The organism is Wolbachia endosymbiont of Encarsia formosa, assembly GCF_039540065.1.
Lineage (GTDB): Bacteria > Pseudomonadota > Alphaproteobacteria > Rickettsiales > Anaplasmataceae > Wolbachia.
On sequence record NZ_CP154278.1, the window covers coordinates 806,885 to 862,056 of the forward strand.

At 33.3% G+C, this 55,172-nt stretch carries 73 protein-coding genes, 1 tRNA gene, 2 pseudogenes and 1 riboswitch (2 of these 77 running past the window's edge); of the genes and pseudogenes, 61 read left to right on the forward strand and 15 right to left on the reverse strand.

The window, feature by feature from the left end; all coding sequences use genetic code 11:
- The 33 genes from tuf to AAE962_RS04465 form a co-directional block, all read left to right on the forward strand.
- Positions 1–477: the final stretch of an elongation factor Tu gene (tuf, locus tag AAE962_RS04305; protein WP_264336932.1), read on the forward strand. The gene continues 696 nt to the left of window position 1, outside the view; 477 of the gene's 1,173 nt are visible here — the last part of the coding sequence; its start codon lies off the left edge, out of view; its stop codon occupies positions 475–477.
- A gap of 14 nt (positions 478–491) precedes the next feature.
- A complete protein-coding gene (gene rpsJ, locus AAE962_RS04310) occupies positions 492–812 on the forward strand; it encodes a 30S ribosomal protein S10 (protein ID WP_343289580.1) in 321 nt (106 codons plus the stop codon).
- A gap of 9 nt (positions 813–821) precedes the next feature.
- Positions 822–1,544: a 50S ribosomal protein L3 gene (gene rplC / locus AAE962_RS04315; protein WP_264336933.1), complete on the forward strand. Its 723-nt coding sequence runs from the start codon at positions 822–824 to the stop codon at positions 1,542–1,544.
- A 2-nt stretch (positions 1,545–1,546) separates the two neighbouring features.
- On the forward strand, positions 1,547–2,161 hold the full coding sequence (rplD, locus tag AAE962_RS04320) for a 50S ribosomal protein L4 (RefSeq protein WP_343288713.1): 615 nt from the start codon (positions 1,547–1,549) through the stop codon (positions 2,159–2,161).
- A complete protein-coding gene (locus tag AAE962_RS04325; RefSeq protein ID WP_211907847.1) occupies positions 2,158–2,445 on the forward strand; it encodes a 50S ribosomal protein L23 in 288 nt (95 codons plus the stop codon). Before rplD ends, AAE962_RS04325 begins: the two co-directional genes overlap by 4 nt.
- 1 nt (position 2,446) lies before the next feature.
- On the forward strand, positions 2,447–3,262 hold the full coding sequence (gene rplB, locus AAE962_RS04330) for a 50S ribosomal protein L2 (RefSeq protein WP_343288714.1): 816 nt from the start codon (positions 2,447–2,449) through the stop codon (positions 3,260–3,262).
- A gap of 11 nt (positions 3,263–3,273) precedes the next feature.
- Positions 3,274–3,558: a 30S ribosomal protein S19 gene (rpsS, locus tag AAE962_RS04335; RefSeq protein ID WP_010404687.1), complete on the forward strand. Its 285-nt coding sequence runs from the start codon at positions 3,274–3,276 to the stop codon at positions 3,556–3,558.
- 9 nt (positions 3,559–3,567) lie between these two features.
- Positions 3,568–3,918 carry a 50S ribosomal protein L22 gene (gene rplV / locus AAE962_RS04340; protein WP_343288715.1) on the forward strand — a complete coding sequence of 117 codons (351 nt, stop codon included), beginning with the start codon at positions 3,568–3,570 and terminating at the stop codon, positions 3,916–3,918.
- A gap of 39 nt (positions 3,919–3,957) precedes the next feature.
- Positions 3,958–4,578, forward strand: coding sequence for a 30S ribosomal protein S3 (gene rpsC, locus AAE962_RS04345; RefSeq protein WP_143689135.1), 621 nt, complete (start codon positions 3,958–3,960; stop codon positions 4,576–4,578).
- Positions 4,579–4,589: 11 nt separating this feature from the next.
- The gene (rplP, locus tag AAE962_RS04350; RefSeq protein WP_343288716.1) at positions 4,590–5,003 is read left to right on the forward strand and encodes a 50S ribosomal protein L16; all 414 of its coding nucleotides are present in this window, start codon (positions 4,590–4,592) and stop codon (positions 5,001–5,003) included.
- 11 nt (positions 5,004–5,014) lie between these two features.
- Positions 5,015–5,218: a 50S ribosomal protein L29 gene (gene rpmC / locus AAE962_RS04355; protein WP_343288717.1), complete on the forward strand. Its 204-nt coding sequence runs from the start codon at positions 5,015–5,017 to the stop codon at positions 5,216–5,218.
- Complete coding sequence (gene rpsQ / locus AAE962_RS04360) at positions 5,211–5,441, forward strand: 30S ribosomal protein S17 (RefSeq protein ID WP_343288718.1); 231 nt, start codon at positions 5,211–5,213, stop codon at positions 5,439–5,441. The genes rpmC and rpsQ overlap by 8 nt, the downstream gene beginning before the upstream one ends.
- An 18-nt stretch (positions 5,442–5,459) precedes the next feature.
- The gene (gene rplN / locus AAE962_RS04365; RefSeq protein WP_007302542.1) at positions 5,460–5,819 is read left to right on the forward strand and encodes a 50S ribosomal protein L14; all 360 of its coding nucleotides are present in this window, start codon (positions 5,460–5,462) and stop codon (positions 5,817–5,819) included.
- Positions 5,819–6,136, forward strand: a complete 318-nt coding sequence (rplX, locus tag AAE962_RS04370) for a 50S ribosomal protein L24 (RefSeq protein WP_010404700.1) — start codon at positions 5,819–5,821, stop codon at positions 6,134–6,136. Before rplN ends, rplX begins: the two co-directional genes overlap by 1 nt.
- A gap of 6 nt (positions 6,137–6,142) precedes the next feature.
- Positions 6,143–6,679: a 50S ribosomal protein L5 gene (rplE, locus tag AAE962_RS04375; protein WP_343288719.1), complete on the forward strand. Its 537-nt coding sequence runs from the start codon at positions 6,143–6,145 to the stop codon at positions 6,677–6,679.
- Positions 6,680–6,691: 12 nt separating this feature from the next.
- On the forward strand, positions 6,692–7,000 hold the full coding sequence (gene rpsN / locus AAE962_RS04380; protein WP_343288720.1) for a 30S ribosomal protein S14: 309 nt from the start codon (positions 6,692–6,694) through the stop codon (positions 6,998–7,000).
- 22 nt (positions 7,001–7,022) lie between these two features.
- Positions 7,023–7,418 (forward strand): 30S ribosomal protein S8, encoded by a 396-nt coding sequence (gene rpsH, locus AAE962_RS04385; protein ID WP_343289581.1) that lies wholly within the window; start codon positions 7,023–7,025, stop codon positions 7,416–7,418.
- Positions 7,419–7,434: 16 nt separating this feature from the next.
- Positions 7,435–7,980 carry a 50S ribosomal protein L6 gene (rplF, locus tag AAE962_RS04390; protein ID WP_343288721.1) on the forward strand — a complete coding sequence of 182 codons (546 nt, stop codon included), beginning with the start codon at positions 7,435–7,437 and terminating at the stop codon, positions 7,978–7,980.
- A 5-nt stretch (positions 7,981–7,985) separates the two neighbouring features.
- Positions 7,986–8,357 carry a 50S ribosomal protein L18 gene (gene rplR, locus AAE962_RS04395; protein WP_343288722.1) on the forward strand — a complete coding sequence of 124 codons (372 nt, stop codon included), beginning with the start codon at positions 7,986–7,988 and terminating at the stop codon, positions 8,355–8,357.
- A 12-nt stretch (positions 8,358–8,369) separates the two neighbouring features.
- Positions 8,370–8,882: a 30S ribosomal protein S5 gene (gene rpsE / locus AAE962_RS04400; protein ID WP_343288723.1), complete on the forward strand. Its 513-nt coding sequence runs from the start codon at positions 8,370–8,372 to the stop codon at positions 8,880–8,882.
- A 3-nt stretch (positions 8,883–8,885) separates the two neighbouring features.
- Entirely contained in the window at positions 8,886–9,356 is a 471-nt protein-coding gene (gene rplO, locus AAE962_RS04405) for a 50S ribosomal protein L15 (protein WP_006012263.1), read from the forward strand.
- A 3-nt stretch (positions 9,357–9,359) separates the two neighbouring features.
- Positions 9,360–10,688 (forward strand): preprotein translocase subunit SecY, encoded by a 1,329-nt coding sequence (gene secY / locus AAE962_RS04410; RefSeq protein WP_343288724.1) that lies wholly within the window; start codon positions 9,360–9,362, stop codon positions 10,686–10,688.
- Complete coding sequence (locus AAE962_RS04415) at positions 10,685–11,326, forward strand: nucleoside monophosphate kinase (RefSeq protein WP_343288725.1); 642 nt, start codon at positions 10,685–10,687, stop codon at positions 11,324–11,326. The genes secY and AAE962_RS04415 overlap by 4 nt, the downstream gene beginning before the upstream one ends.
- A gap of 59 nt (positions 11,327–11,385) precedes the next feature.
- A complete protein-coding gene (gene rpsM, locus AAE962_RS04420; protein ID WP_343288726.1) occupies positions 11,386–11,754 on the forward strand; it encodes a 30S ribosomal protein S13 in 369 nt (122 codons plus the stop codon).
- Between the two features lie 24 nt (positions 11,755–11,778).
- On the forward strand, positions 11,779–12,165 hold the full coding sequence (gene rpsK / locus AAE962_RS04425; protein WP_343288727.1) for a 30S ribosomal protein S11: 387 nt from the start codon (positions 11,779–11,781) through the stop codon (positions 12,163–12,165).
- 20 nt (positions 12,166–12,185) lie between these two features.
- Positions 12,186–13,253 (forward strand): DNA-directed RNA polymerase subunit alpha, encoded by a 1,068-nt coding sequence (locus AAE962_RS04430; RefSeq protein WP_343288728.1) that lies wholly within the window; start codon positions 12,186–12,188, stop codon positions 13,251–13,253.
- Positions 13,254–13,260: 7 nt separating this feature from the next.
- Positions 13,261–13,689 (forward strand): 50S ribosomal protein L17, encoded by a 429-nt coding sequence (gene rplQ / locus AAE962_RS04435; protein ID WP_143689121.1) that lies wholly within the window; start codon positions 13,261–13,263, stop codon positions 13,687–13,689.
- A gap of 11 nt (positions 13,690–13,700) precedes the next feature.
- Positions 13,701–14,054, forward strand: coding sequence for a YraN family protein (locus tag AAE962_RS04440; protein WP_343288729.1), 354 nt, complete (start codon positions 13,701–13,703; stop codon positions 14,052–14,054).
- A 38-nt stretch (positions 14,055–14,092) separates the two neighbouring features.
- Entirely contained in the window at positions 14,093–14,644 is a 552-nt protein-coding gene (gene atpH, locus AAE962_RS04445) for an ATP synthase F1 subunit delta (protein WP_343288730.1), read from the forward strand.
- Positions 14,641–16,182: a F0F1 ATP synthase subunit alpha gene (gene atpA, locus AAE962_RS04450; RefSeq protein ID WP_343288731.1), complete on the forward strand. Its 1,542-nt coding sequence runs from the start codon at positions 14,641–14,643 to the stop codon at positions 16,180–16,182. Before atpH ends, atpA begins: the two co-directional genes overlap by 4 nt.
- Before the next feature lie 9 nt (positions 16,183–16,191).
- Entirely contained in the window at positions 16,192–16,686 is a 495-nt protein-coding gene (gene greA, locus AAE962_RS04455; protein WP_143689117.1) for a transcription elongation factor GreA, read from the forward strand.
- Between the two features lie 3 nt (positions 16,687–16,689).
- Positions 16,690–17,334: a 3,4-dihydroxy-2-butanone-4-phosphate synthase gene (ribB, locus tag AAE962_RS04460; RefSeq protein ID WP_343288732.1), complete on the forward strand. Its 645-nt coding sequence runs from the start codon at positions 16,690–16,692 to the stop codon at positions 17,332–17,334.
- Positions 17,335–17,405: 71 nt separating this feature from the next.
- Entirely contained in the window at positions 17,406–18,695 is a 1,290-nt protein-coding gene (locus AAE962_RS04465) for a M48 family metalloprotease (RefSeq protein ID WP_343288733.1), read from the forward strand.
- Position 18,696: 1 nt separating this feature from the next.
- On the opposite strand, the gene AAE962_RS04470 is transcribed toward AAE962_RS04465, so the two are convergent.
- Both AAE962_RS04470 and fabG read right to left on the reverse strand, forming a co-directional pair.
- A complete protein-coding gene (locus tag AAE962_RS04470; RefSeq protein WP_343288734.1) occupies positions 18,697–19,035 on the reverse strand; it encodes a TrbC/VirB2 family protein in 339 nt (112 codons plus the stop codon).
- 95 nt (positions 19,036–19,130) lie between these two features.
- Positions 19,131–19,865, reverse strand: a complete 735-nt coding sequence (gene fabG / locus AAE962_RS04475) for a 3-oxoacyl-[acyl-carrier-protein] reductase (protein WP_343288735.1) — start codon at positions 19,863–19,865, stop codon at positions 19,131–19,133.
- Between the two features lie 706 nt (positions 19,866–20,571).
- On the opposite strand from fabG, the gene ppdK reads away from it, so the two are divergent.
- The 6 genes and pseudogenes from ppdK (at position 20,572) to AAE962_RS04505 (ending at position 27,830) form a co-directional block, all read left to right on the forward strand.
- Positions 20,572–23,214, forward strand: coding sequence for a pyruvate, phosphate dikinase (gene ppdK, locus AAE962_RS04480; RefSeq protein ID WP_343288736.1), 2,643 nt, complete (start codon positions 20,572–20,574; stop codon positions 23,212–23,214).
- Positions 23,215–23,371: 157 nt separating this feature from the next.
- The gene (locus AAE962_RS04485) at positions 23,372–23,560 is read left to right on the forward strand and encodes a hypothetical protein (RefSeq protein ID WP_343289603.1); all 189 of its coding nucleotides are present in this window, start codon (positions 23,372–23,374) and stop codon (positions 23,558–23,560) included.
- A gap of 94 nt (positions 23,561–23,654) precedes the next feature.
- Positions 23,655–24,401, forward strand: a complete 747-nt coding sequence (locus AAE962_RS04490) for a transposase (RefSeq protein ID WP_343288737.1) — start codon at positions 23,655–23,657, stop codon at positions 24,399–24,401.
- Positions 24,402–24,710: 309 nt separating this feature from the next.
- Positions 24,711–25,199 (forward strand): hypothetical protein, encoded by a 489-nt coding sequence (locus AAE962_RS04495; RefSeq protein ID WP_343288738.1) that lies wholly within the window; start codon positions 24,711–24,713, stop codon positions 25,197–25,199.
- Between the two features lie 6 nt (positions 25,200–25,205).
- On the forward strand, positions 25,206–25,883 hold the full coding sequence (locus tag AAE962_RS04500) for a hypothetical protein (RefSeq protein WP_343288739.1): 678 nt from the start codon (positions 25,206–25,208) through the stop codon (positions 25,881–25,883).
- A gap of 864 nt (positions 25,884–26,747) precedes the next feature.
- Positions 26,748–27,830 (forward strand): annotated as a pseudogene (locus AAE962_RS04505) (efflux RND transporter periplasmic adaptor subunit).
- A 243-nt stretch (positions 27,831–28,073) separates the two neighbouring features.
- Here the strand turns inward: AAE962_RS04505 and grxD are convergent.
- The 3 genes from grxD to AAE962_RS04520 are packed head-to-tail and all read right to left on the reverse strand — an operon-like array spanning position 28,074 to position 29,990.
- Positions 28,074–28,397 (reverse strand): Grx4 family monothiol glutaredoxin, encoded by a 324-nt coding sequence (gene grxD, locus AAE962_RS04510; protein ID WP_343288740.1) that lies wholly within the window; start codon positions 28,395–28,397, stop codon positions 28,074–28,076.
- Positions 28,398–28,413: 16 nt separating this feature from the next.
- Positions 28,414–28,632: a BolA/IbaG family iron-sulfur metabolism protein gene (locus tag AAE962_RS04515; protein ID WP_006012412.1), complete on the reverse strand. Its 219-nt coding sequence runs from the start codon at positions 28,630–28,632 to the stop codon at positions 28,414–28,416.
- Positions 28,633–28,670: 38 nt separating this feature from the next.
- On the reverse strand, positions 28,671–29,990 hold the full coding sequence (locus AAE962_RS04520; protein WP_343288741.1) for a malic enzyme-like NAD(P)-binding protein: 1,320 nt from the start codon (positions 29,988–29,990) through the stop codon (positions 28,671–28,673).
- A 119-nt stretch (positions 29,991–30,109) separates the two neighbouring features.
- Here AAE962_RS04520 and pgsA point away from each other — a divergent pair, with 119 nt between their 5' ends.
- From pgsA to AAE962_RS04575, 11 genes are all read left to right on the forward strand, one after another.
- On the forward strand, positions 30,110–30,652 hold the full coding sequence (pgsA, locus tag AAE962_RS04525) for a CDP-diacylglycerol--glycerol-3-phosphate 3-phosphatidyltransferase (protein ID WP_264330557.1): 543 nt from the start codon (positions 30,110–30,112) through the stop codon (positions 30,650–30,652).
- A gap of 100 nt (positions 30,653–30,752) precedes the next feature.
- Positions 30,753–31,733 carry a hypothetical protein gene (locus tag AAE962_RS04530; protein WP_343288742.1) on the forward strand — a complete coding sequence of 327 codons (981 nt, stop codon included), beginning with the start codon at positions 30,753–30,755 and terminating at the stop codon, positions 31,731–31,733.
- A 67-nt stretch (positions 31,734–31,800) separates the two neighbouring features.
- Entirely contained in the window at positions 31,801–32,478 is a 678-nt protein-coding gene (gene bamD, locus AAE962_RS04535; protein WP_343288743.1) for an outer membrane protein assembly factor BamD, read from the forward strand.
- A 7-nt stretch (positions 32,479–32,485) separates the two neighbouring features.
- Entirely contained in the window at positions 32,486–33,226 is a 741-nt protein-coding gene (locus AAE962_RS04540; protein ID WP_343288744.1) for a YebC/PmpR family DNA-binding transcriptional regulator, read from the forward strand.
- Positions 33,223–34,263: a M23 family metallopeptidase gene (locus AAE962_RS04545; protein ID WP_343288745.1), complete on the forward strand. Its 1,041-nt coding sequence runs from the start codon at positions 33,223–33,225 to the stop codon at positions 34,261–34,263. Before AAE962_RS04540 ends, AAE962_RS04545 begins: the two co-directional genes overlap by 4 nt.
- Positions 34,247–35,116: an SPFH domain-containing protein gene (locus AAE962_RS04550; protein ID WP_264374651.1), complete on the forward strand. Its 870-nt coding sequence runs from the start codon at positions 34,247–34,249 to the stop codon at positions 35,114–35,116. Before AAE962_RS04545 ends, AAE962_RS04550 begins: the two co-directional genes overlap by 17 nt.
- Positions 35,117–35,192: 76 nt before the next feature.
- Positions 35,193–35,295: riboswitch (TPP riboswitch) on the forward strand.
- Positions 35,284–35,448, forward strand: a complete 165-nt coding sequence (locus tag AAE962_RS04555; protein WP_343288746.1) for a PQ-loop domain-containing transporter — start codon at positions 35,284–35,286, stop codon at positions 35,446–35,448. Its footprint overlaps the riboswitch before it by 12 nt.
- A 91-nt stretch (positions 35,449–35,539) precedes the next feature.
- Positions 35,540–36,295, forward strand: coding sequence for a thiamine diphosphokinase (locus AAE962_RS04560; protein ID WP_343288747.1), 756 nt, complete (start codon positions 35,540–35,542; stop codon positions 36,293–36,295).
- A 474-nt stretch (positions 36,296–36,769) separates the two neighbouring features.
- A complete protein-coding gene (locus AAE962_RS04565) occupies positions 36,770–37,045 on the forward strand; it encodes a transposase (protein WP_343288748.1) in 276 nt (91 codons plus the stop codon).
- Between the two features lie 99 nt (positions 37,046–37,144).
- Positions 37,145–37,303 carry a hypothetical protein gene (locus tag AAE962_RS04570; protein ID WP_264336959.1) on the forward strand — a complete coding sequence of 53 codons (159 nt, stop codon included), beginning with the start codon at positions 37,145–37,147 and terminating at the stop codon, positions 37,301–37,303.
- A gap of 9 nt (positions 37,304–37,312) precedes the next feature.
- Entirely contained in the window at positions 37,313–37,615 is a 303-nt protein-coding gene (locus AAE962_RS04575; RefSeq protein WP_343288749.1) for a transposase, read from the forward strand.
- Positions 37,616–37,774: 159 nt separating this feature from the next.
- Here the strand turns inward: AAE962_RS04575 and AAE962_RS04580 are convergent, their stop codons facing one another.
- On the reverse strand, positions 37,775–38,695 hold the full coding sequence (locus tag AAE962_RS04580) for a gamma-glutamyl-gamma-aminobutyrate hydrolase family protein (protein ID WP_343288750.1): 921 nt from the start codon (positions 38,693–38,695) through the stop codon (positions 37,775–37,777).
- A gap of 60 nt (positions 38,696–38,755) precedes the next feature.
- A tRNA-Phe gene (locus tag AAE962_RS04585) sits at positions 38,756–38,828 on the reverse strand.
- A 74-nt stretch (positions 38,829–38,902) separates the two neighbouring features.
- On the opposite strand from AAE962_RS04585, the gene coaD reads away from it, so the two are divergent.
- Both coaD and AAE962_RS04595 read left to right on the forward strand, forming a co-directional pair.
- Positions 38,903–39,409: a pantetheine-phosphate adenylyltransferase gene (gene coaD / locus AAE962_RS04590; protein ID WP_063630499.1), complete on the forward strand. Its 507-nt coding sequence runs from the start codon at positions 38,903–38,905 to the stop codon at positions 39,407–39,409.
- A 71-nt stretch (positions 39,410–39,480) separates the two neighbouring features.
- On the forward strand, positions 39,481–39,690 hold the full coding sequence (locus tag AAE962_RS04595; RefSeq protein ID WP_343288751.1) for a zinc-finger domain-containing protein: 210 nt from the start codon (positions 39,481–39,483) through the stop codon (positions 39,688–39,690).
- 14 nt (positions 39,691–39,704) lie between these two features.
- On the opposite strand, the gene AAE962_RS04600 is transcribed toward AAE962_RS04595, so the two are convergent.
- The 5 genes from AAE962_RS04600 to AAE962_RS04620 all read right to left on the reverse strand — a co-directional run bounded on the left by AAE962_RS04600 (position 39,705) and on the right by AAE962_RS04620 (position 43,117).
- Positions 39,705–40,331, reverse strand: a complete 627-nt coding sequence (locus AAE962_RS04600) for a phosphatidate cytidylyltransferase (RefSeq protein ID WP_343288752.1) — start codon at positions 40,329–40,331, stop codon at positions 39,705–39,707.
- Positions 40,321–41,016, reverse strand: a complete 696-nt coding sequence (gene uppS, locus AAE962_RS04605) for a polyprenyl diphosphate synthase (protein WP_343288753.1) — start codon at positions 41,014–41,016, stop codon at positions 40,321–40,323. Before uppS ends, AAE962_RS04600 begins: the two co-directional genes overlap by 11 nt.
- A gap of 235 nt (positions 41,017–41,251) precedes the next feature.
- Positions 41,252–42,283 (reverse strand): hypothetical protein, encoded by a 1,032-nt coding sequence (locus AAE962_RS04610; protein ID WP_343288754.1) that lies wholly within the window; start codon positions 42,281–42,283, stop codon positions 41,252–41,254.
- Positions 42,284–42,352: 69 nt separating this feature from the next.
- Positions 42,353–42,532 carry a hypothetical protein gene (locus tag AAE962_RS04615; protein WP_343288755.1) on the reverse strand — a complete coding sequence of 60 codons (180 nt, stop codon included), beginning with the start codon at positions 42,530–42,532 and terminating at the stop codon, positions 42,353–42,355.
- Between the two features lie 306 nt (positions 42,533–42,838).
- On the reverse strand, positions 42,839–43,117 hold the full coding sequence (locus tag AAE962_RS04620) for a hypothetical protein (RefSeq protein WP_343288756.1): 279 nt from the start codon (positions 43,115–43,117) through the stop codon (positions 42,839–42,841).
- 263 nt (positions 43,118–43,380) lie between these two features.
- Between AAE962_RS04620 and AAE962_RS04625 the strand changes: the two are divergent.
- From AAE962_RS04625 to AAE962_RS04635, 3 genes and pseudogenes are all read left to right on the forward strand, one after another.
- Positions 43,381–44,573, forward strand: a pseudogene (locus AAE962_RS04625) (IS4 family transposase).
- 322 nt (positions 44,574–44,895) lie between these two features.
- On the forward strand, positions 44,896–45,144 hold the full coding sequence (locus AAE962_RS04630; RefSeq protein ID WP_343288757.1) for a hypothetical protein: 249 nt from the start codon (positions 44,896–44,898) through the stop codon (positions 45,142–45,144).
- Complete coding sequence (locus tag AAE962_RS04635; protein WP_343289582.1) at positions 45,144–45,302, forward strand: hypothetical protein; 159 nt, start codon at positions 45,144–45,146, stop codon at positions 45,300–45,302. The genes AAE962_RS04630 and AAE962_RS04635 overlap by 1 nt, the downstream gene beginning before the upstream one ends.
- A 73-nt stretch (positions 45,303–45,375) precedes the next feature.
- Here the strand turns inward: AAE962_RS04635 and AAE962_RS04640 are convergent, their stop codons facing one another.
- Positions 45,376–46,896 (reverse strand): hypothetical protein, encoded by a 1,521-nt coding sequence (locus AAE962_RS04640; protein WP_343288758.1) that lies wholly within the window; start codon positions 46,894–46,896, stop codon positions 45,376–45,378.
- A gap of 180 nt (positions 46,897–47,076) precedes the next feature.
- On the opposite strand from AAE962_RS04640, the gene AAE962_RS04645 reads away from it, so the two are divergent.
- The 6 genes from AAE962_RS04645 to AAE962_RS04670 all read left to right on the forward strand — a co-directional run bounded on the left by AAE962_RS04645 (position 47,077) and on the right by AAE962_RS04670 (position 51,490).
- Complete coding sequence (locus AAE962_RS04645; protein WP_343288759.1) at positions 47,077–48,354, forward strand: adenylosuccinate synthase; 1,278 nt, start codon at positions 47,077–47,079, stop codon at positions 48,352–48,354.
- Positions 48,355–48,512: 158 nt separating this feature from the next.
- A complete protein-coding gene (locus tag AAE962_RS04650; protein ID WP_343288760.1) occupies positions 48,513–49,097 on the forward strand; it encodes a hypothetical protein in 585 nt (194 codons plus the stop codon).
- A gap of 123 nt (positions 49,098–49,220) precedes the next feature.
- Positions 49,221–49,982, forward strand: a complete 762-nt coding sequence (locus tag AAE962_RS04655; protein WP_343288761.1) for a hypothetical protein — start codon at positions 49,221–49,223, stop codon at positions 49,980–49,982.
- Between the two features lie 42 nt (positions 49,983–50,024).
- Positions 50,025–50,564 carry a hypothetical protein gene (locus tag AAE962_RS04660; protein ID WP_343288762.1) on the forward strand — a complete coding sequence of 180 codons (540 nt, stop codon included), beginning with the start codon at positions 50,025–50,027 and terminating at the stop codon, positions 50,562–50,564.
- A 102-nt stretch (positions 50,565–50,666) separates the two neighbouring features.
- Positions 50,667–50,903, forward strand: coding sequence for a translation initiation factor IF-1 (gene infA, locus AAE962_RS04665; RefSeq protein ID WP_343288763.1), 237 nt, complete (start codon positions 50,667–50,669; stop codon positions 50,901–50,903).
- Complete coding sequence (locus AAE962_RS04670; RefSeq protein WP_343288764.1) at positions 50,900–51,490, forward strand: Maf family nucleotide pyrophosphatase; 591 nt, start codon at positions 50,900–50,902, stop codon at positions 51,488–51,490. Before infA ends, AAE962_RS04670 begins: the two co-directional genes overlap by 4 nt.
- On the opposite strand, the gene AAE962_RS04675 is transcribed toward AAE962_RS04670, so the two are convergent.
- Together AAE962_RS04675 and AAE962_RS04680 are read right to left on the reverse strand one after the other, a co-directional pair.
- Positions 51,477–53,642, reverse strand: coding sequence for a hypothetical protein (locus tag AAE962_RS04675; RefSeq protein ID WP_343288765.1), 2,166 nt, complete (start codon positions 53,640–53,642; stop codon positions 51,477–51,479). The genes AAE962_RS04670 and AAE962_RS04675 overlap by 14 nt on opposite strands.
- Positions 53,643–54,034: 392 nt before the next feature.
- On the reverse strand, positions 54,035–55,172 hold the 3' portion of the coding sequence (locus tag AAE962_RS04680) for an alanine:cation symporter family protein (protein WP_343288766.1). The gene runs 188 nt beyond the window's last position; only the last 1,138 of its 1,326 coding nucleotides appear in the window; its start codon lies off the right edge, out of view; its stop codon occupies positions 54,035–54,037.

Here is a 55,172-nt window from a genome sequence, read left to right on the forward strand (position 1 = left end):
ATAAAGACAGGGGATGAGATAGAGATAATAGGTCTGAAAGCGACGCAAAAGACGATATGTACTGGTGTTGAGATGTTTAAGAAGTTGCTAGATAAGGGAAGTGCAGGACTCAATGTAGGAATACTACTAAGAGGAACAAAGAGAGAAGAAGTGGAGAGAGGGCAAGTATTGGCAAAACCAGGGACAATAACTCCGCATAAGAAATTTAATGCGGAGGTGTATATATTGAAGAAAGAAGAAGGAGGAAGGCATACACCATTTTTTGGAAATTATCAGCCACAGTTTTATTTAAGGACAACGGATGTAACTGGGAGCATAAAATTGCTAGATGGAAAGGAGATGGTCATGCCAGGGGACAATGTAAGCATAGAAGTGGAGTTGCAAGTACCAATAGCAATGGATAAAGGATTGCGTTTTGCGATAAGAGAAGGTGGTAGAACTGTTGGTTCTGGCGTTGTTTCGGAGATTTTAGAGTGAGTATAGCAATTAAGATGAAGCAAGATATATATATTAGAATTAAAGCTTTCGATTGTTCTTTGTTGGAAAAGTGTATTCGGGAGTTTATTGATCAATTAAAGCAGTTTAATGTAGATTTATCTGGTCCGATTGCGTTGCCAAGAAAAGATTCTAAATTTATTGTTAATAGGTCTCCTCATGTTGATAAAAAATCTCGTGAGCAATTTGAAATGAGAATTTCTAAGCGGTTAATTATTGTACATAATCCTACTTCTACTATGATGAAGATGCTTGCAGATTTATCTTTTTCTGCTGGTGTAGAAGTGGATTTAAAAGTTAGGGAAGTTAATATTTAGGAAAAGAAAATGAAGAGAATAAATTCGCTTAGGAGAGTTGGTTTATTAATGACTAATGTTGGCCATACTGCTATGTATTTTGATAATAGTCGCATGGCTGTAACTTTACTGCATCTCAGCGAAACTTGTATTATCGATATAAAAGGACAAGATAAATGTGGCTACAATTCAGTCATTTTAGGCACGGGGGATTTAAAAAAAATAGCAAAACCTCAGTTGGAATATTTAAAGAAAAAGGGTATAAATAGTAAATGTAAATTATACGAAAGTAGATTAATTGATCTATTAGGAATAGAATGTGGTAAAAAGGTGGGTGTTAATCATTTTGTAGTTGGTCAATATCTTGATATTACGGGTTATTCTTTAGGTAAAGGGTTTGCTGGTGTGATGAAGCGGCATAACTTTAGTGGGCTTAGGGCATCTCATGGTGTTTCTATTGCTCATAGATCGCAAGGTTCTACTGGTCAATGTCAAGATCCTGGTAGAGTATTCAAGGGGAAGAAGATGGCTGGTCATTTAGGTAATAGCAGAGTAACTGTACAGAATATGAAAATATTATCCATTGATTATGAAAATAGCATAATTGCTGTAAAGGGTAATAATGTTCCTGGATTTAAAAACTCTTATGTTTTTGTGAGAGATGCAGTTAAAAAGCCTTTACATAAAGATGTTCCTTTTCCAGTAGGTCTGCTGTTGAATACGAGTGATGATGCTAATAATTTGGTGAGTTAGTTATGGAATGTGAATTAGTTGATCTATCTAATAATAATGTAGGTAGTGTTGAGCTTAATCCCTTGATATTTTCTGCCAAGCAAAAATTGAGTATTTTGCATGATATAGTGAGATGGCAATTAGCAAAGAGAAGAGTTGGTGCTCATAAAACAAAGGGTATCAGTGATGTTTCTGGTACAACAGCTAAACCGTATGGTCAAAAACGTACCGGTAGGGCGAGACAGGGGAGCTTGCGATCTCCTCAATTTAGGGGTGGTGGAATTATTTTTGGCCCTGTTGTGAGGAGTCATGCTTATTCTCTTAATAAAAAAGTACGTAAATTTGGTTTGAAAATTGCTTTATCTCTAAAATATTTAAATAATCAAGTTATTGTTCTTGATAGTTTAAATGTTGATGTGAAGAAAACATCTAAAATGTGTGAACATATTAAAAATTTTAAATTTTCTTCTTTTTTAATAGTTGGTGATTATGGAGATGATTTGTTACGTGCTGCTAAAAATTTGCATTATGTAGATTTAATCAAACCCATTGGGTTAAATGTTTTTGATATATTGAATCATGAATGCGTGATGTTAACAAAAGACACTTTAAAGCATCTTGAAGGTAGATTATTATGATTAAATATAATAATATAATAAAATCTCCTGTAATCACAGAAAAGTCTTCTCTTTTAAGAGAGAAGTTTAATAAATACTCTTTGTATGTTTTTGTAAATGTAAATAAGCGTCAAATAAAATCGGCAATAGAGTCTTTATTTAATGTCAGAACTTCTTCTATAAATGTTATTAGAGTTAAACCTAAATATAGACGTTTCAGGGGTGTGATTGGTTGTAAAAAACAGAGAAAAAAGGTTTATTTTTCTTTGATAGATGGTCAAAAATTAGATATAATGAGCGTTTAATATGGGTATGAAATTTTTTAATCCTGTTACTCCGTCTTCTCGTGGGACTATATTAATAAGTAAAATTGGTTTATCAAAAGATAAGCCGGAGAAGTCTCTTGTATTTGGTAAGAAATCCAGTGGTGGAAGAAATAATCATGGTAGAATTACAACTCGTCACAGGGGTGGTGGTCACAAGAAGAAGTATAGAGTTATAGATTTTAAACGTAATAGAAGTGATCAGGGTGTAGTTGAGAAAATAGAGTATGATCCAAATAGAAGTGGGTTTTTAGCATTAGTATCATATAAGGAAGATGATACTAAATCTTATATATTAGCTCCTCAAGGTATGAAGCCTGGTGATGTTGTGACAGCTGGAGATGATGCTGATATTTTGCCAGGGAATTGTTTACTACTCAAGCATATACCTGTTGGTTCTTTCGTTCATAATGTTGAGCTGAAGCCAGGTAATGGTGCTGCGATTGCTAGAGCTGCTGGTTGTTATGCACAAATCGTTGGTCGTGATGGCCAATATGTTTTATTACGACTCAGGTCTGGTCAAATTAGGTTGATTTTATCTTCTTGCAAGGCTACTATTGGTGTAGTATCTAACCCTGACCATAAGAATAGAAAGTTGGGTAAAGCTGGGAGAAGTAGGTGGCTTGGGATTAGACCTACTGTACGTGGAGTTGCAATGAATCCGATTGACCATCCTCATGGAGGTGGAGAGGGAAAAACTTCTGGCGGTCGTCATCCTGTTACTCCTTGGGGTGTTGCAACAAAAGGAAAGAAAACTAGGAAAAAAAATAAATCTAGTGATAAGTATATAAAAAATTGAAAGGTTAATTTATGAGTAGATCTGTATGGAAACCACCTTTTTTACACCCATCTGTACTAAGATTAGTTCAGAGAGCTTTAAAAGAGGGTTCTATTAATAAGGTGATAAAAATTCATTCCAGGGCTTCTGTAATTCTTCCTAATTGTTTGGGTTTAAAGTTTGCTGTTTATAATGGTAAAGATTACATTCCTGTTAGTGTTGATAACCAGAATATGATAGGTCATAAATTTGGTGAATTTTCACCTACTCGTAAATTTACTGGGCACGGTGGTGATAAAAAGGCAACAAGAAGATAGGTAATTGATATGAAAAGTAGGGATATAATAGTTGAGGCTGGTTCTAGGGTTTTAAGATCAACTCCTCGCAAATTGAATTTGGTTGCTGGTTTAGTACGTAATAAAAAAGTTTCTTTTGCTAGTGTACAATTAAGATTTTGTAAAAAAAAAGCTGCTGGTTTTATAATGAAGGTGTTGAATTCTGCAATTGCTAATGCTCAAAATAATTATGGATTGAACATTGATAATTTATATATAAAGGAAATTTTAATAGGCAAGTCCCTTACTTTGCGTAGAGTATATCCAAAAGCTATGGGTAGGGCTAATAGAATGAGTAAATTTTATAGTAATATTACTATAAAATTGAAAGAAATTGTATGATTTATAGAAATGGAAAGTTAATAAGGAAAGTGTAAAAATATGGGACAGAAGGTTAATCCTAAAGTATTTAGATTGCAAATAAATAGTAATACCTGGGATTCTATTTGGTGTGCTACAGACGATTATAAACAGAAATTACATCACGATCTATTTATTCGCAGCTATATAAATGAATCCTTTAAGCATGCTGGTATTTCTAAAGTAATTATAGAGCGTACAGTTAATTTAACGTCTGTAATAATACATTCTTCTAAGCCTGGAGTTATAATAGGTAAGAAAGGTTCGGATGTTGAGAAGATAAAGCAAAAAATAGCTAAAAAAGTAGAAAGTAGCGTTGAAGTGAATGTAGTAGGAGTTAAAAAGTCTGAAATAGATGCAGCTTTAATATCAAAGAGTATTACACATCAGCTAGAAAAAAGGATTTCATGTAGAAGAGCGATGAAAAAAGCTATTCAAAATTGTTTGAAGATGGGTGCTAAGGGTATTAAAGTAAGTTGCTCTGGGCGTCTTGGCGGAGCTGAAATAGCTCGTACTGAATGGTACAAAGAAGGTCGCTTGCCTTTACACACTTTGCGGGCTAATATAGATTATGCTTTTTGTAAAGCAAAAACTATATGTGGTATTATAGGAGTTAAAGTTTGGGTTTATATTGGTAGTTAAGGTATATTGAAATGTTTGTTCCCAAAAAGAGTAAATATAAAAAGGCATTTAAGGGGAGAATTAAGGGTAATGCGAAGGGTGGTAGTACACTATCTTTTGGCGATTATGGCTTAAAAGCTTTGGAATCAGGTAAGATTCAGTCTAAGCATATTGAAACTGCAAGGCGCGTAATATCTAGAACGTTAAAACGCTCTGGTAAAGTGTGGATAAGAATTTTTCCTGATACTCCGGTTAGTAAGAAGCCGGCAGATGTGCGTATGGGTAAAGGGAAAGGTAGTGTTGAATTTTGGGTATTTAAAGCTAAGCCAGGTAGGATTTTGTTTGAAATTAGCAGTGATGTTCCCATGCCTTTAGCAAGGTTGGCGCTTGAAAAAGCGACTGCCAAGCTTCCTATGAAATGTAAATTTATATCTAATCATAATTGAATGGAGTTGCAATGGATATAGTTAAAATTGAATCAAAAGCCTCAAAAGAATTGCATAAAATTCTTTTGAGCTTGAGGAAAGAATTTGTTAATTTGGCTTTTCAAAAGAAACTGGGCCAGTGCAACAATTTTTCGCGTTTTAGCTTAATAAGAAAGAGCATAGCTCGTAGTCTAACTGTATTAAATAGAAGAAAGAGAGAGGGAAAAAATGCCTAAGAAGGTTTTTTGTGGTCTCGTAACTAATGCTGAGTCTGATAAGACTGTAAAGGTTTCGGTGTTACAAGTGTATAAGCATAGGCTATATAAAAAGGTTATTAAAAAATATAAGAAATACACAGCGCATGACGAAAATAATAGTTGCAAAAAGGGAGATAGGGTTTTAATACAGGAACATAAGCCTATTTCTGTTACTAAAAAATGGGTTGTTATCAATAGCTAAAAAGGAATAGATATTTATATGATTCAAAAAAATACATTGTTAGAAGTAGCTGATAATTCTGGTGCGCGTGCAGTTCTTTGTATTGGCTTGTTAGGTGGTAGGAAATCTGCATCTGTAGGTGATACGATTATTATATCTACTAAGTCTATTAACCCAAAAGGTAAAGTTGAAAAAGGAAAAGTATATAAAGCAGTTGTTGTTAGAGTAAAAAATAGTGTTAAGAAATCTGATGGTTCTGTAATTCGTTTTTCTAGCAATGCTGTGGTTTTAATTAATGATCAAGGTGAACCACTTGGCACTCGGGTGTTTGGTCCAGTAAAAAAATTGTTATCTGGTTCTTTTATGAAAATAATGTCATTAGCTGATGAGGTTTTATAATGAGTGCTAAAATAAAAAGTGGTGATGATATTATAGTTTTAACTGGTAAAGATAAGAGAAAAATTGGTAAGGTAATCAAAGTTATAATACGTGATGCTAAAAAGAAAGTAGTTGTTTCTGGCGTAAATGTGTGTAAGAGACATACTAAACCAAGAGCTGGTAGTGGTGGTGGTATATTGAATAAAGAGTTAGCTATTGATGTATCCAATGTTGCAATATTGGATCCTAAGTGTAAAACTCCAACTAAAGTAGGATTTAAGATTATAGATGGTAGAAAAGTGCGTTTTGCAAAAGTTTCTGGAGAAGTGATAGATTAGGTTGATATGTTTAAACAATTGTATAAAGATAATATAGTAAAATCCTTAAAGGATAAGTTTAATTACAGCAATGTAATGCAAGTTCCTAAACTTGTCAAGGTGTGTATCAATATGGGCGTTGGAGATGCTGCTACGGACAATAAAGCGATAAATGAGCCATTTGATGATCTACATTTGATTGCTGGGCAAAAGCCTGTGTTAACCTTTGCAAAAAAATCTATTTCTGGTTTCAAAATTAGAAAAGGTGCAACTGTAGGTTGTAAAGTGACTTTGCGTAGAAATAAAATGTATGAATTCTTAGAAAGATTAATATATATTGCTTTGCCAAGGGAAAAAGATTTTAGAGGGTTTAGTGTGAAGCAATTTGATGGTCATGGTAATTTTTCCCTTGGTATCAAGGAGCATATATCATTTTTAGAAATAGACTATAATAAAATAAGTAAAATTAGAGGTATGGATATTAATATTATAACAAGTGCAGTTAGTGATAAGGAAGCAAAGGAATTATTACTGGCTCTTAAATTCCCTTTTTCTGATAATTGAGAGAAAATATATATGGCAAAAAAATCCATGATACAGAAGAATCTTCGTAGAATAAAGTTATGCGATCAGTATAGGGTGAGAAGAGAAGAATTGAAATCTATAATGAATAATAAGGATTTATCTATTGCAAAAAGGTTTGCAGCTCAAATTAAGCTGATTAAAGATTTGCCTAGAGATTGTGCTCAAAGCAGAATTAGGAATAGATGCGCTTTAACTGGTAGGCCGAGAGCAGTATATAGAAAATTTGGTTTATGTAGGATTGTTTTACGTGATTTTTGTTCTTTTGGACAAGTTCCAGGGGTTACAAAATCTAGTTGGTAAATGTGATATAAGGAGTGTAATAGTGTCGTTATCTGATAGTATTGGTGATTTTTTAACAAGAATACGTAATGCTCAATTGGCAATGCATAGGGAAACAAGAGTCCTATTCTCTAAAGTGAATTCTTCTATATTGAAGATCTTAAAAGAGGAAGGGTATATTCTTAATTATAAAAAGCAAGAGAGTGATAGTGTCCCTTCGCTTGTTGTGCAGTTGAAGTATTATGATAAATCACCTGTGATTAATGATGTAGCTAGGGTATCAAAGCCCGGTTGTCGTTATTATTCTAAGTGTAAGGACATTTCTAAAGCATATAATGGTCTTGGAATTTTTATTATATCTACGCCGAAAGGAGTGATGACCGATTATAATGCACGTAGATTAAAAGTTGGTGGAGAAGTTTTGTGTCGTGTATTTTAAATGATAGGAGAAATGTATGTCTCGTATAGGTGCCGCACCTATCAATATTCCTGCTGATCTTTCAGTTGAATATAATGATGGTAGGCTATTAATAAGAAGTGTTAGGGCAGAAAAAGAGCTGAACTTGTGTAGTGGCATTCTGTGTCAGATAGTTGATAATCAATTTTTACTTTCTGTTGATCAAGGCAGGGATGATTATGATAAAATAAAATCTATATGGGGCACTTATAGAAGTAATATTAATAACATGATTAACGGTATGGTTAATGATTTTTCTGTTGATCTTGAGATTAATGGTGTAGGGTATAAAGCAGAATTTGATGATAAGTATTTGACTTTATATCTTGGTTATAGTCATAATATTAAGTATAAAGTTCCTAAAGACGTTGAGATTAAGTGTATAAAGCCAACTCATTTAGTGATTCGCGGTATGGATAAGCAAAAAGTCTATATGGTGGCTTCTGATATATCCAAAATTAGAAAATATGATCCTTATAAAGGTAAGGGTATTGTAATAAAAGGCAAATTTATGTTGCGTAAGGTTGTAAATAAAAAGAAGTAATTAAAATGAAAAGATTGTATACTTTTTTAAGTAGCTATGAAAAAAGGAAACTTCGTAATAGAGCGAAGCTCGATAAGAGCGCTGGGCGTTTACGTATATCCATATTTAAGTCTAATAAACATTTTTACGTTCAGTTGATTAACGATGCAAAAGGAACAACCCTAGCTTCTGCTTCTACTTTGGATGATAAAATTAGGAATGTATGTAAAGGTAGGGTCAATGCTGAAACTATAAAACAGGTTTCTTCTTTATTGATTGAGCGTCTGTCTAGTACAAAATTGCAGCAGCGGTTCGTCTTTGATCGGGGGGCATATAAGTATACAGGATTGATTTCTCAATTTGCTGAAGCTTTAAGAAGCTCTGGATTTGAATTTTAGAAGGTTTGAAGTATGGCTGTAAAGAATTTACAAAATAATAATGATTTATCAGAACTTTTGGTTTCAGTCCGAAGGGTAACAACGGTTACTAAAGGTGGTAGAAGATTTTCATTTTCAACTTTGGTTGTTGTTGGTGATGGTAAGGGTAGGGTAGGATGTGGAATAGGTAAACACGCAGAGGTTGCTGAAGCAAGAGTGAAAGCTGTAAATGCTGCAAAGAAGTCGATGATTAGGGTGTACTTACGTGAAGGTAGAACTTTACATCATGATATTAAAGTTAAATTTTGTTCTGGTGAGATAGTTTTAAGAGCTGCAAGAACTGGAACAGGTATTATTGCTGGTGGAGCAATGAGGTCGGTTTTTGAGGTATTAGGTATAAAGGATGTAGTAGCTAAGTCTACTAGATCAAATGATCCTCATAATATTATATGTGCAGTATTTAAGGCTTTTGATGTTATGTTATCTCCTCGTCAAGTGGCAAGTAAGAGGGGTAAAAAGATCAGTGAGATAGTTGGAAATAGGTAAAGTATGAATGATGCTGTAAAATTAAATTCTGTATTTACCAAATTATCTAAGAAAAAGAAGCCTAAATTATTAGGCAGAGGTATTGGTTGTGGTAAAGGTAAAACATCCGGTAGGGGGCATAAAGGGCAGAAAGCGAGAAGTGGCGTTTCTATAAATGGTTTTGAAGGTGGACAGCAGTCTATATATACTCGTTTACCTAAAAGAGGTTTTAAGCCTATACGCAAAAACTTATACTCTATATTTAATGTTGGTGATGTACAGTGCTTAATGGAAGCTAAAAAAATAGTCAAGGATTCTATAATAGATAAGGAGCTACTGCATAAATTAGGTTTTATCAGATCTGTAAAAAGTAAAATCAAACTTCTTAATAAGGGTAAATTAAGCGAGAAATTTGTGTTTCATGTTGATTTTGCATCAGAAGCTGCAAAAAGATCTGTAGCTTCAGTTGGTGGTAGTGTAGAAATACTATCATGAATTATGAACAGTAAATTTGCATTTGATAGTTTGGGTTCTACGTTATTATATAAAACTGATTTACTAAAGCGCATATTTTTTACGCTGATGGCTTTAGTTTGTTATCGTTTAGGCACTTATGTTCCTATTCCTGGAATTAATCTTGATATAATCAATGATATATTTCCAAAAGAGAGTTCTGGTATTTTTGGAGTATTTAATTTATTTTCTGGTGGTGCTTTAGCTAGAATGACGATCTTGGCATTAAACGTTATGCCATACATAGTTGCATCCATAGTTATGCAATTATTGTCTTCTGCCGTTAAAGGAATTAATGAAATTAAAAATGACGGAGAGTTGGGACGTCGAAAGATGAACTCTTATATACGCTATATGACTATAGTCTTTTGTATCTTTCAATCAATTACGATCTTAATAGGGTTAGAAAGAATGAATAGAGAAGGGGTATTAGTTGTAGTTGAACCTGGTATTATGTTTCGTACTATAGGTGTCTTTAGCCTTTTAGGTGGAACTATATTTTTAATATGGCTTGGTGAGCGGATCAGTGTGAGCGGTATAGGCAATGGTATCTCATTAATCATTTTTACTGGCATAACATCTGAATTACATAATGCTTTATCATCTCTGCTAACATTAAATAAAAATGGTAGTATGTCGTTTTTCATTACCCTTTTTGTTATAGCATTGTTTTTTTTACTGCTCCTTTTAGTCATTTTTACAGAATCTTCTTATAGAAAGGTAATTGTCCAATATCCCAAAAAACAGTTTAAAAAATTACATAATGATGATTTTACTTACATTCCATTGAAGATCAATTTATCTGGTGTAATACCAACTATTTTTGCTAACGCAATTTTATTAACGCCTATTTCAATTGCAAATTTCTATAAAGGTCATGCCATTGCTGATTTTATTTTAAACTACTTTATGGCAAATAAAGTGATGTACATTATAACTTACTTAATACTCATAGTACTTTTTAATTTTTTCTATACCAATTTTATATTTAATCCAGAGGAAAATGCTGATTTTCTTAGGAAAAATGGTGGTTTTATTCCTGGTAGAGGGCCTGGAAAACATACTTCTGATTATCTTCAAGATATAGTTTTTAAATTAACATTTATTGGGTCTGCGTATTTGGTGGTAATATGTACTATACCTGAAATTATGAGGTATCATTATGATATACCATTTATTTTTGGTGGGACGAGCTTGCTGATTATAGTTAACGTTATTACTGATACTATTATGCAAGTACAATCTTATGTTTTTTCAAATAGGTACGATATTTGGATAAAGAAATATGAGTCTAAAATAAGGAGACTAAAGTGATTATTACAATTTTTGGTCCTCCTGGCTCTGGTAAGGGTACTCAGTCCATTTTGTTAATAGCAAAGTATAATTTTAAATTAGTTTCAGTAGGAGATTTATTAAGGAATATTATATCTAGTGGAAGTAAATTAGGTAAAGAAATAAAGGATACTATTGAATCTGGTAATTTAATTCAAGATGAAGTTATATGTAAATTATTGTGTGACCAGCTTGCATTAATAGATGGTGATTTTTTGTTAGATGGTTTTCCAAGAAATTTAAATCAAGCTCATTTTTTAACTCAAGTTTTGCAAAAAAGATGTAATAGGGATGTTGATCTTGTAATTGAGTTGCAGCTTGACGATAATATTGCAATTGATAGATTAAAAGATCGTCTTACTTGTTTTGATTGTAAAAGTATATATAGTATATCTTCTTTTAAAAATACTACTTGTGCTAAATGTAAAAGTACGAGATTGGAGAAGAGAATTGATGATGCTAATATGCTTGCAATTAATAAGAGGATAAGAGAATATCATTTTCAGATGAAGGGTTTGCGCGAGTATTATAAGGGCAAGTTGTTAACAATTAACGCTAATTTGAGTGTTGATAGAGTAATGCAAGAGATTGAAAGTAAAATTTCTTGTAATTTGATTTGACTATAAGTTGTTTTATGGTATAAATTAAGAGTTATTATTAATAAAGTATCGAGGTATCAGTGGCACGTATTGCAGGCATAAATGTTCCAGTGAAGAAGTGTATTCCTTTTGCATTAACTTATATACATGGTATAGGTATTACTACTGCGAATATAATTTGTCGTAGCTGTAAAATTGATGAGCGTAAGCGTGTTTCAGAATTACAAGATGAAGATATAGAGAAAATTAGTAGTTTTATTAGGCAAAAATATATCATAGAGGGTGAGCTCAGAAAAAAAGTGGCTATGGATATAAAATCTTTAATGGAAATCGGTTGCTATAGAGGATTAATGCATAGAAAAGGTTTGCCTGTGAGGGGACAAAGAACCCATACTAATGCTAAAACTCGTAAAGGCAGATCTAAATTGCCTATTGCTGGGAAAAAATAAAATTTGTTATTATCGTGAGTTTTTATGAAAAAAGTTAAAACGTTTGGTAAGAATACAAAAAGGTTTATTACTGGTATTGTCCATATTCGTGCAACTTTTAATAATACTTTTGTAAATGTGACTGATGTTTGTGGTAATACGCTTTACCAGACTTCTGTTGGTGCATGTGGTTTTTCTGGTTCGAGAAAATCCACACCTTATGCTGCAGGTAAGGTTGCCGATTCTGCTGCGAAGAAAGTAATAGAGAGATTTGGTATGAAGGTTGTTTCTGTAATAATTCGTGGTCCTGGTTTTGGTGCAGAAGCTGCAGTTAAATCACTTCGGAATTGTGGATTGACTGTCACTTCAATTGCAGATAAAACGGCGATACCTCATAATGGGTGTAGATTAAGGAAAAAAAGAAGAGTATAGGATATTTGGAAGGTTTTTGTATGTATTATAGTGATAGTGTTTCTTTCTGTGGAAATTTAGATAGATTAACTAAGCCTAATGCGATTAAGGTAATATCAGGTGATTCAAGTAAAAAAAGTGATATAGTTCTAGAGCCTTTGGAAAGTGGTTTTGCTTTAACGTTGGGTCATGCATTAAGGCGTGTAATGTTGTCTTCTCTTCGCGGTAGTGCTGTTTATGGAATAAAAATTGAAGGCGTGAATCATGAATTTACTTCGATCCAAGGAGTTAGGGAAGACATAACTGATATAGCATTAAATATGGGCATGTTGAGATGTAAGCTAAATAACACGTATAATAAGTGCTTAAATTTGAGCGCTAAAGGGCCTTGTCAAGTATTAGCTGGAATGATAGAAACTGATGACCAATGCTCTATTGTTAATAAAGATTTGGTGATATGTACACTAGGTCAAGATGTGGAGCTTAACGTTACTATATATGTTGCTAGTGGAAAAGGTTATCTTTCTGTAAATAAATATAAAGAAAATGAATTTTTAAAGTTTATGAATGAACAAGATTTAATTGGCTTTATTCCGATTAATGCTTTATATAGTCCTGTCGAGAGGGTTTCGTATAAGGTAGAGAATAGTCGTGTTGGTCAAGTTACTGATAAAGATAAGCTGATATTGTCAATTGAAACTGATGGTACAATCTCTCCAAGTCAAGCTATTGAATATGCTGCAAGAATATTACAGGAGCAATTGCGGCCTTTTGTTACTTCTAGTATAAGTGATAAAAGATCGAGGGTTTCTTTATCTGGTGATGCTAAAGGTTTGGGGTATGATCCTGTTTTATTGCGTAAAGTAGAGGAACTGGAATTATCTGTTAGGTCTCACAACTGCCTGAAAAATGAAAATATTGTTTATATAGGTGATCTTGTATCGAAGACAGAGAGTGAATTATTAAGGACTGCTAATTTTGGCAGAAAGTCTTTAAATGAAATTAAGGAAGTTTTAAGGAGTTTAGGCTTGTCTTTGGGTATGAATATACCAAATTGGCCACCTAAAGATATAGATGAACTAGCTAAACAACATACTGAGGAGGATTAGGTAGTATATGAAACATGGAGTAAAAAAAAGTAAATTGTCTCGTTGTACCGAGCATAGGTTATCAATGTTAAAGAATCTATCTATCTCGTTAATTAATCATGAGCAGATTGTAACTACTTTACCAAAGGCTAAAGCACTTCGTCCATATGTGGAAAAGTTTATTACAATTGCTAAGAATAACGATTCTTTACATGGTAGGAGGCTTTTGCTTTCACGTCTTCATAATAGTAAGTTAGTAGTTGATAAGTTATTAAGCGTTCTAGCTAATCGTTATCAAGACCGTAAAGGTGGATATTCTAGAATAATAAAATTTGGTACTCGAAAGGGTGATTGCGCTCCAATGGCAGTGATAGAGCTAGTTGATAGAGATATTTCAGCAAAAGGTGAGATTTATAGTAAAAATAAAAAAGGAAGCAAAGTGGTTACACAAAGCTAATCATTCTTTTTATGGTAAATAGGTTACGCTATTTTGTAGGTTACTTTGGAGAATTGTTAGTTTCGATATATTTAAAGCTGAAATTCTATAATGTTATAAAACGTCGCTTCCGTTGTAAGTTAGGTGAAATTGAATTAATTGTATCTAAAAAAATGGAGCTGATTTTTATAGAAGTTAAAACAAGTTTATTTGGAAAAGAAGTACCGATATCTCATTTTCAGTGTCAGTCTATTATAAATTCTTCTAAATATTTCTTAAGTAAAAATCTTGATTTTTTAGATTATTCAGTCAGATATGATTTATGTTTTCTTTCCTTAAAGAGAAGGCCTATTTATGTAAAAAATGCTTGGATTGAGGAATGGTAGCTTAAATAACTTAGATTTACTAGAATAGGTAATTTAATATGAAAAACAATAATTTAGTTTCATCTTATGCTAGAGCACTGTTTCATGTCTCAGGAAGCAGATTAGGTATTATAAGAAAAGAAGTAGAATTTTTGTTAGCTTTTTTTAAAGATCAAAGTGATGTTTTTGCGTACCTATCTCATCCTATGGTTTCTCTTGTGCACAAAAAAGAAGCGATACTTTCTATAAATGAGAACTTGAGTGAAAACTTAGTCAAATTTATTATGGTTACACTTGCAAACAAGCGCTCCCGTTTATTAATCCTTATATTAGAAAAATTCTTAAATCTTGTAAGGGAAAGTGAAAACGAATTGGAAATTACTATAAAATCAGCAGAGGTTTTAAAGAAACCTGATATAAAAATAATTACTGAATCTTTGAACTTTCTTGGTAAAATAATAAAAGTCAGTAATGTGGTTGATCCTTCTATACTAGGTGGCTTGGTAGTTAGGTATGGTTTTAACTTGATTGATGCTTCGCTTAAGAGTTATTTGGATAGATTGGTTGATTTGAGTAAAATGGAAATGTTGAAAATAAGGAATTGTATATGAAGAATAGCATAAATGCCTCTGAAGTAGTAAACATAATAAAAGAGAAGGTTGAGACATTTGATAATCCTATAAAACGAGAAAATATAGGTGAAGTAATTTCAGTAACGGATGGTATCACATTGGTCTATGGGCTAGAAAAAGCAAAGTTTGGTGAAAAGGTATCTTTTGCAAGCGGTGTAGAAGGAATAGTTCTTGATTTAGATCATGATACAGCTGGAATAGTTTTGCTTGGCAATGACCGTGATGTAAAAGAAGGGGACGTTGTAAAATGTAGTGGCGATGTTGTACAGGTGCCTGTAGGTCATGAATTATTAGGGAGAGTTGTAAATGCATTAGGCGATCCTATAGACGATGGCGGAGAAATTAGAGCCAAGAACAAAATGTATATAGAATCTAAAGCGCCAGGTATTATTGACCGTAAATCTGTGCATGAACCTCTGCAGACAGGAATTAAAATTATAGATTTGTTGATTCCTATAGGTAGAGGGCAACGTGAGTTAATTATTGGTGATAGACAAATTGGTAAAACCACTATTGCGATTGATACTATTATCAATCAGAAGAAGATTAATGACGAGGTAAACGAAAATCAAAAAATTTACTGTGTTTATGTTGCTATTGGACAAAAAATTTCGACAGTAGCAAAAGTGGTGAATAAGCTAAAAGAAAGTGGAGCATTAGAGTATACAACCGTAGTTGTGGCTAGTGCATCTGACTGCGCGCCTATGCAATTTTTAGCACCTTATACCGGTTGCACTATTGGAGAATTTTTCCGTGATAATGGAATGCATTGCTTGGTGGTATATGATGATTTATCTAAGCATGCTGTGGCATATAGGCAGATGTCCTTATTGCTCAGACGTCCTCCTGGTCGTGAAGCTTATCCTGGAGATATATTCTATGTACATTCTCGCTTGCTTGAAAGAGCTGCTAAAATGTCTGATGAAAAAGGACAAGGGTCTTTGACTGCTTTGCCGATTATTGAAACTCAGGCCGGTGATGTATCTGCATATGTGCCAACTAATGTGATTTCAATTACTGATGGACAAATTTTTCTTGAGTCTGAGTTGTTTCACAAAGGATTTCGCCCTGCGGTGAATATAGGTTTATCAGTTTCTCGGGTTGGCTCTGCTGCACAACTGAAATCTGTGAAAAAAGTTGCTGGTTCTATAAAGCTGAGTTTGGCCCAATATAGAGAACTGGAAGACTTTGCTAAATTTGGTTCTGATCTTGATGCTACTGTTCAATTGTCCTTAAACAAAGGTAAATACCTTATTGAATTATTAAAGCAAAAACAGCATTCACCTATGTCAATAGAAGAACAAGTATTGCTTATGTATATCTTTTCTAATCTGTATAGTCAATTAAGTAAGGTACAGGTGAGCAACATCAATAGGTTCGAGTGTGATCTTATCAATTATTTTCAAACTGTTCACCCTGGAGTTTTAAAAAAGTTGTCAGGTGACATGAATGATGATATAAAAGATGATATTGTTGGTATTGTGAGTGATTTTGTCACTCAATTTAATTGCGTTTAGGCGGTGATTATGACTTCATCCATTGTTAACAAGTTCCCTATTACAAGGGAAGGTTTTGAGAGTATGCAAGTCGAACTTGAGAAATTAAAGGAAGAAAAACCTTCTATCATACAAGCTATTTCTGATGCGCGTGATCAAGGTGATTTATCAGAGAATGCAGAGTATCATGCTGCGCGGGAAAGATTAGGTTTTATTGAAGGTCGTATAATCGAGTTAGAAAATAAGCTTTCGCATGCAGAAGTAATAGAAGTGAAAGATTTGTTTGGTGATTCAGTAATATTTGGTGCAACTGTTACGGTAAGCATGTTAAATGATGATAACAGTGAAATTGAATATGTTTATAAGATTGTAGGTGGATATGAAGCTGATGCTTCAAAGCAGTTGATCTCTACGGATTCACCACTCGGTAGTGCTTTAATTGGCAAAAAAGTTGGTGAGTATGTGGAAGTGATAGTGCCAAATGGAGAGAAATTGTATAAAATAGTTAAGATTGAGTTTAAGTAAATCATGGTACAAGTAACTTATCCTTCAATTAGTCTACCCGGTATTTCTTCTGTGGAAGATGTATTGACGGATGCTAGTTCTGGTAAATTATTCATTTTAGTTGACGATGAAAACAGAGAGAATGAAGGTGATCTGATTGTATTAGCTGAGAAATTAGAGCCAGAACATGTGGCTTTTATGGTTAGATACGGTACAGGGATTGTTTGTTTAGCAATGACTAAAGTTCACATGAAAAGGTTAGGCCTTAGTTTCATGGAAAAAAAAAATATTGGTGAAAATCATACTGCTTTTACTACATCAATTGATGCACGTTATGGTATTACTACGGGTGTTTCAGCTGAGGATAGAACAAAAACTATACATGTTGCTATTGATAAAAATAGAACTCAGGATGACATTATAACTCCCGGTCATATTTTTCCTGTGATTGCACATGAGGGTGGAGTAGAGCAACGTGCTGGTCATACTGAAGCAAGTGTTGAGATAGCTAAGTTAGTGGGATGTAATCATTCTGCAGTTATTTGTGAATTAGTGAATGATGATGGATCTATGATGCGCTTACCCCAGTTGCTTGAATTTGCTGAACAACATAATATTAAGTTAACTACCATTGATAAACTTATCAGTTACGTTCAAAATTTAAACTAGCGTTTATAGATTCGTATAGTTTAAGTGTTAAAATATAAAATTCCTCAAAGTTATACAAACAAGGAATTTTCATGTCTAAGCTTTTTGTTTTACTATTTTTTTTCGTATACTGTAGTAGCGCTTACTCTGTTAGTATTATTAGAGATAGTGAAGTGGAAGCGGTAGTTAATGATCTAGCGCAACCTTTATTTTCTGCTGCGGGTATTGATAATGATAAAATAAAAGTTTTTATAGTTGATGATAGATCGATTAATGCTTTTGTAATTAACAATAATAGCATTTTCATTCATTTAGGGCTTTTACAATATTCGAATGAACCTTATGTCTTACTTGGTATATTAGCACATGAAATTGCTCATATATCTGATGTTCATGTATTACAAATGAGTAGTGCTATAGGTTATTTTCAATCAATAGCAATGGTTAGTTATATGGTAGGATTAGTTTCTAGTATTGTCATTAACCCTCAGGTTGCGAGTGCAATCTTGCTTAGTGGTGTAACGCTTAGTTCAAGGTTGTTTTTTAACTATTCTCAAGAGCAAGAGAGTGTAGCAGATAGCTATGCTTTAAGATATCTAGATGAATCTGGCTATGATAATTTGGGTATGAAAGAGATTTTTGACTATTTTAAGAGTATTGAGCATGAAAACACTGACGAGTATTTCCGCACTCACCCACTTAGTGATAAGCGTATATTTGCTGTACAGAATTATAAGGTTAAAAACAATATAAAACCAATCCTTGCAGATAAATTGCTGAAGTTTGAGCGTATGGTTGCAAAGCTAGACTCTTTCTTTGCTCCTATTCATGTGTTATCTAATAAATATGAAGGTAGTTCTAAGTATGTAAATGCTGTAATTCACTATAGGCAAGGAAAGATAGAAGAGGCTATTACTAAAGTTAATTCATTGATTCAAGAGTCACGCAATGATCCTTATTTATATGAATTAAAAGCGGAGATGTTATACAAAGCTGGAAATTTAAGTGAAGCAATAAAAATGTATGAAGAATCACTTAGATATTTATCTGAGAAGAATAACTATTTAGTGAAACTTGCGTTATCTCATACTTTATTATTACACGGTGAAATAGAGAAGGCAATTTTTTACCTAGAGCAGGTTGCAAGCGTAGAAACAAATAACGCCTTTGTCTGGAAGTATTTAAGTATTGCATATAAACGTAGCGCTGATATGGCAATGTATTATTTTGCTTTGACGAAAAAGGCTTGTATTGAAGGTAATTTAGAGAAATTTATGAAATACGCTGAGTTAGCTATTAAAACTTTACCGAAAGATAGCTCTTGCTTGCTGCAAATTGAGGATATGAAGGAACAATACACACAAAAACACACTTATTTTTAGGTTATCTTTCCCCACACTTATTCAACGTCTCTCTTACTTCATCGCTTATATTGGGTATAATTTTCGTTATAATCGTTTTGGCACCAAAAAATACACCACAAAACATACCTAAGGCAAAGAGAGCTGGCCATGGCATTCTACCAAATATTGCAAGCAAAGCTGCACCTATTATGACTACAGTCATAAGTGGCCCACCTATTTCCCAAATATAACCAATAATATTGCATATTACTTGGGCAGTTGTATCATCTATATCATTAGCAGCGTTTGCGTAATCTGAAAAAGAGAGAAACAGCACTATACATAAAGCATTAAAAAGTTTTTTTATTATATAGCTCATTCTTTTGCCTCCAAGTAATAAACTAACGCGAAAATAAATTTATATATATACTTATTTTAAAGTAAAACTTATAATTTGTCCATAAATAAGTCTTGCTACATAAATAGCCCACCATTGATGTTAAGCACATGTCCCGTTATATATTTTGCCTCATCGCTTGCTAAAAACAATACTCCTGCTGCTATTTCTTTTCCTGTTCCCATTCTTTTCATTGGGATGTTATCTAATATTTTTTCCTTTTGTCCTTCATTTAAAACTTCAGTCATTTTAGTATCTATAAATCCAGGAGCAATACAATTTACTGTTACATTACGACTTGCAACTTCTTTTGCTATAGATTTACTCATGGCTATTATCCCAGCTTTAGAAGCTGCATAATTTGCTTGCCCGGCATTTCCTGTCAATCCTACTATTGAGGAAATATTTATTATTCTTCCCCAATTATTTTTAATGAATTTCTTGCATGCTTCTCTATTTAGCTTAAATGTGGAGGTCAAATTAATGTCAATCACCTTTTGCCATGCTTCATCTGTCATTCTCAACAATAAGCTGTCTTGTGTAATTCCTGCATTGCATATGAGTCCATCAAAGCCTTTCATCAACTCACTTGCTTTATTTATTAGTTGATTTACCTCTTCAGGATTTGATAAGTTGCAAGGAAGTACGTGAATGTTTTTTTCATATTTTTTAGCAACTTCTTCGAGTATTTCTTTTTTTGTACTAGAAATACATAAAGTTGCTCTGGCATTATGCATAATTTCTACAATTGCCTGGCCTATTCCGCCTGATGCACCAGTAATCAGAAATTTCTTATTCTCTAATCCAAACATAATAATTTTTATTTGTTCCAGCTCTTAACAGAATATTAAAAGACTTGCAATAGATTTTTTCATAACTATTCATTTAATAGAAGCTTCTTGACAAATCTTGTATTTATTGGCGAAATTATGGCGTCTGCATGCCTTTTTTATTTTTTCTACATTCGGCCAGATCGCGCTTATTTAAAGCGTTAGCACATTATCAATTACAGTAATAAAATTAGCACCATGTGGATTCTTTTGCCTTTTTTTGATTGGTAAATTTCTTAACACTTATAGCTAAAGTAATTTAAGAGAGCCAGCGCGTGACTAGTTCTTATTACTTGATCAGTCTTCTGGATCCCAGTGTTTGGGCACTGGGATGACAGGAGTGTGAGATAAGGCTACATTCATACTCCAACAGGTATGACGGTGTCATTCCAGCACTTGATGCTGGAATCCAGAAGTCTTTACTATAAATAAGCATATTGAGCACAAAATTATGCTAAAACACAACGTTTTTGTTGAGATTATGGACGAACTGGATTCCAGCGTCATGCGCTGGAATGATATCATAGAGTTCATTGAGATGACAGACTTGAATGACAATAGGGACACTAGAATGAAAGGAAAAGAGGCTATTTAATTGTGCTGAATTTTACAAAATTTATTACTCCTGCCTGACAAATTTATTAGAATAGTATGTATAGTATGTTTATTAGTGAAAATCCGAAAAAAAATGCAAGAAAAGTTAATATATTACTTTAGCCAAAGCAACTGTGAAGGCAATGCAGCAATGAGAAATCTACTAGGAGGGAAGGGAGCAAATCTGGCAGAGATGTGTAACATTGGCATTCCTGTTCCACCTGGTTTTACAATTTCCACTGCTGTTTGTCAGGCCTATTGTCAAGATAATGAATTGTCTTGTGATCTACGTAACGAGATAAAAAACTACATGGCGATGCTCGAAAGTGACATCGGTTGTAAATTCGGGGATTCAAATAATCCTTTATTAGTTTCCATACGCTCTGGTAGTGTGAATTCAATGCCGGGCATGCTCGATACAGTCCTAAATGTTGGCCTAAATGATGCAAACGTTGTTGGTCTTGCAAAAAAAAGTGGCGAACGTTTTGCTTACGATAGCTACTGCCGTTTCATCATGATGTACTCGAATGTTGTACTACAGCTTGACCACAACCTATTTCAAGACATTATTGATAGTGAACAGCAAAAAAGTGGAGCAAAAAGCTTAGCTGATCTTGATGTTGATGTTTTAAAGGGGATTGTTAATGATTTCAAAGATGTAGTATATGAGAAAATAGGAAAAAATTTCCCGCAGAACGTTGAAGAACAGTTACTCAATTCAGTAAATGCAGTGTTTTCTTCTTGGCAAAATGATAGAGCTGTTTCCTATAGAAAAATAAATAATATTCCTGAAAACCTTGGAACTGCAGTTAATGTACAAGCAATGGTTTTTGGTAATCTGAATGATAATTCAGCAACTGGTGTGATATTTACAAGGAATCCTTCAACTGGAGAAAAAAAGCTTTTTGGTGAGTTTTTAGTTAATGCTCAGGGTGAGGATGTGGTTTCTGGTGTTTATACTCCTATGCCAATTGACGGGGAGCAAGAAAGTACCATGGAGAAGTTGCTACCAAGTGTCTACCGACAATTATGCGCGGTATGTGAAAAACTTGAAAGGCATAATAAGGACATGCAGGATATCGAATTTACTGTACAGGACGGTAAGTTATGGATTTTGCAGACTAGGTCTGGCAAGAGCACAGCCGAAGCTGCTATTCGCATAATAGTTGATATGGTAGAAGAAGGAGCGATTACAAAAGAGGAAGGAATATTGAGAATTGATCCAAAAACTTTTGACAATTTATTACATCCAGTTCTTGATGTTAAAATCGATCAAGAAGTAATAGGCAAAGGACTGCCAGCTTCTCCAGGTGTTGCTTCTGGATATGTAGTATTCAGTGCAAGTGATGCTGAAAAAGCTGCAGAGCAGGGTAAAAAAGTAATTTTGGTAAGATCAGAGACGAGCCCTGAAGATATTAATGGAATGAATGCTGCAAGTGGAATAGTAACAGCGAGGGGAGGTATGACCTCCCATGCCGCTGTTGTAACTCGTGGAATGGGTAAACCATGTATTTGTAGTCTAAGTGGACTTTATATTGATAAAGATGAAAAATTTCTTTCTATGGGGGATATAAAAGTAAATAAAGGTGAACCAATCACCATCGACGGAGGAACAGGAGAGGTTATGCTTGGTATTCTTCCGACAGTTTTGCCTGAATTATCTCAAGAATTCAAAACGATAATTAACTGGGTAGATGAAATCAAAACAGTGAAGGTGAGAGCGAATGCTGATACTCCAAAAGATGCAAAAATTGCAAAAGAATTCGGTTCAGAAGGTATAGGATTATGTCGCACAGAACATATGTTTTTTGCTAGTGATAGAATCGAATTCATTCAAAAATTGATAATAGCTGATGATGAAAATGAAAGGACAAATGCATTAAATAAACTCGAAGAAATGCAAAGGTCTGATTTCAAAGAAATATTTTCTATTATGGAGGGCAGGGAGGTTACTATACGTTTACTTGATCCACCTCTACATGAGTTTTTGCCCCACAATCAATCTATTATAGAGAAAATTGCCAAATCACTGAATAAGTCAGTTGAATCAGTAAAAAATAAAATAGCACAGTTATCAGAAAAAAATCCAATGCTTGGCCATCGAGGTTGTAGACTTGCTATTTCTCATCCTGAAATATATGGCATGCAAATTAGGGCAATACTCAGTGCTGCAAGTGAATTAAGGAAAGAAAAGAAGATAGAAGTGAAACCTGAAATCATGATTCCTTTTATCATGAGTGAGAAAGAGTTTATTCTGATATGCGAGTTAATAAAGAAAGAAGCCGAAAATTTCGATTTGAACTATTCAATTGGAACGATGATAGAACTGCCAAGAGCAGCACTTATTGCTGACAAACTCGCAAAACACGCAGAATTTTTTAGTTTTGGCACTAATGATTTAACACAAACAACTATGGGACTTTCACGAGATGATTCAGTTAATTTCCTCGATTCTTATAAGGAAAGCAACATATTCAAAAACGATCCCTTTGAGGTGCTAGATGTCGAAGGGGTAGGGGAATTAATCAGAATAGCTATCGAAAGGGGCAAAAAAACCAGAAAAGAAATTAAACTTGGTATATGTGGAGAGCATGGAGCGAATCCACAGTCCATAGAGTTTTTCATCAAATCAGGGATTGATTATGTGTCATGCTCGCCCTATAGAGTACCGGTTGCAAAGTTAGTGGCAGCACAGCTTAGCATAAGTTTGTTGGGCAGCACAACTGTACGAACATAGATTTCGCTAACAAGTAGCGGAATGATGATTTTTCAAATTGTCGATAAATCTAAGTCAGTTTAGCTATTTTGCTGCTACTTTTTTTCTTAATATCCTAAGAAAGATTGACTTTTTGTTTAAAATAATATAGGATAAAATAATAGTGGGTGAGGTAAAAATGTCAGTATCAAAAGAGCGTAAGGAATATTTACTAGAAAAGTTTAAATATGCTGCTAAAGAATTTGGCAAATCTGGTACAAAGTCCAATCATCTAGCAGTACCAAAGGAACAGCAACTCTCTATTGATTTAGGTAATAGAAAAGTTTTTGGTATCATAAATAAGATTCTGTATGGCTTTGTTGCATAGCTAGTGTTGATTGAGGTTATTGTAAGGAGAAAAGCTTTTAAATATATGGTTACTAACGCATTTTGTTGTAAAATAGGCATTTTTCAAACAACTTATGCCGCAAAAAATGAGAGTAAGTAACCAAAGAGAATATAACGAGTTTCTCAAAAAAAGAGGAAATGTTTTTCATTTTGTTAATCAAGCCATAGAAAATTGGTACGAAAACAGTCCAAAAGTTGCAGGTGGTAATAACATTTATAGTAATAAAGTTGTAATTTTAATACACATAATAGTTCATCTTTTTAGAATTGGCCTGAGACAAGCTGTAGGTTTTGTAAAAGGTTATATGGTACAAATAGGCAAAAAACTTAAGGTTATAAGCTATACACAAGCTTCCAGAAGATTTAAAAAGCTTAATTTGAAGATTGATGACCATAGAACCAATAAAGATGATTTGGAAAATATTGAAATTGACGTAGATAGCACTAGAGTTAGTATCTACAGTAATAACGGTGGGCATAGTAAGCTTAATACTCGAAAAAGAAAATACAGTGGTTATGGTCAAGTAAGAAAATTACATGTTGTTTTAAACGTAAATGATAAGAAAGCAATAAGCATGAACTACACTAGTGGTGTTGCTGTGGACTATTTGCCGGTCTACGATATGTTAGAGGAAGTCAGTAATAAATATAACATTTGTTCTATTCGAGCAGATGCGGCTTATGATATAAGAAGTGTGTATAAAGAATGCAGAAAATACAATATTGTGCCTATTATTCGCCCTAGGAAGGATACTAAAATTTGTTTAGCTGATTACTTATCAGAAAGAAACAAGTATATTAGTAGAATTAGGTCATATTAGAACTATGAAGATGGTATTAATGAATGGAAGAAAAAAGTTAAGTATGGAGCACGATCTTATATTGAAGTCTTTTTCTATAGGTTAAAGCAAATATTTGGGTTTGGCTTGAAAAATAAATCAGAGATAAATCGTGAAAAAGAGCTGTTAATTAAGTGCTACTTGCTAAACAAATTTACTGATATAGGTATGGCTAAATTTAAATTATCTTCCTAAATTCACTGTCGTTTACATGCCTATCAGTGCTATGCAACAAAGCCATTCTGTATTGGATAGAGAATAATTTTACTTATTTTTTTTCCACGATATAATTTGTTTCCAGAAGTTGGAGTTGAAGGAAGAAAAATTCCTGGAACTAATACAAGGGTTAAGTATTTTACTCCAGATGAACAAGTAGAATATACTAAAATTCCTTATAAAGGAAAATTATACATGGACTTAATGCCAGAAGTGGAAGGTAACAAGTTACAAGGCTTTAAAGGCAAACTATATGATACAACTGATAAAATTAGTAAGGGTAAAAAAGGTTGTGTAGCTTATGTGATCACGCTTGATGGAAAGCTAGTAACTCATGAACATATTAATGTTAACAAAAGCGAATGGGCTTATCGTCATTCAACTCTTGCAGGAGGTAAGCCGATTTTATGTTCTGGTTTAATGAAAGTGGTAAATGGTAAAATAACTTATATAGACAATAATAGTGGGCATTATAAACCAGAATCAGCAAACTTATACAATGCAGTGAAAAAATTAGAAGGTCTATTTTCGAAAGATGCAAAAGTTGTTTGCCTACCATATTAGATTATCTTGAAAAAACAAATTCCTCTTATACGTAAAATTACTCTAGCCAAACGAGAACCTGTAGAGAAATTCTTGGAAAGGATGGAGAAAAAAGGAAAAGATGGGTTGACTCAATATGAAAGACATTTTAAAAGGGTAAAAGAATTTAATGAACAGTATGAACAAAAATTGCTCCTTGCAAGCTATAAGTCACCTACAAGCGAGCTGTCCTATAAACCAGCTATACATAAAAAACACAGATTGAAATACTCTGAATATATTAACTTACACCTTAATTTTTTGAAAGAGTTTGATGAAAATCCTGAAGTGCAAGAAATATCAATAGAACATTCAATAAGAAGGGTTATTGGAACAAATTATGGCCATAAGCCTACAGTTGCGCTTGCTAAGGCACAGATAATAGATAAAGATGGAAAGTTGCAAGAAACGGACGAAATAGCAGATATAGATGTAAGCTTTCACCATGAGAATGATCGTGATAGCTTTGCTAAACTTCTGGATTTCAAAGAGTATAGCTATATTTGTCATTTGCAAAATAAAGATAGAGCTGTTATGGAAAAATTAATGCCCAATAAACATACAGTTTTTATGAGTACAGACCAGGCTAACAAGTTTATAAAGGACACTTTACAAATTAAAATTGATAGTGTTGAACAATTGGGTACCCGTTTAGTGAAGAGCTAAACTCTATAAATATATGCTAATATATCTACTCATCAGAGTGGCAAGATAGGTAGATGAGAAAAATACAACCATATAAACAAAATGGTTGTCATGGAAGTAGCTACTTTGTTGTCATTCAAGTAGCTGACACTGGTATCCAGTTAAATTTACGAAGTATAATGGATTCCATCGTCACGCGCTGGAATGACACCCTTTTAGTTGCTGTACGAACATTGTGGTACAACATACCAAGATAGAGTTAATAGGATCTCCTCTTCCTGAAAATACGGAAAGTCAGTAAAAAAAGCCCAGGCATTAGCACTTCAGCGCTGCAGTTGAGTCAATATGAGAGAGTAAGTCTACAAAAGTAGACTTACTAAGAACTTTGATCATTTATTTTACTATATAACAGAAACTGAATCTGCGAGATAACAAAATTTATTTCCAATCTCTCTTAATGTACTACTTATATCAATAAGTGTCGACTCTTCTTGTGAATCAGATTTAAATAAGCCATGAGTATCTTTCAGACGACAGTACCACTCGCAATTATTTCGCTCCGCTGTTACCTGCCAACTATTACCTGGTGATTTTTATTCACATTCTCTATAGCAGTCATGAAGTGCCTTCCATTCAAATGGAGGATTGAGTATAAGATTTGTCATAATATATTCCTTAATTATATAACTAATACCACGTTAGTACTTATATGCTAATATAATGTTAATACTTATATTAGCATAATAACTTTTCAGATACGGTTTCTTGATTAAAAATTCCATTTTAGCAATAAAAAAATTACTTATTATAGGAAAATTTGCTCATATAAAACTATTTATAAAGTGACAATAGATGTATTATACTTAGATTCTGATTTGAAATTTTATGCACTTGTTTCTAACAAGATTGGTCAATAAATTTTACTGTTTAAGGATGAGAAACAAAGTAATCATCGTTTCCGGTATTGCTCTTATTCTACTGTTTTTTATCAACAGTACATTTTTAAAAAAAGATCAGGCGGTTCATAGTGATAATCCAATTAGTAGTTTTTCAGTAAAAACTCAGGATTATACTCCACAAAATCGCGCTGTATATTTAAATTTTTCTGGTACAGTAAATCCCTTGCATAGAGCAAGCCTTGTCTCAAGAACAAGTGGTCAAGTTATTGCCGTTTATTTGTCTGATGGTGAAAAGGTAAAGAGAGGCGATGTAATTTTAAAGATAGAAGATTATGACAGAGTTGAGCAAGTTGAAAAAGCCAAAGCTTTATTAAATCAGCGTGAAATTGAGTATGATTCCTGTCGAAAATTGAATACAAAAGGGTATGGAGCGCAAATAAAAGTGGAATCAGCTTTTACTGCGTTGCAGAGTGCAAGAGCTGACCTAAAAATGCTAGAGTTGGATTTGGAAAATACTGCGATTAAATCCCCTATTGATGGTTATGTAGATAAGATCAACGTAAATGAAGGGGATTTTGTTAATTCTGGACAGAAGATAACTGACATAGTTAATTTTGATCAAGTTCTTGTGGTATTGTATGTTTCAGAAAATGAAGTAAATAAAATAAAACTTGGTAGTGCAGCGCAAATTAATTTGCTAGAAGGAAGGGAATTAGTAGGTGAAGTAAGTTTTATTAGTAAAATTGCTGAGCCTAAAACTGGATCTTATAGAGTGGAGGTAAAGGTAACTGATAATGAGATTATATCCTTGCAAGGACTGACTGCTAGTGTAAGCCTCCCTTCAGGTGAAAGATTTGCATATAAAATTCCTTCTTAGGCCTTAAGTTTAAGTGATGATGGCGTTCTTGGAATAAAGATTGTTGATGACAATAATTATGTGGTATTTACAGCAATAGAAATTGTTGATCATGAAGATGATGGTGTTTGGGTGGTAGTAAATAACGAAGATAAGCCTATAAAGTTAATAACATTGGGCCATCTATTTGTTAAGCCTGGTGATAAGGTATAACTCGAATGTAACATGACTGTCATCCCAGTGCGTGGTCGTAATCTCATCAAAAACTCAAAATTCCTGGATCCCACCTGGGATGACACCAAATGAGCTACTCGCATTTTTGAGGACAATATTTGTACAGTTGTGTGTGTGCTACTAAAAGGGTGTCATTCAAGCAGCTGACACTGAAATCCAGAAAAGAAGTCAGTGTCTGGACACTGCCACTATGTTTTTATTTTGCCACTCTGCTGTGTAAACTTACTCCGCAATAACCTTTTTTTCTTTTAACAAATTTTGTAATTCACCTTTTTCATACATTTCGCGGGTTATGTCACAGCCACCAACAAATTCTCCCTTTATATATAATTGTGGAATTGTTGGCCAATCAGAAAAGCTTTTTATGGACTGACGTATTTCATCATTCTCAAGTACGTTGATGCATTTAAACTTTACATTCAAATTTTTGAGAATTGATACGACGAGCCCAGAGAATCCGCATTGAGGAAAGTCAGAGGTGCCTTTCATATACAGCACTACATCGTTTTCTGCTATGTCTTTTTTTATTTGTTCAAAGTTGTTCATAAATATCACCTTAATTTTAAGCTCCAGTTTCTAGTTGCAATGCATGTATAGACTGACCTTCAAGAGCCTTGTATACCATTCTGTGTTGTTCTATTTTTGTCTTTCCAGAGAAACACTTGGAAGTTATTTTTAAATGGTAGTGATCATCATCTCCAGCAAGGTCTTTAATTTTTATATCAGCATCAGGAAATGATTGTTTGATAATTTTCTCTAACTCGTGAATTGTAATAGTCATCAGTTTATTTTAATTATAAGTCTAAAATATGCAATTGATTATTGTGAAGACAATAGATTCAGCGTGCTGAGAGCACTAGCAAGACGAGATTTTAATTGACTTGCATACTCATTCCAGTCCTTTATTTCCTTTCTTGCTACACCTGAGGTAACTGCAGCTTTTGCAACAGCAGGAGATACTATAGAAATTAATCTTGGGTCAAATGGAGTAGGTATTATATATTCACGTCCATAGCTCATTTTACGACCACCATAGGCTGCAGATATCTCGTGCGGCACTGGCTCGCGAGCAAGCTTTGCTATTGCATCTGCAGCGGCAATTTTCATTTCATCATTTATTTTCGTTGCATATACATCAAGTGCACCTCTGAATATGTAAGGAAATCCCATTACATTATTGACTTGGTTGTTATAATCTGACCTACCAGTTGCAATTATTGCATCTGGCCTTACAGATTTTGCAAATTCAGGCCTTACTTCTGGATCAGGGTTAGCAAGAGCAAAAATGATTGGGTCTTTACCCATGCTTTTTAACATTCCTTCACTGAGCACATCCTTTGCAGAGAGTCCGATGAATACATCAGCATCTTTTATGGCATCGAGTAGAGAACGTTCTTTAGTGTCAATTGCATATTTTTCTTTCCACTCATTCATATCCTCTTTTCTGTCTTTGTGTATTACTCCTTGTTTATCGCATAGTACTATGTTCTTAGCACCCATAGACTTCAGTATTTCCAAACACGCAATACCAGCTGCTCCAGCACCATTCATGATGATCTTTACATTTCCTAATTTCTTTCCAACAATATCGAGGGCATTTTCTATACCAGCTGCAACAACTACTGCAGTGCCATGTTGATCATCGTGGAACACTGGAATATCCATCAACTCATTTAGACGTTTCTCTATTATAAAACAATCAGGAGATCTTATATCTTCTAGATTTATCCCCCCCCAACTTGGACCAAGATACCTTACTGCATTGATGAAATCTTCTATGTTTTCTGTGTCAACTTCTATATCAATTGCATCAATGTCAGCAAAACGCTTAAATAAAACAGCTTTGCCTTCCATGACGGGTTTTGAAGCAAGAGGACCGATATTGCCAAGTCCCAGGACTGCGGTGCCATTTGAAATGACAGCCACATAATTGCTTTTTGCCGTGTAATCATAAACAGCTTTAGGATTTTTAGCTATTGCAAGGCATGGGGCTGCAACACCAGGGGAATAAGCAAGTGATAGGTCATGCTGTGTGGATAAGGGTTTTGTTGGTATAACCGATACCTTACCAGGTTTACCACTTTTATTATGGTACTTAAGTGCTTCTTGTTTTGTGGTGTTATCTAAATCATTATTCATGCTTTGAGCTTATTGTTAGTAATTTTTTAAGTATATGGGGTTTTTATGAATGTTCAACTATTAGCTTGTGAATTCTGTTGTACTTCTGTATAAGTTTATCTACCAATAGTGTGACTTACATGCTTAAGAAAAACGTGCCTAATTTGCTAACAATTTCTCGTGCGCTCGCGATACCAGCAATAATATCAAGCTTTTATATAGAAAGTAAATATGCAAGTCTAATAACAATATTGATCTTTATGTTTGCGTGCATTACAGATTTTTTTGATGGTTATTTAGCACGTGCATGGAAAGTCCAATCGAATTTTGGCAAATTATTTGACCCAATTGCTGATAAGTTAGTAGTAGTTTCAACAATAATCATGCTAGTTTATAAGCAAAAAATAGATGATGTTACAATTATACCGTCAGTTATAATTGTTTGTAGGGAGATATTAGTTTCGGGTTTACGAGAGTTTTTGATAGCTACAAACGTTAGTCTACCTGTGAGCAAAGCTGGGAAAATTAAAACATTTTTTCAGATGGTTGCTATAGTGGCATTAATAATGAGTGATTATGAAACAACTAAATACATAGGTGTGATTTGTTTGTGGGCTGCAGCTGTTATGACTATGTGGTCAGGCTATAATTACGTTCTAGCTGGCATCAAACAGATTGACTAAATTGCTTAAGAGTATACAAAGAAAGTTAATAATTTCACAATATTGACTGATTAGTTAAAATCCTGTATAATGTATTAGTTTATAAATTAGTCAAGTTTGTATGACTGGTATTATTATAGATAGCTTTAATACTGAGTCTTCCTTTAAGAGATCAAGTTCTGAGAAAGATACTAAAATAGAGGATTTTTTTCGAGATTTCTGGTCAACAGTTGATGAAGAAGAAAAAAAGAGAAAAAAACTTGAGCAAGAATTATTAATACTTGAAGAAGGAAAAAAAAAGCAGAAGCTGGAACAGGAGTTATTAACTTTAAAAAAAAGAGAGATAAATAGAAAATGTGTATCATTGGCAACAATGGTTCCATTTGCATTGCTGATGGCAATTGAGCTCGAAAAAACATGTAGCGATCAGGTATTACTTGGCCTTATAAGCGGTGCATTAGGACATATTATATTACCTTTCACAGTCTTATATCTTATTTGCACGCTATATTTAATTTATAATAATAGAAAAATAGCAGAAAAAGAACGAGAGTTGGAGAATATTGAAGATGGAGAAAAAGAAAAGAGAGACATTCCTTATACAGTTGATGATTACTGTAACTATGCTGATGCTGCTTTAGTTACATTAGTTATTGTGGCTAGCATAGTAAGCGAAGCATTGGCACAAGGAATAATAGAAGACGTAGCTTTTTCAATTTCTAGTATATTCTACTTTGTAGCGAGTGCTACTTTTTGCTATTGTGAGTACAAGAAAAATAAAAATTCTGAAGTAGAAAAAGAGCAAGGCTTTGATGAGAAATTTGAAAAAAAGACAAGCAATATGTCTACAGATAAGTTAATGCTTGCTGGTTCTTCTTTATTACTAATCAGGAGAATAATATTGATTTCTGGAGTAGCATTAGCATCATATGCTGTTGGGCCTGCTTTAGGTCTGGTAGGTATTGCTCTTTTGATGGTCGGAAGTGGATTGATCATACATTCTTATATTAGAAAGCTAGAGAACGTAGAAGTGAGTGGAAAAGGTGTTCCAACAGGTGATGGTATAGGTAATATACGGGAAGGGCAGGTTTTTGCTCGATGATAATGCCAAAAATTTGTTTATTTAGGTAATATTTAGTCTATACTTTATTTTGATCAAAAAAAATCTTATGTATAAGACTTTAATCATATGCTTTTTTCTCCTTATTTGCTCCTTTGTGCATTCGTATGGGGATGATCTGGAACACACTGAAACTGAACTATATGAGGAGGAAGTTAAGCTTTATGATCAGAAAAAATATAAGCAAGCTATTAGAGAATTTCAAAAGATAGAGGATTTGTATCCTTTATCTTATTGGGCAATGAAAGCAAAATTATTATCTGGAGTTTCTTACTATAATATGGGTAACTACAGCAGTGCTGCAAGTGATATGGATGATTATATATACGTTTATCCAAATGGTGAAGATTTGCCATATGTATATTACTTAAGAGTATTATCTTATTACATGCAAATTAATAAAGTGCAGCTTGGGCAACAAATTGCATATAAAACTTTAGAGCTAGCTACTGAATATATTAATCTTTTTCCGAATAGCGAATATATAGAAGAGATCAAAGAAAAAGAAAAATTAATCACAGAACATATATCAAAAAAAGAGTATTCTATTGGTGAATTTTACCTAAAGCGTGGTGAATATTTAGCAGCAATTAAGCGTTTTCAAAATATGATAAGCGATAAATATTCTTCTAGAGTTATTAGTTATTTAATAACAGCTCACTTAGCTCTTGGCCTTGACTTAGAAGCTGAGCAGTATGAAAATATGTTAGCAGAAGGGGTAAATTAGTTTTCTTATGGCTGGTCATTCACAGTTTTCAAATATAAAACATCGAAAAGGTGCTCAGGATGCAAAGCGCTCGCAAAAATTTACGAAGCTCATTAGGGAAATAACAGTTGCTGCAAAACAAGGGCTGCCTGATCCCGAACTCAATCCACGTCTTCGCTCTGCTATCTTTGCTGCGCGAAAGGAAAATCTACCAAAAGATAAAATAGAAACAGCAATAAAAAATGCAGCTGGTAACGTTGATGGAGAAAGTTATGAAGAAATACAATATGAAGGCTGCGGACCTTCTTGTACTGCACTTATTGTTCATGCTCTGACAAATAATCGCAACCGAACTGCTTCTGAGATACGTTATATCTTTTCTCGCAAAGGCGGTAATTTGGGAGAAATAGGAGGTGTGAGTTACCTTTTCGATCATGTAGGCTTAATTGTCTATAAAGCAGAGGATATGAATTTTGAAGATTTATTTAACTATGGAATTGAATTAGAAGTATTGAATGTTGAGGAAAATAACAAAGAAGAATTATATGTTATAACTTGTGAAGTAAAAGACTTTGGTAAAGTACGTGACGCTTTCTATACAAAATTTGGAGAACCAGAACTTGCTCGTCTTTCATGGCAACCAAAGGACATGATTGAAGTTAGCGACAAAGAATTAATTGATAAATTATCTATATTAGTTGAAGAGCTAGAAGATAATGATGATGTGCAGTATGTTGAAGGTAATTTTATTTTTGCTGATAAACTATGAGGCTGGTAATACTTCCACTGCTTTGTGTTTTACCAGCATATTCAACTGAAACATTTGCGCAGAAAGACTATTGTCATTCCAGTGCCCAGACACTGGAATCCAGCAAAATTGATTGTAAACAGCACGCTATACAACATTTTCGATTAAAAAATTGGTCAAGCACTGAAATGACACTAACCCACTCTCCAGTGTTATTCCAAGACGGGATCAGAAAAAAAAAAGCTGCTTTGGTGACAGAAAGTGATAGAAAGTTGTTATTCATATCCAGTGACATAAAATCCTCTTTTTTTGATGCAGGAGGTTTGGAGCCAGATACAATAATGAGATTAATCAGCATATATAAAGATTATGGTGTAGATTTTAAAAAAGATATTGTGCCAAAAAGCAAGTTGGAAGTTCTGTGTGAGAGTAATCAGAAGGCTGAAGAAAAAATTTTATATACTTCACTTACAACAAGCAATAAAGCTATAAGTTTATATTATTATGAGTCACAAAACGGCAAAGAAGAGTATTTTAATAAAGAGGGGATAAGCTTAAAGAGTTTCGTAAGTCCTTTAAATGGAGATTTTCGTATATCCTCGAAATTTGGTAATAGAAAACACCCTATTCGTGGTAAAGTTGTTTTTCATAAAGGAGTAGATTATGCAGCTAAACTTGGCACTCCTATACACGTCACTGCAGAAGGTGTAATAGAATATATAGGAAAGAATGGTGGCTATGGGAATTACATTAAAATAAAGCACAACAATAAATATTCAACTTGTTACGCACATATAAGCAAATTTAGTAGCGATATAAAGTTAGGCTCTAAAGTAAAGCAGGGACAAATCATTGCTTATGTTGGCAGCACTGGTGTTGCAACAGGAACTCATTTACATTATGAAGTTATATATAATGGTAAACATATTGATCCTCTTACGATAGCTCATGGCAATGAGATAAAGTTGCCTGATCGTGAATTAAGAGAGTTTAAATTATTTGTAAGTAAGGTAGATGAAATAATCAGCAGAGAGGGTGCAAGTGAAAAAGCAATCTGATGAAGACAGTACAGATAAAAATACAATAAATGATAGAAATCTAAGTAAAATTCGGGCTTTTCCTGTACTAATAGCGCTAGGGTTAATTTTATTGGTACTTTTTGTGTATGACAGCACAATTGCACTTGGAGTTGCTGCTGTTTCAATATTGACTTTTTCTCAAGGATTTTTCGTTAATGATCCTAATGAAGCAAGAGTGATAGAGTTTTTTGGTCATTATATTGGAACTTATTTTAAGTCTGGAATATGCGTAACGCTTCCATTTTCGAGTAAATATAGAGTTTCTTTGAAATTTCAGAATATCAATACAGAAAAAATTAAAGTTAATGATGCTAATGGAAGTCCGATAGAGATTTCAGTAGTAATTGTTTGGAGAGTGAGCAGTCCTGCAAAGGCATATTATAATGTTAATAATTATCATGATTTTGTTTTTGTGCAAAGTGACTCGGTAATTAGAGAACTGGCAAGTAATTATCCGTATGATAGCGAAAACGATGAAGAATCTTTGCGTAAAAACTCTGACAAAATTTCAAATGAATTGCGGTCAATGCTACAACAAAGATTGAATATTGCTGGAATTGAAATTGCAGAAGCGAGAATATCCCATTTGGCGTATTCATCTGAGATTGCACAAGCAATGCTGAGACGTCAACAAGCACATGCCATCACCTCTGCAAGAAGGCATATAGTGCAAAATGCAATAGGAATTATCGAAGAAGTAATAGCCCATTTTGAAAAAAATAAAAGCTTACAATTGGATGGAAAACAAAAGGTTCAATTGATAAACAATTTGCTAGTTGCTCTGATCTCTGAGCAGGATGCACAGCCGACTATTAGTTTGGATAATAATTAGCATAGAAGCCGATAGGGTTTCATGAATGCAAGTCACTGTTAATTTCTTGATTAATAGACTAAATGATGTTATAAATTACACGCATTAGGGGTGCTCTAAAAAAGCTGAGAGTACATAAAGTACAACCCTTTCAACCTGATCTTGTTAAAACAAACGTAGGAAAATGTATGTATATAAATATTGAAGAATGCTTTGGCTTCATCGAGTTCATTACATCTCTCATTGGGTTATTGCCTCAAGTATATAGAGCATATATCACAAAACTTACTCGTGACGTATCGATGCTAATGTTGGTGAATTATTTTATTTGTTCATCATCTTGGCTTATTTAGGGTATTTATCAGGGTTTAACTTTTGTGATACTCAGTAATATTGCTGGATTAGTGATCAGTATAATATCAATTGTTCAAAAATGTTACTACTATGCAAAAACTGCACGAAGCGTTTTATAACCATATGCTACATTGTAGCGTGGAGCAAGAATATCGTTCTATTGTAGTACTAAATGGAGAAAGACCCGATTCATCGTTTTTTAAACAAGATATACCTGTTATTGATGTAGATGGAGGAGCAAACAAGCTTCTATCAATTGGCGTAAAACCTGATCTTGTAATAGGAGATTTGGATAGTATAAATCCGAATTTACGTCCTAATTTAAATACAGTATATCTACCTGATCAAGATTATTGCGACTTTTCTAAAGCAATGGCTCACTTAAAAACAGTAAAGTTATTGCCATCAATAGTAACGGGTATTACTGGAGGAGCAATTGATCATATACTACAAAATATCAACATTTTTTCAAGTACAGATAGTATCTTTTATATGCCTTCTCCTTCCATGGTGGGGTACGCCTTACAAAAGGGTATTACCTGTTTTTCCTCTTTGCTAAAAAATACTAAAATATCCTTACTTGGTATACCGAAAGCTCAAATATCAACTAAGGGATTAAAATGGGAACTATGCCATAGTAACCTTGCTTTTCCAGGAAAGAATTCTTGCTTTAATCGAAGTCTAGGCAATGAGTTATCTATAGAAATACACAGCGGCGTGTGTTTAGCAATGATATATTTAGAAGCAGTAAATGATGATGGTGTGTATTTAGTTAAAATATTAAGAAAAAAAAGTAGAAAAACCGTGTTAACACTAATTCTAAAAACTACAGGCGCCTGTTGTTAGCTAAAGTAAAGGTCAAATATCTGGAATTCTGGACATAAAATCCTCCTGTATAAAAAAGATTCAGAATGTACACACAACAGATGTGGCTGAATTTTTATTGAAAAATTGGTTAAAAGGTCTGCAGACCGAGATAGATTTTAAGCTCTCTCAATATCTCTACCATCATTATAATGGCATTTTGAGTATGCGGAAGCAATTTTTTCATTAAAATAAAAAATTTTATTCTACAGCGCGGCTACTTGAATGACAAGGGCCACTCGGATGATAAGAAATGGATCACTGAAAAAAGTAGGTGTCATTCCAGCGTGTGACGCTGTAATCCACTCTTTTCGTTAATCTCATCAACTTAGGATTACTTTTGTACCTAAAATTCCTAGATTCCAGTGGGCTTTGTTGCATAGGTCAAATAAAAAGAGCTGGCAGTTACTGACAAAATTCACTATAAGACAAGCATTTAACCTACTAAAGAAAAATATGCCGCAAAAAATGATAGTCAGTAACTGCCATGAATATAACAAATTTCTCCAAGAGAGGGGAAATATTTTTTATTACGTCAATGATGCCATAGAAAATTGGTACGAAAAAGGTCCAAAAATGGCTGTTGGCAACTACATTTATAGCGATAAGGTCGTGATTCTGGTTCACATAATAACTTATTTATTTAGAATAGCTCTGAGACAAACAGCGGGATTTATAGCAGGGTACCTTGAGCAAAACTTGCAAGTTATTACAGGCCTCAAGAAGGCTTAAAAAACTTAACATCAAAATTGAAGACATGATAAAAATAATACAGAAGATATTGAGATTGCCATAGATAGTACAATAATATTCCAGGTCATAGCAAGGCAAATGGTACAGATAGAAAGTATCGCCGCTATGAGCAAACAAGATGTAATGCTAGAGATAGGTAGCAAAAAAGTTATAGCAGCAAAATACAGTGGTGGAGTTTATTCTGACCACTATGGAGCATGTGATCTTATTGCAAGGATTGATGTTAATATAATATAAGCACACTATATGCAGACAGATCGAAAGAAGTTATACAAACTGTGCGATGAGCTTGACATAAAGACAAGGATTCCTCCGCAAAATAATGCAGTAGAGCATCCAAAGTTGGATTATATTGATGAGAGAAATTCTACAATCAAGCTCATAAAGTCATATGATGAAGATGGTATGAAGAGGTGGAAAAAAGAGATAAATTATGGGAAGAGATCTTATATAGAAAGTTTTTTCTCGCGACTGAAGCAAACATTTTGGTTTAGTTTTAGAAACAAATCTGAGGTTAATCGTGAGAGAGCTCAAGTGTTATTTGCTTAACAAAATTACTGATATAGGCATGGCTAAATTTGAGATAGCTTCATTCCACGTTACCTATTATCCGAAGAGTGATGCAATAAAGCCATTCCAGTGTCACAAGCTGGAATAACAAGAAAAAGGGTACTGGCATGACATTATATGATTTTCCTTATTTTAGCATTAAACGCGATGAAGAAAATCATTTATAATCGCTATAGCAACTAGTGTTGAAACCTGACGTACCTTTTGGCTTGACAAACGAGAGTTTTTATCTGATTTGACAACAAGGGCTTCTAGATGACTTTGAAAGTAAATATTACCATGCTTATCTTCGATAGCTTCTATTACCCCGTCATTGGCAAATGCTGCAATTTTATATCCAAGTAGCTCTAGCCTTCTTCTATTCTCTGTAGTATTACTTACTGTACCTGAATGAGCATTCGGAAAATAAGTTGAAAACCAGCCATTTTGATTAGGTAGTAAAAATCTAGCTACCACTTTTTCCAAACGACTACCTGGAACAATTTTTATCTGCTGAAGAGGTATATTCTCTTTTTGTGCTGATTTTAAATGATTCTTCTCATCATTAACAACTTCAATTCCTTTTGCATGCATAATGCCTTGCAAACCACCACATATGGCAAGTAAATGAATTGCAGGATTGTCATCTACTATTTTTATAATTGCTTCATTCACAAACTGGCGGTAAGGGTTAAGAGCTGAATGAAAGTTATCTGAAATAAATATTCTGTTTATCTTTTGCTCTTTGATAAATTTTGCAACTTCAACTTTTATTCGATCTAGTATCAGCTTTTTTGCCAATATTTCATCTTGTTTTGCGAACTCTTCTTGGATTTCTTTTAGATTAATTATTTTGTCGTAGTCAATGAATATAGTTTTAACCCCAAAATTATTGAATATCTCATAGATATTTTGAGATTCATCTGTTTGCAATAAACCAACAATTATATTATAGTTTACTGCATTTTCCACTGTCAAAGCATATAATTCTTTGTTTACTTTTTCACTATAAGCGATATTACTTAATAGTAGAAATGTAATTAATAGTATATTAAATATTCTATTGTAAGATTTATACATTATTTCCTAAATAATTATATTAATATTATAATATATTATAGAACATTAAGAAAAAGAATGTGGCCTGAGCAGGAATCGAACCAGCGACACAAGGATTTTCAGTCCTTTGCTCTACCAACTGAGCTATCAGGCCAACTACGTACTTTCATTTTTAGACAAAAAACGTTATCATGTCCATCAAAAGTTTTTGAAGTATAGAAACAAAGAATGAACATTAATAACAAAATAGGAATTTATCCTGGTACATTTGATCCTATAACTTTGGGGCACCTTGACATAATAAAAAGAGCATGTAAGCTAGTCGATAAGTTAGTAATTGGTGTTGCAGAAAATGTTAACAAACATACTAGTTTCAACATAAATCTACGCACAAGCATGGCTGAAAATGAAGTGAAAGGACTAGGAATTGACGCAGATGTCATATCTTTCAATGGATTATTAATGAATTTTGCCAAAGAGCAAAATGCTTCTGTTATTATCAGGGGGCTCAGAGCAGTATCAGATTTTGATTATGAATTTCAAATGAGCTGGGTAAATTATAAACTCCTTCCTGAAATCGAAACTATATTTCTTCCTGCATCTGAAGATACTCAATTTATCTCATCAGTTTTTGTGAAAGAAATAGCGAGATTAGGAGGAGATGTTAGCAATTTTGTATCAAAAAGTGTCCAAAGCGAATTGATTAATCTAAATAGGGTAAAAAATGGAGAATAAATATTTGTTGTTTTCTCCACTTCAAAGCGGTTATGCTCGATGTACAAAATACTATAAAATAAAGGAGAAGTATGTCAGAAGTGAGGGATAATAATCTAATAGTTTGCTGCCGTGGTGATGAGAATGATGATGGTTCTGTTCATCCAGTAGTATATTTACATAAAGAAGGAGAAATGTATTGTCCTTATTGCAGTAAGCCCATGAGCGAAATAGTAAACTCCGAAGAATTTCAATCTGTTGAGGTGAAAGCAGTGAATAAAAAGGAAAGGACCAAAGGTTAATAGCACTTCATTCTTTAGCTTATGTAAATAGCAATAAAGGGGGCAGTAAAGATGAAACTGTCCATACGGTCAAGTACTCCTCCATGGCCAGGTATTATACCTCCACTATCTTTAACATTGTAAACTCTTTTGATGAGTGACTCAGTGAAATCGCCAAATTGGCATAGAATAGCAATTGTAAAGCCAATTATTGGAGAATAAAAAATTGGAAATAAACCTAAAAATATTGAGCCAAAAATTGTACACACTACTCCAGCTAAAACTGCACCAAAAAGTCCTAACCAAGTTTTGCCTGGACTAATGATTGGACAAATCCTAGTTTTACCAAAATTTTTGCCGAAAAAATAGGCAGCAATGTCGATACTCCAGATGGTTAAGATGAGCCATATCAATGTATATTTTCCCTGTGGTAAGTTATAGAGGTATATTAACGAGGCATTTGGTAGCGCAATTAATAGTAATGCGAAAATATATAAGATTCTATTGCCCTGAGTTAGATTATACCATTCAAAAGAAGATAGAACTGCAATTGAAAAAATTAGTAGATAAAATGATAAATCACTGAAATATGTGGCAAAAGAAAATATGAGTAATATGACTATTGAGGAGAATATTCTAACCATAAAATTATTATCTACCATATTTCTTCTCTCTTTTTGTGTAATCTGCTAATGCTCTACTCAAATCTTGACAAGAAAAATCAGGCCACAAAGTATCACAAAAATACAGTTCAGCATAAGCTGCTTGCCATAATAAAAAGTTGCTTAACCTTTTTTCGCCACCAGTGCGAATTAATAAATCCAATTTTGGTAAATCTTTAGTATACAGAAATTTTTCAAATTCGTCTTCCAATACGCAATCAATATTTCCTTTTATGATGTTGTTGATAGCATGTATAATTTCCTGCTTTGCTCCATAACTAACTGCAACAGTGAGTAATAGACCATCGTTCTTATGTGTCACTTCTTCTGCTTTTTTGATTTGATCGAATATTTTACTGGGCAATAGACTTAAATTGCCAATAAAATTTAACTTAATGTTACAATTGCAAATGAAATTGATTTTATCTTCATTAGTTAAAGCGGAGTAAAATAAATCAAATAGGTAGTCTGTTTCGTTTTCAGGTCTGAGCCAATTTTCCATGGAAAATGCATACAAAGTTAAGTAAGATATGGCTAAGGTTGTGCAATGTTTAGCAATATCAAATGCAACTTCGCTGCCTTTTCTATAACCATCAATTCTTACTCTTCCTTGATTGTTTGCCCACCTACCATTACCGTCCATAATAATTGCTAGATGTTTTGGCAGAGATTCTATATTCAACATTTGAATTCAACCTGTTCTAATTAGCTTAATGTTTATATCTCTATATGAAATGTTCACTATACCCACCTAAAACTATATTATTACTGAAAAATCATTGATGGTATATATTATAAAAATTTTCTGAACCTCGGTGTCAGCTGCCAGTGATTTTACCAAGAAAATATAGTAAAAATGGTCTGATATAGATGATTTTACGATATAGTAAAATTATTATAAATAAATGAATTTAGTGTTATTAGAAATACCTAGCTCTTTTATGTGGATTGATATTTTCAATAACCTGCTCTAGAGATAAATTATATAATTTTGACACAGGTTCTTCGCATTCAGTACATCCTTTGAATGTAGAGATTGGTATAAGTGACTCTATATTTATGTCCCGCTCTTGAGGAAGATCTTTAACGTCTATGCCAATCCCTGGGAAAGGATATTTAGTATATATGCTCAGCTCTTTGGGAACATATTTAATTATATCTTCGCAAATACGTTCCTTGTTGTTCAAGTAATCGATATTAATATCTGTAATTTTACCAGCTTTACGCAGGAGTATATCAAGCCTCAAAGTCGACTTTACGCTAGGTTTAAAATTTTTAAATATATTGACAAATACCTTACCAGTAACATTATCTATTATTGCTTTTAGCTCTTTAGTGGTAACAGAATTGATCTTCTCAACAGCATTTTGATCTTTTAGTAGTGTTATAATCCTTTTGTCATTCAATTGTGCACTATCAAGTAGAAGTCGAAATTTTTCAGTATTAATAGAATAGATAAAATTCCGACTTTTTAGTAAATCCATAACCATGGAGCGATTAAACTTACTACTACTATATATAAGTTCAAGTTTTTCAAGATCGAGAGAATTGACTTGAACGAATAGACTCTGATCTTCTAGTATTTCTCTAACATCTGTAGAATCAAACTTAACGCTTTCGCATATAATTTTTAATCTATTACCATCAATAGAATGGAGTTGAGGTAATGAAGTCTTTAGTATTTCTGCAATCTCTTTATCTGTAAAAAAATAATCACTTTTCATGATACTAACTTTACTCTCATCAAGAGAATTGATTTGATCAAACAAACTCTGATCTTTCAGTAAATTCATAATATATCCTTGATTAGGATATCTAAATATCAAGTCAAATATTTTACGATTCATCGAATTGATGCGTTTAACAACTTCCTGATTTTCTAGTAATTCTATAACAATACTGGTACCATAAAACTGCCTCAATACGGATTTAGATTTTTCAGGATCAATCAAATTTATAAGCTTAATAAATTCTCGATCTTCTACTACTTTTATACTACTAAACTTATCATTCTCAACTATTTATTTAAGTAGTTCTTCACTAATAAGGTTGATATTCTCAATAGTGTTTGGATTTTTTAGTAATTCTACAATAATACTGGTATCATTAAACTTATCAGTATTAAGTATGATTTTAAATTTTTTAGGATCAATCGAATTGATACGTTCAAGAATTTTCTTATTTTCTAATAATTTTGTCATATCTTCATTACTAAACTTACCGATTTCAAATATGAATTTAAGTATTTCTTCATTAATATAAAGCTGACTACCATCAACAATACAAAACTGATTACCATGAAAAACATAAAACTGATCATCATCAACACGGTTTTCATTATCAGTATCATTTCCTTTATTTCCTAGTGCTTCTTTAGCAAAGTTATTCAGATCATTTTTTTCATCTTCCTTGTCATGAATATTATCATAATATTCATGATCTTCTTCACTCCCCTCGTCATCACTACTGTCAAATTCATCACTACAAACCTTACCATCTTTTAGTATTTATAGTATGCCTCCTTCATTTAATATCACTTCAAACACGTCATCATCAAAATCATTGATGTTATCAACGATCTCCTTATTTGATAGTAATTCTTCAATATCTTTGCAACTAAACTTATTATTATACTTGCATAAGATTTTAAGTTTACTGTAATCCATTGAATTAATGCCATCAACAACTCTTTGAATTGATAGTAACCTTCTGTTATAAGCCTTGCATATCAGTTGAAGTTTTTCGTTATCTAAATCTTCTGCATTGCCTGCTTTATCAGAATCCATAATCTTATTTTAATTTACTTAGTATTTTAGTTTTAAATATCTAGAAAAAATAATCAAGCATCTTTAGCCAAACTTTCTAATAGATAAATTTAAAAAAATTGAACGTTTGGTAATGACGACATATGTGGAGAAGGATGGCAACCACCACAATTCGGGAACATTTAAAAAAGCATAAGGGTCAAGTTAAGGAAATAAAGGTATGAAGAAGATAGGATAAGAAGATATAAAATTCTCTCGGATATATTTTAGTGAGAGAACTAATGATGAATAAAATAAATTGCTTATCAAATTACCTCAACAAATTTTTCAATGAAATGGCAAATAATTGAAACAGAAAAGGAAAAGAAAATTGAGTAATTGATGATTCATAAAAGCTATAATTTTGGGTAATATAGGGGTTACAAACTGAATCATAGATACAATGTGCCAATTATTAAATGAAGAATCTGTGATAATAACGAAACAGGGTTTAGATTTCAGGTTTACTAAAGAAGCAGTAGAATTTATGAAAAGAATGTACAATGGCTTTATTTAAAATACCCTGCAAATTGATTGTAGAATCTTGCAGCAATTTAAAAGCATTGGATAGTAGCTTTGCCTAACAGCATGGAAAATCTATATAAAGGTTATGGACAAAGGTTATGAGAGTAACACTAAGTGTGGAATAAAGTTAAAATTAGTTTTTGATTACCTAAATCAGACATTGGATCAACTTAACATAACGGAGGGAGTAAGAAGGTTATAGGGAGAAGTTGCTAATATCTGACCTTGGTTCAAGTTCTTTTAAACAAATCAATGGAACGGGAGCTTATTTTATAAGTCGTTGATACCAATGTATATGCTATAGAAACAAATCAAAAAATGGAATTATTGGAATGTTTAGGAGACAAGCTATTTTTAGAAATGAAGGTGTTGTTGGGAAAAGAAGCAAAGATTAGAGTAAGAATGATATATCATAAATTAACTGAAGAGCAGTCTCTAGCCAGAAGAAGAAAAGCTAATAAATTGGCAAAATCACATGATCTTCCAAAAGTAATCAGAAATTGTTGAACTGGTCAAAACTAATATTCCAGAGGATAAAATTAGTGCTGAGCAAGTATTACAGAGTAAGGTGGCAAATTTAGTTGTTTTTTAAACTATACAAGAGCTACATAAGACTTAAAAGGGAAGCCACACAGAGTATTGTGTGAATTATATGCTAAATTATGTGCAATTCTCATATTTCATGAGTTGTACAAAATTAAAAAAGAATACAGAACTCAGTTTAACAAAGGCATTTATTGAGCTAAAAAGGCGGATTAGAGAGTTATTTTTAGCACTAAAGAATAGAGTTAATAGTTTGAAAATTTTTCTTAAAAAGATTGCAATAACTTGTTCATGATTTTCATTAAAAGACAAGTACAGAAAAACTAGAGTATCTACTTTAACTTCCCTAAATTTGCTCGCAATCTCTTAACTTGATTCTTATGCTTTTTTGAATATTCCCCAAATTTGGGAATAACTTATATCAAATTCCTATTCTCTTTTTCAGTTTTTTATTTTTTTTTCTTGCAAGCATAATAGTTTCGTATACATAATGAAACCAAATGGTATTTTTAGCTTGATAACAGAGGAAAATAAAGAGGGCTTGGGTATGGCACTGAAATGATGAACCACCTTATGGATACTGCTAGAAAAATCGGTACAAGGTACGCAACTCTCTCTGCATCAAGTGACTCAGGATATTGAATCTATGAACGCTTGGGATTTCTTACATTTGGTCAATTTGAGTGCTTTGAATGGAGGAGCTAAAGGTGAAAATTGGCCACACTATATCTCCAAATAGTAAAGACGTTGAATATTTGTCTAGAAAAATCAATGAGGAAACCATTGATAAAGGTACGTGTAACTCATTTGCTTTTTTTATTCGCGATGATACTGAACAAATTATTGCAGGTTGTAGCGGTTTTGTTATCTATGGTTCAATTTACACGACTTGCTTTGGGTGCACTCTGATTATAGAAGAAAAGGTATGGGAAAGCAGCTAATGGAAGAAGTTCATGATTATGGTCGAAAAGTGCACTGTAAAATAGCAACCGTTGCAACCATGAACTTTCAAAGAGCAGGAGCATTTTATGAAAACTTGGGTATGAGTGTGATCTTGTACGTCCAGGCTATGTTGATGGAGCGACATGTATATTTTTGAAGAAAGTGTTGTGAGATGCACTGTAAAATAGCAACCACGAACTCTAAAGTATTTAAAGAGCCTACTAGTATCTTTAATGTAAGTGTTCATGTGATTCCATAGATAATTTCTGTTTTTTGATTCTATCTATCCATTTATCATTTTCTATATCTTGTTTGTTGGTTGCTCTTTTTTCTTGCTCAACAATTGCCTTATCTATCTTCTGATGAATTGCATTTTTTTCTTTGTATACTTCGCTTTTTCCTTCAACAATTAAATTGGTAAAAATATTTACAACAAACTGCACTTGATTATGATTAACCTGACCTTTTATCGAAGAAGGTAAAGAGTTTAATTCCATCAATACTTCTGATGCTGTTTTATCTTGAGTGGAAAGCCCTAAATTATCTGCTACTTCACTTATTAATAACTCTCTGTTTTCTTTATTATCTTCCAATTTATTATAATCACGAAGTAGATCCATAACTGAAGATACTCTGACTTCAATAATATCATCAACATCTTCACCTCCTAGAGCAACTCCTGATCCCAATAACCTCTCTCTGAGATTTTTCTTTAAAAGATTGGTAAATTTTTCATTTGCATCCGATCCTTTAGTAGATATTGTACCATCTAAATAGTTGTTTACTTTGATTTGAGTACCTAAGCTATGCTCTATTTGTATTTTTGCCTTAGGTTTAAATCCTAATTTTGCACAGAATTTCTGAAAATATTCTTTAATAATGTCAAACAAGCTCTTGCCATTATCTTTATAATTTTTTAACTCTTTAGGAATAGTAAGTAATAATTTACCATCTCCATATTTTACAAGGTCTTCACCATCTTGAGACTCAAGTGTAAATTCTAATGAGTTAGACAGATCACATATCTTATCACCATGCATAACTTGATTTTTAACAGAGAGTATTGGTAGCCTCATATCAGATCTAATTCTTACATTATTTTGGTTAGCACAATCAATATTTATTACTTTTTTAGGATTTTCTACTATGAACGACTGTCCAAGTGCAAGTTGGGTTTGTATAAATGGAGCAGCCTCATACCCTGCTTGATTACAATTGGTGATTAGCTCTTCTAAAATAGCATCACTTGGAACCCTTGCTCCAGCGTATCTAAACATTTCCTTAAAAATTTCCTTTGCTAATGCACGGTAATCTTTTTTGGAGAATAGATGATAAGAGCTTCTCCCTGCGTTATAAAATCTCTCAAATTCCTTTCTATATTCATCAATTTTTTTTTCATCAGCAACTGTAGGGCTATTACAATGATTTTCCCAAACTTCAGATAGTCTATCTTGATCAAGTTCCTTAAGTACTGGTTCCATAAAAGCTTTACCTTCTTCAGAGAGGTTATCAAAATTATCACGGTTAAAAATCCCATTTTTATAATCTTTAGCTCCTTCCTTAAATGCAATAATAAAATTTTTATCTATTTCTTTTTCATTAATAATAAAATTCATTCTTTGAAAATCTAAGAACATTGTTTCACCGGAATTCGCTAATTTATTATCTTGATCTGCTCTTAACTTACTAAAATTGAATTCTTTAGCTGTGGCCTTTAATCTAACTACCGGACTCTTCTTTGCCTCTTTCATAATTAACACCTTACTATAAATATGCTGTAAGTTGTAACATATAATGATGAATAATTTGATAATATATTAAGAAAATCGATAGTATATTTCTTTATTTTAGAGATATAGGAAAGGCGTAGATTTCTCTTTTCATTTGTAGCATGCTGCATTAATATTTACGTATTAATCTAGAAAATAGTGATGAATAATATTGTAATTGTTGGTCTGCAATGGGGTGACGAAGGCAAGGGTAAAATAGTAGATTATCTTTCTGAGAATGCAGATGTAGTTGTGAGATTTCAGGGAGGAAATAATGCAGGGCACACTATAGTAATAGATGATGAGGTTTATAAATTAAATTTACTGCCCTCTTCTGTTTTAAGAGCGGACAAAATATCTATTATAGGAAACGGTGTTGCTCTTGATTCACATTCTCTAGTCTCAGAAATAGAGTCATTGAAAGTTAAAGGAGTGGACGTAAACTATAACAACTTGATGGTATCCGAGAGCTGTCCATTAATACTTAGCGTACATAAGGACAAGGAAAAGCTATTTGAAGATTTAAACGGAAATCACAAAATTGGTACAACAAACAAAGGGATAGGGCCATGTTATGAAGATAAAGTTGGCAGGAGAGCTATACGCCTTTGTGACTTAGAAAACACAGATGAGCTCAATCAAAGAGTGGACGCTCTCCTGAGTTACCATAATGCTATCAGAAAAGGACTTAACTACCAGGTAGTTAAAAAAGAAGAAATATTAAAGGAAATTGAAGAGATTTCAGAAAAAATTCTTTTATATAAAAAACCTGTGTGGAAGATACTAAATGATTTTATGAAAGAAGGTAAGAAAATAATATTTGAAGGCGCTCAAGGCGCATTTTTAGATATCGACCACGGAACTTACCCTTTTGTTACTTCAAGTAATACCTTAGCATCGCAAGCGATAACAGGCTCAGGATTATCCTACAATGCTCACATTGTTGGTGTAGCAAAAGCGTATACAACAAGAGTGGGTAATGGTCCATTTCCTACTGAACAAAATAACGAGATTGGAGACAGCTTATTTTCTATAGGTAAGGAACTTGGAACAGTAAGCAATAGAAGAAGGCGCTGCGGATGGTTTGACGCAGTTTTAGTGAGCCAGGCCGTACAACTCTCTGGAGTTTCAAGCATTGTATTAACCAAATTAGATATTCTTGATTCTTTTGATACTATTAAAATAGGCACTGGTTATAAGTATGGCGGAAAAATGTATGATTATTTACCCGCATCACATTCAATACAAAAAGAATTAGAGCCAATATATGAAGAATTTCCTGGTTGGAAAGAGAAAACTCAAGGCAAAAGGTCAGTTAAGGAATTACCTGCAAATTTGATGAAATATGTGAGAAAAATAGAAGAATTAATAGGTGTACCAATTCATCTAATTTCAACTAGTCCCAATAGAGAGGATGTTATTAAGCTTAAAAAGCTATGAAAACGTCTTGTTAACTTTTATCTAATAAAAAACGATACTTGTGTGACTTCAAGCAATCTATTATGCAAAGTAGTAGCGTAAACGTACAGTGAGCAGTGTGATTTTTCTTAAATACATGTTGATTGTTATAATATAAACATAGTTAAAGGAGGCGTATTATGATTGCAGGTTTGACTAAGGGAGATAAAGCAGTTGATGCAGGAAAAATAGATGATCAATTTGAAAAGCATTTTTGTATAGGACCAACTTCACTGAATAGGGAAGTTTATTACTCTACACTTATCTACCATACATTCAAAGAGTTATATTCACAATTAGATAATATCTCTCATGCTAATAAAACGAGATCAGAAAAAGAAATAATAAATTTTTATGTTCTACCTCAATTTGCACATTTTAAAGAAATTCTTGATGAAGGTATAAAAAAAGATCCTTCGTTTGCAAATTCTGCTATTGTGAAGTTTTGCTACTCAATTATAAAAGATAATAAATTATTTAAAGAATTAGAAGAAGTTAGTATCCCCGTAGAAAACTCTAGTGTAAAGGCAAGGATAAGCTTTCAACTGAAAAATATTAAAGAAAAGGTGTGGTTCTTAAGAAAACTAAAGGAAAAAAAGAATTTCACTTATGTGCAGAGTGCTTTTGGGGATGAGTGGAGTTTTTATGACCTAATAAACGATAGAGATTTTAAACAAACGTACATAGATAAAGCAGTAACAGAGTCTGCTAATAAGAGCTTTTAGGAAGATATAAATAAATTCATAGAATTGGCAGAGTAGGGAAAAAAAGCTGCAAGTGAATATTGTGAGAGGAAAGACGTAGAGCTTCAAGGTTATTACACAGAAACTGGTAACGATCATAGAGTTTTGAATATTAACCTTACTCATTACGACAATAGTGAGCCAAAAAAGATTAGTGACGTTTTACAGCAAGAGAAAGATATTAAAGAACTGAATATCTATTGCAATAAAAAACATGAAATACACGCTCATAAAAAAGATAAGAAAAGATATTATGAATTTAAAGAAGGTGCATATTATGAAATGACAAGCACTTGGCCTGTAAAGGATGGATCAGGAATGTGTACCATGATTATGAATGTGAGTAGTGATGGAATAACTGAAGTACTAAAATTTAATGGTGAAGATTTTGTGCTATCAGAGGAAATCCTAGAATTAATAAAGCAAAACGATGAATTATATATTCAAGGTCTCTCCTTATATGATGCTGTAATGGAATCACTAGAGGAGGATAGGGCTACTCCTATTAATTTTTACAATGAATCTATGGTGGCTTATCAAGGTAAGGAACCAGAGGGGAAGTTAGATCATAAAGTTGATGCTGATAATAGCCTTCCTTCTTCTCCTTCTATTAATAGCAATGCATTGGAAATCAATTTACAGCACACTGAAACTCAACCAGAAATTGCTTCACAACAAATAACTGATTTACAAAACAGTTTTGGAAAAGAAGGGCGAAAAAACACGGAATTGCAAACTGAACTGGCACAAAAAGATGAAAAGTTAGCAAGTGTGTTATCAGAGTTACGAGAGAAAGCACAAGAACTTAAAAATGTATGTGAAGCAAAAGGAAAGCTAGAGGGTAAGCTAAAAGGTGTTAATACATAAAAGAAGGAGTTAGAAGACAAATTAAAAGAAGCAGCACACATAATGAAGGAAAAGGAGCAGTATATAAGCAATTTAAAACTTCAAGTGCAAGAGTTGAAAGATGAGCATAAAGCACAACTGGAATCTTATGAACAAGGGATATGCAAACTAGCATGGGAAGTTGAAGAATTAAGAAGCAAGCTAGAGCGTGAGGAAGAAAAGTGTAAACAATTATTAGAAGAAGAAAATGAATGGGGTGATGAATTGGTAGGAATGCTTGATGGACTGGAAGAAAAAATTCGTGCTGACAAACAAAAGGGCTTTAACGATCAATTTTATACTCCAACAGGAGACATTTCTAGTGAGCCTGATAATGTTCCACGAAAGAAGATAGAGTTATCCAGATCTTTAAGCTTTGATAGTGAATTTGGTAATGAGTCTTATGTTCCACAGGAAAGGGATAATGATAGCGCATATGATAGCAATGAGGAGAATTGTGATAATGATTTATCTTCTAACATAAGTTCTATAAGTTCTGTTGAGAAGTTGGCAGAGAGTAGAAAAGTAGGTAACTTGCTTTCCTCTTGTATTATATGGAGATAAGTTGCAAGAGGAATACTCACGTATAGTATAAAAATCTCCTGTATTGATAATAATTTAAAATCTATAGTAGACTGAAAAAGATTATTAAATTATAATACGACAATGATAAAAGAAGACAAATCAAAAACACTTTTTGAAGTGGAAGGCACAGTAACTGCTTTACTACCTGCAGCAGAATTTAGAGTGAAGCTGGACAATGAACATGAGATTATCTGTCATGTATCAGGAAGAGTGAGAAGAAGTAAAATACGTATTATTATAGGCGATAGAGTGTTAGTTGAGATGAGTATTTATGATAGGAATGCAAGAAAGGGTAGGATAATAAAAAGGCTCAAGTGATAGAACAATCTCTAGATAATCTTATTCTTGCTTCATCATCAGAAAGGCGAGTAGACTTACTAAAACAAATAAATATTAAGCCAGGTTTGGTTTTGCCAGCAGATACAGATGAATCGCCTTTGAAGAAAGAGCTGCCAAAAGATTACTCAATCCGTATGGCAAAAAGTAAAGCCGATAAAATACAAAGTGCAAATCCAAATTACTTTGTGCTTGGTGTTGATACAGTTGTTGCTTGTGGTAGAAGGATACTGCTCAAAGCTGAAAACGTTGAGCAAGCAGAAAAATGCGTTCGCTTGTTATCAGGAAGAAGGCATAGAGTATACACCAGTGTGTGTTTATTAACTCCTGATCAATCTAAACAGCATATTAGGACTGTAGTTACAATAGTGAAATTTAAGCGTCTCAGCGAACAAGAAATTAAATATTATTTAGCATCAGAAGAGTGGAAAAACAGGGCAGGGGGGTGCAACATACAAGGTCTTGCAGGAATGTTTGTATTATTTTTACGTGGCTCATACTCTTCTGTAATAGGGTTACCATTACATGAAACCCATTGCTTGCTAGGTAATTACTTTAACCTATACTAATACCATTGTCCTTTTTTTGTTTTTCTTCAGCAATAAGTTTAGCCCAGATTCTATTTCTATTTGCTAATGCAATTCTATTGCGATCAGGACTATCATTGCATTCTGTTAAAGTATCTTTTCTTTCCTCTTCTACTATTCCAGCTTTCAGTTGTGCTGCATCTTTTTCTAGCAATTTATATAGTTCGCTATTTTTGTCTATAGTCAGATTAGTATTATCATTTTCTTGTTCTGCTTCTTGTTCTGCCACTTTTCTTTCTAATAACTTACGTACAGGGTCATATTTTTTACCTTCTTTTACTTCTTTCAACATACTTTCTGAGAATAAATCTTTAGTAGCCTTGTCTCTCAATCCTTTATTCAATTTTTCCAATGTATCTTTTGGTTCAATGGTTTCTAATTTCCTCTCTAATTGCTCAGGATTTACCTGAAAATTATCGTGGCTAGTGTAAGTTGGAGATGAGTAACCTGAGTCGTTTATTTCTTCCTCCGCTGCATTGTCTTTTAGCAATCCAGCTGCTAATAAATGTTCTTTTGTTTGCCCACTCATTTTCTTTTGATTTACTGGTTTTAGCAGGAATTTCTGAGTTTCTTTATCCAACTTACTGGTAAATTCCGTAAGTAGGTTATCATCTCTTTGTTCAACATTCATTAGGCTCGCTTTTAACTGTCCAGAATTTACTCGAGATTTTTCATGATTAGAGTGAGTTGGAGATGAATAGCCCGAATCGTTTGTTTTAGTGCTAAGATAATCTTTTTCTTGTTTATAATCTGATTGACGCTTTGAAAGAGTTATATACTCATCTTCGTTATCGCTCCAACCATCTTCGAAGTCAGAAAATTCTTCATCATACTCACTTTCACTACGTAATAACTCATTTTTTGCTTTCCATGCAAAAATCGAAGCTACATCATTTAGTGGTTGCTTATTTCCAGTATTGCGTGATTCTTTAGCGTTTTCATACTTAAATGCATCTTTAACTTTTTTGAATGCAACGTCTTGTGCTGGTGCAGCGCTTTCAGTAGCTGTAGGATCAAAAATTGCACCTTTTTGCCGATTATTAGATATTTGCTCACTTTCATCTGATTTTCGTCTTCCAGGTACAGCATGTCCAAATGTAGCAAATGTAGGATTGTCATACCGTTCATCCTCTTGTGTATTATCTTGATTGTAGATTACAGACTTGGTGAAAATAGTACTGCTTGAAGAAGCATCAGAATATGGAGAATTGTATTTATTTCCACTATTAATCCGTATTGGCTGATACTCACCTTTTTGCTGATTATTAGGTAATGAACTAGTTCTAGGTGGCAGTGACGGTGGAATCTTTTTAGCAGATGCGTTATTAGAATTTGTAGTGCTAGTCGTTGCATGCTTAGACTCAACTTCTTGATCTTGAGTAGCTTGAACGCCAACACCTTTACTAATATCACTTTCTATGAAAGTTTCAGATGATTGTTGATTCTCTTGTTCTTGTCCTTTCTCCCTGAATTGTATTTGATATAGGAATAAGCCACCTATTTTTACATCTGTGTTTGCTTTTAATTGTTCCTCAGTAACACCATTACGTTCAGTTAGATCTACACCATCTTTATCAATCTTGATTTTGATAGTACATTTTTTTCCATTTTTGTCATGCCAATTCAAAGTCATTTCATATGAACCATCGGTTACAACATAATGCCTTATTCTTTTATCTCCTTCTTCGGCAACAAAACCGTGCATTCCGCTCTTTCCATCACTATGCAGCGTTGAAAATCCCGAAATTCCTTTCTTCTGACAAAAGTCACTATTTAAAAACTCGATGATTTTAAACTCTTTTTTGTCATCTCCCAGTGTAATACTTGCGTGATCGCCATATATTGAAACTACTGCGATATCATCAACATACTCTTTTAACCTTGCTTTAACTTCACTTTCAAGCTTTTGTTCGGCTTTCTTTATCTTGTTCTGCTCTGGAAGAATAACTTCATAAGCTTTATTTTTGTCTTCATCTGTCTCCAAATTCCAGACGGAGTGCTCTATTAGAAACTTTACTGCATTAAAACCAACTCTGGAATTATAAATTGGGTCGTCTTCCTTTTTTATTTCATCGAATAAAGTAAAAAATCCTCGAATGAATTCGTGATATTGTTGTGTGCTTTGAGTATTCATATTTTCCCTCACTAATAACCCTCTGCCTTTTAGCCTTAGCTAGTACAATTATTACGGGAATTGATTTATTTTTTATTAAAGAAGTTGTATTGCTAACGTGATGACATGAGCTATTTTATGTTCACATCAAGCAATTTAAGTTGTCATTCCAGTCTGGAATCTAGATTTTTCTAGACTTGATCCTATAGTCAAATTCATAACTACAAACGTTGTAATATAAGAGTAATTTTCACCAAAAAGTATGTCATTTGAGTAGCTGACACTGGGATCCAGTGGCACTCAGTTAGTGAGCATAAAAGTATTATGTTAAAACATAACATTTTTGATGAAGTTCATGAAAGGCTGGATTCCAGACTGGGATGATAACTTAAAATATTGCTTTAGCTCTGTTTTTACAACTTCAAGTATTTGCTACTCATAGTAAATACTTCTGGATCTTGAGAAGTGAGCTTGAGTATAGCAAGTATGTTTATGAGCAGCAAAGCAGAAATTGAAATATCAGCGATATCCCAGAGTAACTTAACTCCACCGATTGCACCAAATGGAATGATTAAGGTAAAAACTACAGTCCAGATTTTAGTGTATTTATTATCCATAGATACATAGCGTATTGTTTGTTTTGAACAAAAAAACCAAGTAAAGATAGTAGTAAAGGCAAAACAAAACATTATAGCCATAATTAAATAGTCAGTATAGGGCCAATTCATAGCTTTTCTAAAAGCAAAAATGCACATGTTAGTGCTCTCTAAATCAGTAATCCAAGAATCTGTGACAAGCAGTACCATTGCTGTAATGAACACTATGAGTGCAACTATAAAAGGAGATATTATTGTGATTAGACTCTGTTCAATGATAAATTTATTGTTATTTTTTTTAGGAGTAATCGAGGAGTGTACAATTCCTTCGAGGCCAAGCCCTATATCTGTTGCAAAAATACCTCGCAAAGTCCCTGCTTGAATAATAGTTAATATTTCTAAAATTAAACCTAAAGATAAACCATAGTTAAAGCTACTAGTTGTAAAAAAAGTGCTTGTTATTAGTTTTAGAGAAGGAAGAATATTTTCGCTAAACTTAAATAATATGATACCACAAAGTGTAAGGTAACTTATCGTCATTATCGGTATCATAGCCGATATAAAAATTTTAATTTTTTTTAAGCTAAGAGCTGCAACAACAAAAAATATTATGGCCATTACAATGCCGCCAATGACTACAGGTATATCTACCATGCTGAGTGGTATTGATAGAGAATTTACCTGAACAAGATTACCGACTGTTATTGAAACCATTATCATAACAGCTAGAAACAGAATTGTAGCTTTTCTAGAGTTAAATGCATCAGCCATATAGGCTACAGGTCCACCTATAAACCTTCCATTTTTTTCTTTCCTGGTTTTTATACTGAGATAACAAGTAACATATTTTATCACCGAAGTGATAACAATAATTATTGCCATCCATAAAATAGAGCCCGGTCCTCCGGTTTTTAGAGCAACAGCAGTGCCTGAAACGTTTCCTACTCCTAAATTT

Excerpts from the sequence above, each read along its gene's own strand:
- rpsJ (WP_343289580.1), top strand. The coding sequence starts at position 492 with ATGAAGCAAGATATATATATTAGAATTAAAGCTTTCGATTGTTCTTTG.
- rplC (WP_264336933.1), top strand. The coding sequence starts at position 822 with ATGAAGAGAATAAATTCGCTTAGGAGAGTTGGTTTATTAATGACTAAT.
- rplD (WP_343288713.1), top strand. The coding sequence starts at position 1,547 with ATGGAATGTGAATTAGTTGATCTATCTAATAATAATGTAGGTAGTGTT.
- AAE962_RS04325 (WP_211907847.1), top strand. The coding sequence starts at position 2,158 with ATGATTAAATATAATAATATAATAAAATCTCCTGTAATCACAGAAAAG.
- rplB (WP_343288714.1), top strand. The coding sequence starts at position 2,447 with ATGGGTATGAAATTTTTTAATCCTGTTACTCCGTCTTCTCGTGGGACT.
- rpsS (WP_010404687.1), top strand. The coding sequence starts at position 3,274 with ATGAGTAGATCTGTATGGAAACCACCTTTTTTACACCCATCTGTACTA.
- rplV (WP_343288715.1), top strand. The coding sequence starts at position 3,568 with ATGAAAAGTAGGGATATAATAGTTGAGGCTGGTTCTAGGGTTTTAAGA.
- rpsC (WP_143689135.1), top strand. The coding sequence starts at position 3,958 with ATGGGACAGAAGGTTAATCCTAAAGTATTTAGATTGCAAATAAATAGT.
- rplP (WP_343288716.1), top strand. The coding sequence starts at position 4,590 with ATGTTTGTTCCCAAAAAGAGTAAATATAAAAAGGCATTTAAGGGGAGA.
- rpmC (WP_343288717.1), top strand. The coding sequence starts at position 5,015 with ATGGATATAGTTAAAATTGAATCAAAAGCCTCAAAAGAATTGCATAAA.
- rpsQ (WP_343288718.1), top strand. The coding sequence starts at position 5,211 with ATGCCTAAGAAGGTTTTTTGTGGTCTCGTAACTAATGCTGAGTCTGAT.
- rplN (WP_007302542.1), top strand. The coding sequence starts at position 5,460 with ATGATTCAAAAAAATACATTGTTAGAAGTAGCTGATAATTCTGGTGCG.
- rplX (WP_010404700.1), top strand. The coding sequence starts at position 5,819 with ATGAGTGCTAAAATAAAAAGTGGTGATGATATTATAGTTTTAACTGGT.
- rplE (WP_343288719.1), top strand. The coding sequence starts at position 6,143 with ATGTTTAAACAATTGTATAAAGATAATATAGTAAAATCCTTAAAGGAT.
- rpsN (WP_343288720.1), top strand. The coding sequence starts at position 6,692 with ATGGCAAAAAAATCCATGATACAGAAGAATCTTCGTAGAATAAAGTTA.
- rplF (WP_343288721.1), top strand. The coding sequence starts at position 7,435 with ATGTCTCGTATAGGTGCCGCACCTATCAATATTCCTGCTGATCTTTCA.
- rplR (WP_343288722.1), top strand. The coding sequence starts at position 7,986 with ATGAAAAGATTGTATACTTTTTTAAGTAGCTATGAAAAAAGGAAACTT.
- rpsE (WP_343288723.1), top strand. The coding sequence starts at position 8,370 with ATGGCTGTAAAGAATTTACAAAATAATAATGATTTATCAGAACTTTTG.
- rplO (WP_006012263.1), top strand. The coding sequence starts at position 8,886 with ATGAATGATGCTGTAAAATTAAATTCTGTATTTACCAAATTATCTAAG.
- secY (WP_343288724.1), top strand. The coding sequence starts at position 9,360 with ATGAACAGTAAATTTGCATTTGATAGTTTGGGTTCTACGTTATTATAT.
- rpsK (WP_343288727.1), top strand. The coding sequence starts at position 11,779 with ATGAAAAAAGTTAAAACGTTTGGTAAGAATACAAAAAGGTTTATTACT.
- AAE962_RS04430 (WP_343288728.1), top strand. The coding sequence starts at position 12,186 with ATGTATTATAGTGATAGTGTTTCTTTCTGTGGAAATTTAGATAGATTA.
- rplQ (WP_143689121.1), top strand. The coding sequence starts at position 13,261 with ATGAAACATGGAGTAAAAAAAAGTAAATTGTCTCGTTGTACCGAGCAT.
- AAE962_RS04440 (WP_343288729.1), top strand. The coding sequence starts at position 13,701 with ATGGTAAATAGGTTACGCTATTTTGTAGGTTACTTTGGAGAATTGTTA.
- atpH (WP_343288730.1), top strand. The coding sequence starts at position 14,093 with ATGAAAAACAATAATTTAGTTTCATCTTATGCTAGAGCACTGTTTCAT.
- atpA (WP_343288731.1), top strand. The coding sequence starts at position 14,641 with ATGAAGAATAGCATAAATGCCTCTGAAGTAGTAAACATAATAAAAGAG.
- greA (WP_143689117.1), top strand. The coding sequence starts at position 16,192 with ATGACTTCATCCATTGTTAACAAGTTCCCTATTACAAGGGAAGGTTTT.
- ribB (WP_343288732.1), top strand. The coding sequence starts at position 16,690 with ATGGTACAAGTAACTTATCCTTCAATTAGTCTACCCGGTATTTCTTCT.
- AAE962_RS04465 (WP_343288733.1), top strand. The coding sequence starts at position 17,406 with ATGTCTAAGCTTTTTGTTTTACTATTTTTTTTCGTATACTGTAGTAGC.
- AAE962_RS04470 (WP_343288734.1), bottom strand. The coding sequence starts at position 19,035 with ATGAGCTATATAATAAAAAAACTTTTTAATGCTTTATGTATAGTGCTG.
- fabG (WP_343288735.1), bottom strand. The coding sequence starts at position 19,865 with ATGTTTGGATTAGAGAATAAGAAATTTCTGATTACTGGTGCATCAGGC.
- ppdK (WP_343288736.1), top strand. The coding sequence starts at position 20,572 with ATGCAAGAAAAGTTAATATATTACTTTAGCCAAAGCAACTGTGAAGGC.
- AAE962_RS04485 (WP_343289603.1), top strand. The coding sequence starts at position 23,372 with ATGTCAGTATCAAAAGAGCGTAAGGAATATTTACTAGAAAAGTTTAAA.
- AAE962_RS04490 (WP_343288737.1), top strand. The coding sequence starts at position 23,655 with ATGCCGCAAAAAATGAGAGTAAGTAACCAAAGAGAATATAACGAGTTT.
- grxD (WP_343288740.1), bottom strand. The coding sequence starts at position 28,397 with ATGAACAACTTTGAACAAATAAAAAAAGACATAGCAGAAAACGATGTA.
- AAE962_RS04515 (WP_006012412.1), bottom strand. The coding sequence starts at position 28,632 with ATGACTATTACAATTCACGAGTTAGAGAAAATTATCAAACAATCATTT.
- AAE962_RS04520 (WP_343288741.1), bottom strand. The coding sequence starts at position 29,990 with ATGAATAATGATTTAGATAACACCACAAAACAAGAAGCACTTAAGTAC.
- pgsA (WP_264330557.1), top strand. The coding sequence starts at position 30,110 with ATGCTTAAGAAAAACGTGCCTAATTTGCTAACAATTTCTCGTGCGCTC.
- AAE962_RS04530 (WP_343288742.1), top strand. The coding sequence starts at position 30,753 with ATGACTGGTATTATTATAGATAGCTTTAATACTGAGTCTTCCTTTAAG.
- bamD (WP_343288743.1), top strand. The coding sequence starts at position 31,801 with ATGTATAAGACTTTAATCATATGCTTTTTTCTCCTTATTTGCTCCTTT.
- AAE962_RS04540 (WP_343288744.1), top strand. The coding sequence starts at position 32,486 with ATGGCTGGTCATTCACAGTTTTCAAATATAAAACATCGAAAAGGTGCT.
- AAE962_RS04545 (WP_343288745.1), top strand. The coding sequence starts at position 33,223 with ATGAGGCTGGTAATACTTCCACTGCTTTGTGTTTTACCAGCATATTCA.
- AAE962_RS04555 (WP_343288746.1), top strand. The coding sequence starts at position 35,284 with ATGTATATAAATATTGAAGAATGCTTTGGCTTCATCGAGTTCATTACA.
- AAE962_RS04560 (WP_343288747.1), top strand. The coding sequence starts at position 35,540 with ATGCAAAAACTGCACGAAGCGTTTTATAACCATATGCTACATTGTAGC.
- AAE962_RS04565 (WP_343288748.1), top strand. The coding sequence starts at position 36,770 with ATGCCGCAAAAAATGATAGTCAGTAACTGCCATGAATATAACAAATTT.
- AAE962_RS04570 (WP_264336959.1), top strand. The coding sequence starts at position 37,145 with ATGGTACAGATAGAAAGTATCGCCGCTATGAGCAAACAAGATGTAATG.
- AAE962_RS04575 (WP_343288749.1), top strand. The coding sequence starts at position 37,313 with ATGCAGACAGATCGAAAGAAGTTATACAAACTGTGCGATGAGCTTGAC.
- AAE962_RS04580 (WP_343288750.1), bottom strand. The coding sequence starts at position 38,695 with ATGTATAAATCTTACAATAGAATATTTAATATACTATTAATTACATTT.
- coaD (WP_063630499.1), top strand. The coding sequence starts at position 38,903 with ATGAACATTAATAACAAAATAGGAATTTATCCTGGTACATTTGATCCT.
- AAE962_RS04595 (WP_343288751.1), top strand. The coding sequence starts at position 39,481 with ATGTCAGAAGTGAGGGATAATAATCTAATAGTTTGCTGCCGTGGTGAT.
- AAE962_RS04600 (WP_343288752.1), bottom strand. The coding sequence starts at position 40,331 with ATGGTAGATAATAATTTTATGGTTAGAATATTCTCCTCAATAGTCATA.
- uppS (WP_343288753.1), bottom strand. The coding sequence starts at position 41,016 with ATGTTGAATATAGAATCTCTGCCAAAACATCTAGCAATTATTATGGAC.
- AAE962_RS04615 (WP_343288755.1), bottom strand. The coding sequence starts at position 42,532 with ATGACAAAATTATTAGAAAATAAGAAAATTCTTGAACGTATCAATTCG.
- AAE962_RS04620 (WP_343288756.1), bottom strand. The coding sequence starts at position 43,117 with ATGGATTCTGATAAAGCAGGCAATGCAGAAGATTTAGATAACGAAAAA.
- AAE962_RS04630 (WP_343288757.1), top strand. The coding sequence starts at position 44,896 with ATGGAGGAGCTAAAGGTGAAAATTGGCCACACTATATCTCCAAATAGT.
- AAE962_RS04635 (WP_343289582.1), top strand. The coding sequence starts at position 45,144 with ATGGAAGAAGTTCATGATTATGGTCGAAAAGTGCACTGTAAAATAGCA.
- AAE962_RS04640 (WP_343288758.1), bottom strand. The coding sequence starts at position 46,896 with ATGAAAGAGGCAAAGAAGAGTCCGGTAGTTAGATTAAAGGCCACAGCT.
- AAE962_RS04645 (WP_343288759.1), top strand. The coding sequence starts at position 47,077 with ATGAATAATATTGTAATTGTTGGTCTGCAATGGGGTGACGAAGGCAAG.
- AAE962_RS04650 (WP_343288760.1), top strand. The coding sequence starts at position 48,513 with ATGATTGCAGGTTTGACTAAGGGAGATAAAGCAGTTGATGCAGGAAAA.
- AAE962_RS04660 (WP_343288762.1), top strand. The coding sequence starts at position 50,025 with ATGAAGGAAAAGGAGCAGTATATAAGCAATTTAAAACTTCAAGTGCAA.
- infA (WP_343288763.1), top strand. The coding sequence starts at position 50,667 with ATGATAAAAGAAGACAAATCAAAAACACTTTTTGAAGTGGAAGGCACA.
- AAE962_RS04675 (WP_343288765.1), bottom strand. The coding sequence starts at position 53,642 with ATGAATACTCAAAGCACACAACAATATCACGAATTCATTCGAGGATTT.